The sequence below is a fragment of the Simplicispira sedimenti genome (assembly GCF_022760965.1).
Classification (GTDB): Bacteria; Pseudomonadota; Gammaproteobacteria; order Burkholderiales; family Burkholderiaceae_C; genus Simplicispira; species Simplicispira sedimenti.
Map to the genome: position 1 here is coordinate 56,808 of NZ_JAKVIJ010000008.1, position 57,098 is coordinate 113,905.

The 57,098-nt window shown below is 64.4% G+C and carries 47 protein-coding genes and 4 tRNA genes (2 of these 51 cut by a window edge); 24 read left to right on the forward strand and 27 right to left on the reverse strand.

Features of this window, described 5'->3' with window-relative positions; genetic code table 11:
- The 4 genes from MJ602_RS10285 to MJ602_RS10300 form a co-directional block, all read right to left on the reverse strand.
- On the reverse strand, positions 1-8 hold the start of the coding sequence (locus MJ602_RS10285; RefSeq protein WP_243020755.1) for a SpoVR family protein. 1,606 nt of this gene lie to the left of the window's left edge; only the first 8 of its 1,614 coding nucleotides appear in the window; it begins with the start codon at positions 6-8; the stop codon falls past the left edge of the window.
- A complete protein-coding gene (locus MJ602_RS10290) occupies positions 5-1,270 on the reverse strand; it encodes a YeaH/YhbH family protein (RefSeq protein WP_243020756.1) in 1,266 nt (421 codons plus the stop codon). The genes MJ602_RS10285 and MJ602_RS10290 overlap by 4 nt, the downstream gene beginning before the upstream one ends.
- Positions 1,271-1,460: 190 nt before the next feature.
- Positions 1,461-3,383 (reverse strand): PrkA family serine protein kinase, encoded by a 1,923-nt coding sequence (locus tag MJ602_RS10295; protein WP_243020757.1) that lies wholly within the window; start codon positions 3,381-3,383, stop codon positions 1,461-1,463.
- Between the two features lie 263 nt (positions 3,384-3,646).
- Entirely contained in the window at positions 3,647-6,052 is a 2,406-nt protein-coding gene (locus tag MJ602_RS10300) for a YgiQ family radical SAM protein (protein ID WP_243020758.1), read from the reverse strand.
- A gap of 151 nt (positions 6,053-6,203) precedes the next feature.
- On the opposite strand from MJ602_RS10300, the gene MJ602_RS10305 reads away from it, so the two are divergent.
- Positions 6,204-6,800: a DUF502 domain-containing protein gene (locus tag MJ602_RS10305; RefSeq protein WP_243020759.1), complete on the forward strand. Its 597-nt coding sequence runs from the start codon at positions 6,204-6,206 to the stop codon at positions 6,798-6,800.
- A gap of 40 nt (positions 6,801-6,840) precedes the next feature.
- On the opposite strand, the gene MJ602_RS10310 is transcribed toward MJ602_RS10305, so the two are convergent.
- Positions 6,841-7,875: an AraC family transcriptional regulator gene (locus tag MJ602_RS10310; RefSeq protein ID WP_243020760.1), complete on the reverse strand. Its 1,035-nt coding sequence runs from the start codon at positions 7,873-7,875 to the stop codon at positions 6,841-6,843.
- A 59-nt stretch (positions 7,876-7,934) separates the two neighbouring features.
- Between MJ602_RS10310 and MJ602_RS10315 the strand changes: the two genes are divergently transcribed.
- From MJ602_RS10315 to MJ602_RS10340, 6 genes are all read left to right on the forward strand, one after another.
- Positions 7,935-9,551, forward strand: coding sequence for an FAD-binding oxidoreductase (locus tag MJ602_RS10315; protein ID WP_243020761.1), 1,617 nt, complete (start codon positions 7,935-7,937; stop codon positions 9,549-9,551).
- Positions 9,539-11,161, forward strand: a complete 1,623-nt coding sequence (locus MJ602_RS10320; protein ID WP_243020762.1) for a glycerol-3-phosphate dehydrogenase/oxidase — start codon at positions 9,539-9,541, stop codon at positions 11,159-11,161. Before MJ602_RS10315 ends, MJ602_RS10320 begins: the two co-directional genes overlap by 13 nt.
- Positions 11,162-11,218: 57 nt before the next feature.
- Positions 11,219-12,781, forward strand: a complete 1,563-nt coding sequence (locus MJ602_RS10325) for an FGGY-family carbohydrate kinase (RefSeq protein WP_243020763.1) — start codon at positions 11,219-11,221, stop codon at positions 12,779-12,781.
- Between the two features lie 26 nt (positions 12,782-12,807).
- The gene (locus MJ602_RS10330; protein WP_243020764.1) at positions 12,808-14,160 is read left to right on the forward strand and encodes a phospholipase C/P1 nuclease family protein; all 1,353 of its coding nucleotides are present in this window, start codon (positions 12,808-12,810) and stop codon (positions 14,158-14,160) included.
- 35 nt (positions 14,161-14,195) lie between these two features.
- Positions 14,196-14,798, forward strand: a complete 603-nt coding sequence (locus MJ602_RS10335; RefSeq protein ID WP_162016041.1) for an IMPACT family protein — start codon at positions 14,196-14,198, stop codon at positions 14,796-14,798.
- A 66-nt stretch (positions 14,799-14,864) separates the two neighbouring features.
- A complete protein-coding gene (locus MJ602_RS10340) occupies positions 14,865-15,080 on the forward strand; it encodes a YjfB family protein (RefSeq protein WP_243020765.1) in 216 nt (71 codons plus the stop codon).
- Positions 15,081-15,083: 3 nt separating this feature from the next.
- On the opposite strand, the gene MJ602_RS10345 is transcribed toward MJ602_RS10340, so the two are convergent.
- A complete protein-coding gene (locus MJ602_RS10345; protein ID WP_243020766.1) occupies positions 15,084-15,731 on the reverse strand; it encodes a hypothetical protein in 648 nt (215 codons plus the stop codon).
- A 137-nt stretch (positions 15,732-15,868) separates the two neighbouring features.
- Between MJ602_RS10345 and MJ602_RS10350 the strand changes: the two genes are divergently transcribed.
- From MJ602_RS10350 to MJ602_RS10360, 3 genes are read left to right on the forward strand one after another with little or no spacing between them, the layout of a single operon-like run.
- On the forward strand, positions 15,869-16,093 hold the full coding sequence (locus MJ602_RS10350) for an AbrB/MazE/SpoVT family DNA-binding domain-containing protein (RefSeq protein ID WP_243020767.1): 225 nt from the start codon (positions 15,869-15,871) through the stop codon (positions 16,091-16,093).
- The gene (locus MJ602_RS10355) at positions 16,090-16,479 is read left to right on the forward strand and encodes a type II toxin-antitoxin system death-on-curing family toxin (RefSeq protein WP_341474754.1); all 390 of its coding nucleotides are present in this window, start codon (positions 16,090-16,092) and stop codon (positions 16,477-16,479) included. The genes MJ602_RS10350 and MJ602_RS10355 overlap by 4 nt, the downstream gene beginning before the upstream one ends.
- 39 nt (positions 16,480-16,518) lie before the next feature.
- Complete coding sequence (locus MJ602_RS10360) at positions 16,519-20,067, forward strand: class I SAM-dependent DNA methyltransferase (protein WP_243020768.1); 3,549 nt, start codon at positions 16,519-16,521, stop codon at positions 20,065-20,067.
- Positions 20,068-20,084: 17 nt separating this feature from the next.
- Here MJ602_RS10360 and MJ602_RS10365 read toward each other — a convergent pair whose 3' ends face one another.
- From MJ602_RS10365 to MJ602_RS16745, 3 genes are all read right to left on the reverse strand, one after another.
- Positions 20,085-20,582 carry a PaaI family thioesterase gene (locus tag MJ602_RS10365; RefSeq protein WP_243020769.1) on the reverse strand — a complete coding sequence of 166 codons (498 nt, stop codon included), beginning with the start codon at positions 20,580-20,582 and terminating at the stop codon, positions 20,085-20,087.
- Positions 20,579-21,262, reverse strand: coding sequence for a transglutaminase-like domain-containing protein (locus MJ602_RS10370; RefSeq protein ID WP_162016038.1), 684 nt, complete (start codon positions 21,260-21,262; stop codon positions 20,579-20,581). The genes MJ602_RS10365 and MJ602_RS10370 overlap by 4 nt, the downstream gene beginning before the upstream one ends.
- Positions 21,263-21,339: 77 nt before the next feature.
- Entirely contained in the window at positions 21,340-21,474 is a 135-nt protein-coding gene (locus tag MJ602_RS16745) for a hypothetical protein (RefSeq protein WP_277950293.1), read from the reverse strand.
- Positions 21,475-21,597: 123 nt separating this feature from the next.
- Here MJ602_RS16745 and MJ602_RS10375 point away from each other — a divergent pair, with 123 nt between their 5' ends.
- Positions 21,598-22,662 carry a M14 family zinc carboxypeptidase gene (locus tag MJ602_RS10375; protein WP_243020770.1) on the forward strand — a complete coding sequence of 355 codons (1,065 nt, stop codon included), beginning with the start codon at positions 21,598-21,600 and terminating at the stop codon, positions 22,660-22,662.
- Positions 22,640-23,446 carry an alpha/beta fold hydrolase gene (locus MJ602_RS10380; protein ID WP_243020771.1) on the forward strand — a complete coding sequence of 269 codons (807 nt, stop codon included), beginning with the start codon at positions 22,640-22,642 and terminating at the stop codon, positions 23,444-23,446. The genes MJ602_RS10375 and MJ602_RS10380 overlap by 23 nt, the downstream gene beginning before the upstream one ends.
- 105 nt (positions 23,447-23,551) lie before the next feature.
- Here the strand turns inward: MJ602_RS10380 and pcaF are convergent, their stop codons facing one another.
- The 9 genes from pcaF to dnaE all read right to left on the reverse strand — a co-directional run bounded on the left by pcaF (position 23,552) and on the right by dnaE (position 35,162).
- Positions 23,552-24,754: a 3-oxoadipyl-CoA thiolase gene (pcaF, locus tag MJ602_RS10385; protein ID WP_243020772.1), complete on the reverse strand. Its 1,203-nt coding sequence runs from the start codon at positions 24,752-24,754 to the stop codon at positions 23,552-23,554.
- 201 nt (positions 24,755-24,955) lie between these two features.
- Positions 24,956-25,031: transfer RNA gene (locus MJ602_RS10390), tRNA-Lys, on the reverse strand.
- A 93-nt stretch (positions 25,032-25,124) separates the two neighbouring features.
- Complete coding sequence (locus tag MJ602_RS10395; protein ID WP_243020837.1) at positions 25,125-25,889, reverse strand: tRNA threonylcarbamoyladenosine dehydratase; 765 nt, start codon at positions 25,887-25,889, stop codon at positions 25,125-25,127.
- Between the two features lie 48 nt (positions 25,890-25,937).
- On the reverse strand, positions 25,938-26,699 hold the full coding sequence (gene ybgF, locus MJ602_RS10400; RefSeq protein ID WP_243020773.1) for a tol-pal system protein YbgF: 762 nt from the start codon (positions 26,697-26,699) through the stop codon (positions 25,938-25,940).
- 23 nt (positions 26,700-26,722) lie between these two features.
- The gene (gene pal / locus MJ602_RS10405) at positions 26,723-27,256 is read right to left on the reverse strand and encodes a peptidoglycan-associated lipoprotein Pal (RefSeq protein WP_243020774.1); all 534 of its coding nucleotides are present in this window, start codon (positions 27,254-27,256) and stop codon (positions 26,723-26,725) included.
- Between the two features lie 32 nt (positions 27,257-27,288).
- Entirely contained in the window at positions 27,289-28,611 is a 1,323-nt protein-coding gene (gene tolB, locus MJ602_RS10410; RefSeq protein WP_243020775.1) for a Tol-Pal system beta propeller repeat protein TolB, read from the reverse strand.
- Between the two features lie 149 nt (positions 28,612-28,760).
- Positions 28,761-31,115 (reverse strand): ATP-dependent Clp protease ATP-binding subunit ClpA, encoded by a 2,355-nt coding sequence (clpA, locus tag MJ602_RS10415; RefSeq protein ID WP_243020776.1) that lies wholly within the window; start codon positions 31,113-31,115, stop codon positions 28,761-28,763.
- Between the two features lie 60 nt (positions 31,116-31,175).
- A complete protein-coding gene (gene clpS / locus MJ602_RS10420; protein ID WP_197904989.1) occupies positions 31,176-31,535 on the reverse strand; it encodes an ATP-dependent Clp protease adapter ClpS in 360 nt (119 codons plus the stop codon).
- A 90-nt stretch (positions 31,536-31,625) separates the two neighbouring features.
- The gene (gene dnaE, locus MJ602_RS10425; protein WP_243020777.1) at positions 31,626-35,162 is read right to left on the reverse strand and encodes a DNA polymerase III subunit alpha; all 3,537 of its coding nucleotides are present in this window, start codon (positions 35,160-35,162) and stop codon (positions 31,626-31,628) included.
- A gap of 154 nt (positions 35,163-35,316) precedes the next feature.
- Between dnaE and MJ602_RS10430 the strand changes: the two genes are divergently transcribed.
- The gene (locus MJ602_RS10430) at positions 35,317-36,117 is read left to right on the forward strand and encodes an outer membrane protein assembly factor BamD (RefSeq protein WP_162016009.1); all 801 of its coding nucleotides are present in this window, start codon (positions 35,317-35,319) and stop codon (positions 36,115-36,117) included.
- Here the strand turns inward: MJ602_RS10430 and yoaA are convergent.
- A complete protein-coding gene (yoaA, locus tag MJ602_RS10435; protein ID WP_479725628.1) occupies positions 36,080-38,137 on the reverse strand; it encodes a DNA repair helicase YoaA in 2,058 nt (685 codons plus the stop codon). The genes MJ602_RS10430 and yoaA overlap by 38 nt on opposite strands.
- Before the next feature lie 104 nt (positions 38,138-38,241).
- On the opposite strand from yoaA, the gene MJ602_RS10440 reads away from it, so the two are divergent.
- The gene (locus MJ602_RS10440; protein WP_162016008.1) at positions 38,242-39,054 is read left to right on the forward strand and encodes a PP2C family protein-serine/threonine phosphatase; all 813 of its coding nucleotides are present in this window, start codon (positions 38,242-38,244) and stop codon (positions 39,052-39,054) included.
- A 25-nt stretch (positions 39,055-39,079) separates the two neighbouring features.
- Here the strand turns inward: MJ602_RS10440 and MJ602_RS10445 are convergent, their stop codons facing one another.
- The 5 genes from MJ602_RS10445 to MJ602_RS10465 all read right to left on the reverse strand — a co-directional run bounded on the left by MJ602_RS10445 (position 39,080) and on the right by MJ602_RS10465 (position 46,627).
- A complete protein-coding gene (locus MJ602_RS10445) occupies positions 39,080-39,703 on the reverse strand; it encodes a hypothetical protein (RefSeq protein WP_243020778.1) in 624 nt (207 codons plus the stop codon).
- Entirely contained in the window at positions 39,700-40,809 is a 1,110-nt protein-coding gene (zapE, locus tag MJ602_RS10450) for a cell division protein ZapE (RefSeq protein ID WP_243020779.1), read from the reverse strand. Before zapE ends, MJ602_RS10445 begins: the two co-directional genes overlap by 4 nt.
- 65 nt (positions 40,810-40,874) lie before the next feature.
- Positions 40,875-42,332, reverse strand: coding sequence for a dihydrolipoyl dehydrogenase (gene lpdA, locus MJ602_RS10455; protein ID WP_243020780.1), 1,458 nt, complete (start codon positions 42,330-42,332; stop codon positions 40,875-40,877).
- Between the two features lie 80 nt (positions 42,333-42,412).
- A complete protein-coding gene (gene odhB / locus MJ602_RS10460; protein ID WP_243020781.1) occupies positions 42,413-43,696 on the reverse strand; it encodes a 2-oxoglutarate dehydrogenase complex dihydrolipoyllysine-residue succinyltransferase in 1,284 nt (427 codons plus the stop codon).
- Positions 43,697-43,747: 51 nt separating this feature from the next.
- Entirely contained in the window at positions 43,748-46,627 is a 2,880-nt protein-coding gene (locus tag MJ602_RS10465; RefSeq protein WP_162016003.1) for a 2-oxoglutarate dehydrogenase E1 component, read from the reverse strand.
- Between the two features lie 256 nt (positions 46,628-46,883).
- On the opposite strand from MJ602_RS10465, the gene MJ602_RS10470 reads away from it, so the two are divergent.
- Positions 46,884-47,930 (forward strand): AI-2E family transporter, encoded by a 1,047-nt coding sequence (locus tag MJ602_RS10470; protein ID WP_162016002.1) that lies wholly within the window; start codon positions 46,884-46,886, stop codon positions 47,928-47,930.
- Between the two features lie 30 nt (positions 47,931-47,960).
- On the opposite strand, the gene MJ602_RS10475 is transcribed toward MJ602_RS10470, so the two are convergent.
- Entirely contained in the window at positions 47,961-49,922 is a 1,962-nt protein-coding gene (locus tag MJ602_RS10475; RefSeq protein ID WP_243020782.1) for a sigma-54-dependent Fis family transcriptional regulator, read from the reverse strand.
- 327 nt (positions 49,923-50,249) lie between these two features.
- On the opposite strand from MJ602_RS10475, the gene adh reads away from it, so the two are divergent.
- Together adh and MJ602_RS10485 are read left to right on the forward strand one after the other, a co-directional pair.
- Positions 50,250-51,770 carry an aldehyde dehydrogenase gene (gene adh / locus MJ602_RS10480; protein WP_243020783.1) on the forward strand — a complete coding sequence of 507 codons (1,521 nt, stop codon included), beginning with the start codon at positions 50,250-50,252 and terminating at the stop codon, positions 51,768-51,770.
- A 71-nt stretch (positions 51,771-51,841) separates the two neighbouring features.
- Complete coding sequence (locus tag MJ602_RS10485; protein ID WP_162015999.1) at positions 51,842-52,210, forward strand: DUF779 domain-containing protein; 369 nt, start codon at positions 51,842-51,844, stop codon at positions 52,208-52,210.
- Here MJ602_RS10485 and def read toward each other — a convergent pair.
- Positions 52,198-52,737: a peptide deformylase gene (gene def, locus MJ602_RS10490; protein ID WP_243020784.1), complete on the reverse strand. Its 540-nt coding sequence runs from the start codon at positions 52,735-52,737 to the stop codon at positions 52,198-52,200. The two genes, MJ602_RS10485 and def, sit on opposite strands and share 13 nt — an antisense overlap.
- A 156-nt stretch (positions 52,738-52,893) precedes the next feature.
- Here def and MJ602_RS10495 point away from each other — a divergent pair, with 156 nt between their 5' ends.
- From MJ602_RS10495 to MJ602_RS10525, 7 genes are all read left to right on the forward strand, one after another.
- Positions 52,894-53,325 (forward strand): YbaN family protein, encoded by a 432-nt coding sequence (locus tag MJ602_RS10495; RefSeq protein WP_162015997.1) that lies wholly within the window; start codon positions 52,894-52,896, stop codon positions 53,323-53,325.
- A gap of 64 nt (positions 53,326-53,389) precedes the next feature.
- A tRNA-Asn gene (locus MJ602_RS10500) sits at positions 53,390-53,465 on the forward strand.
- Positions 53,466-53,483: 18 nt separating this feature from the next.
- Positions 53,484-53,559 (forward strand) — tRNA-Asn (locus tag MJ602_RS10505).
- A gap of 18 nt (positions 53,560-53,577) precedes the next feature.
- Positions 53,578-53,653, forward strand: a tRNA-Asn gene (locus MJ602_RS10510).
- An 88-nt stretch (positions 53,654-53,741) separates the two neighbouring features.
- Complete coding sequence (aat, locus tag MJ602_RS10515) at positions 53,742-54,497, forward strand: leucyl/phenylalanyl-tRNA--protein transferase (RefSeq protein ID WP_243020786.1); 756 nt, start codon at positions 53,742-53,744, stop codon at positions 54,495-54,497.
- Positions 54,494-55,234: an arginyltransferase gene (locus MJ602_RS10520; RefSeq protein WP_243020787.1), complete on the forward strand. Its 741-nt coding sequence runs from the start codon at positions 54,494-54,496 to the stop codon at positions 55,232-55,234. The genes aat and MJ602_RS10520 overlap by 4 nt, the downstream gene beginning before the upstream one ends.
- Positions 55,235-55,291: 57 nt before the next feature.
- The gene (locus tag MJ602_RS10525; RefSeq protein WP_162015994.1) at positions 55,292-56,113 is read left to right on the forward strand and encodes an IclR family transcriptional regulator; all 822 of its coding nucleotides are present in this window, start codon (positions 55,292-55,294) and stop codon (positions 56,111-56,113) included.
- 37 nt (positions 56,114-56,150) lie between these two features.
- Here the strand turns inward: MJ602_RS10525 and MJ602_RS10530 are convergent, their stop codons facing one another.
- A protein-coding gene (locus MJ602_RS10530; protein WP_243020788.1) for a serine hydrolase crosses the window boundary here: on the reverse strand, positions 56,151-57,098 show its 3' portion. The gene runs 150 nt beyond the window's last position; the window shows 948 of its 1,098 coding nt (coding positions 151-1,098); the start codon falls outside the window, past its right edge; the stop codon is at positions 56,151-56,153.

Genomic DNA, 57,098 nt, shown 5'->3' on the forward strand with positions numbered 1-57,098 from the left:
ATGTTCATACCTGCACCCCTTCTTTCTTGAAGAGGTCACGGAAGACCGGGTAGATCTCGCTCGGGTCGGACACCTTGCGCATGGCAAAGTGGGCAAACCAGGGGAGCAACTGGCTGTATTCATCCCAGAGGTTCTGCTCTTCCTCGGCCACCTGCACGTAGGCAAAGTAGCGCACCAGCGGCAGGATCTTTTCAGCCAGCAGGTTGCGGCAGTTGCCGCTGTCGTTGCTGAAGTTGTCGCCGTCGCTGGCCTGGGCGACGTAGATGTTCCAGTCCTCTAAGGGATAGCGCGCACGGATGATCTGCTCCAGCAGCACCAGCGCGCTGCTCACCACCGTGCCACCGCTCTCCGTCGAGTGGAAGAACTGATCTTCATTCACCTCGGCAGCCTGGGTGTGGTGGCGAATAAAGACGATGTCGATCTTGTCGTAGTGCCGGGTGAGGAACAGGTACAGCAGGATGAAAAACCGTTTGGCCAGGTCCTTGCGCGCCTGGTCCATGGAGCCGGACACGTCCATCACGCAAAACATCACGGCCTGGCTGTTGGGCACGGGCACCCTGGCGCGTGCCCGAAAGCGCAGGTCGATGGGGTCCAGGTACGGCACCTTGCCGATGCGCTCGCGCAGCTGGAGGATCTTGCATTGCAACTGGGCTACGGCCTCGCTGGTGCCGTCGTCCTGCGCCAGCAGGGCATCAAGCTCGTCCTGCAGCGCCTGCAGTTCGCGCTGCGGTGCGTTGGTCAGCGCAATGCGCCTGCCCAGCGCGCCGCGCATGGTGCGCACCACAGCCAGGTTGTTGGGCGTACCGTCCTGGCTGTAGCCCGCGCGGCGGCTCTTCCACTGCGGGTTGTCGCCAATGTGGGTGCGCAGCAGGTGCGGCAGGGCCAGGTCTTCAAAGAAGAGCTGCATGAACTCTTCCTTGGTCAGCGTGAAGGTGAAGTCGTCCTCTCCCTCGCCGCTGTCGCTGGCCTGCGAGCCGCTGCCCTGTCCGCCCTGCGGGCGCTGGATGCGGTCGCCGCGCACATGGTCGGTGTTGCCAGGGTGCACCGTGTCGCGGATACCGCCCTGGCCATGGTGGAAGACCGGTTCACTGATGTCCTTGCGGGGGATGGTGATGCTCTCCGCACCCTCGATGTTGCGGATGTCGCGCTGCGAGACGGCGCGTCGCACAGCGTCGGCGATCTGCTCCTTGTAGCGACGAACAAAGCGCTCGCGGTTGCCCACCGACTTGTTCTTGCCTGCGAGCCTGCGGTCGATGATTTGGAGTGCCATGCGTCAGCCCCCGAACGAACCAGCCCCCCAGCCACGGCACGGGCGCGACCCCAGCGCGGGCAGCCGCGCAAGGGCCGCCAAGCCGCAGCAAAGGCGGCACTTCGCTGGCGTGCGCTGGCTGCGTCCCCCTTCCCACGCGCAGCGTGAGAGAAATGGGAAGGCGCGAAGCGACTCAGGGGGTTGTTTCATATCAGCTACTTTTGCGCACACGCAGGTACCACTCACACAACAGCCGCACCTGCTTGGGCGTATAGCCCTTGGCCACCATGCGGGTAACGAAGTCCTCGTGCTTCTTGGCCTCCTCGGCACTGGCCTTGGCGTTGAAGCTGATGACCGGGAGCAGTTCCTCGGTGTTGGAGAACATCTTCTTCTCGATCACCAGGCGCAGCTTTTCGTAGCTGGTCCAGCTCGGGTTCTTGCCCTGGTTGTTGGCGCGGGCGCGCAAAACGAAGTTGACGATCTCGTTGCGGAAGTCCTTGGGGTTGGCGATGCCCGCGGGCTTCTCGATCTTCTCCAGCTCCGCGTTGAGCGCGCCCCGGTCGAACACCTCGCCGGTATCGGTGTCGCGGTACTCGTTGTCCTGGATCCAATAGTCCGCGTAGGTCACGTAGCGGTCGAAGATGTTCTGGCCGTACTCGCTGTAGCTCTCCAGGTAGGCGGTCTGGATCTCCTTGCCGATGAACTCGGCGTAGCGTGGCGAGAGGTATTCCTTGATGTAGCCGGTGTACTTGGTCTCCAGCTCGGCCGGGAACTGCTCGCGCTCGATCTGCTGCTCCAGCACATACATCAGGTGCACCGGGTTGGCCGCCACCTCGGCGCTGTCGAAGTTGAACACCTTGGACAGGATCTTGAACGCGAAGCGGGTGGAAATGCCGGTCATGCCCTCGTCCACGCCCGCGTAGTCGCGGTATTCCTGGTAGCTCTTGGCGCGCGGGTCGGTGTCTTTCAGGCTCTCGCCGTCATAGACCTGCATCTTGCTGAAGATGCTGGAGTTCTCGGGCTCCTTCAGCCGCGTGAGGATGGCGAACTGCGCCATCATCTTGAGCGTGCCCGGCGCACACACCGCGTTGCCCAGCGAGGATTCGCGGATCAGCTTTTCGTAGATGCGCGTTTCCTCGCTCACGCGCAGACAGTACGGCACCTTGACGATGTAGATGCGGTCCAGGAATGCCTCGTTGTTCTTGTTGTTGCGGAAGGCCTTCCACTCGCTTTCGTTGCTGTGCGCCAGCACCACGCCGTCGAACGGGATGGCGCCAAAGCCCTCGGTGCCCTTGTAGTTGCCCTCCTGCGTGGCGGTGAGCAGCGGGTGCAGCACCTTGATGGGCGCCTTGAACATCTCCACAAACTCCAGCAGGCCCTGGTTGGCCAGGCACAGGCCGCCGCTGTAGCTGTAGGCGTCGGTGTCGTCCTGTGCAAAGCTCTCGAGCTTGCGGATGTCCACCTTGCCCACCAGGCTGGAGATGTCCTGGTTGTTCTCGTCACCGGGCTCGGTCTTGGCAATGCCCACCTGCTTCAAGATGCTGGGGTAGCGCTTGACCACGCGGAACTGGCGGATGTCGCCGCCATATTCCTCCAGGCGCTTGACCGCCCAGGGCGAGAGCACGCGCTGCAGGTAGCGGCGCGGAATACCGAACTGCTCTTCGAGCACCGGGCCGTCCTCTACCGCATCGAACAGCCCGAGCGGAGATTCGTTCACCGGCGAGCCCTTGAGCGCATAGAACGGCACCTTCTGCATCAGGTACTTGAGCCGCTCGGCAATCGAGCTCTTGCCGCCGCCCACGGGCCCCAGCAGGTAGAGGATCTGCTTGCGCTCCTCCAGCCCCTGCGCAGCATGGCGGAAGAAGCTCACCACCTGCTCGATGGAGTCTTCCATGCCGTAGAACTCGGCAAAGGCCGGGTAGCGCTTGATGACCTTGTTGGCAAAGATGCGCGACAGGCGCGGGTCGTTGCGCGTGTCCACCATCTCGGGCTCGCCAATGGCGGCCAACATGCGCTGGGCGGCCGTGGCGTAGGCCATGGAATCACGCTTGCACTCGGCGAGGTACTCGTCGATCGACATTTCCTCTTCACGCGAACGGGCGTAGCGTGCGGTGAAACTGCTGATGGCATCCATAGTGGCCTCCTGTGACAGCACGCTCTGATGGACTCAGACCACGCCGCAAAGTTGCAAAGCATCGGGCTATCGGCTTGAGGCCGTTGTAGCACCATGCTGTGGCTTTGAACAGGGTAATTGGGGGTGCTGGCAACGCAATTTTTCAGGCCTTCACCCACAGGACCGGAACACGGCATACTGCACGTTTGCCCCCGACAGAGCCGCGCATGCGGCCGCCACGGTCGGGCTCGGTCAGACTGCGGCACGCGTGGTGCCGCAGCCTCTCAGCGCTTGCCGACCGGACGCTTCTTGCCTAGCGGTTTGCCCTGGATGCCTGCACGCGGCGGCAGGCCGGTGTGCTGGGTCAGGATTTGGCCCGGCTCGGGCTGTGCTGGCTGGCGGTTGAGCGGGTCCGGTCGCATGGTCGGAATGACGATGTACTTGGCCTTGTCCTGCTTGCCACCACACTTGCCCACCGCGGGTTGGTAGGTGGGGATCAGGTGGTGCTTGCCGTTGCCGATCAGGTCGGCGCGGCCCATGGCCTTGAGGGCCTCGCGCAACAGCGGCCAATTGGCCGGGTCGTGGTAGCGCAGAAAGGCCTTGTGCAGGCGGCGCCGCTTCTCGCCGCGCACCACGTCCACGCGCTCGGCCCGCTCGTCGCGGTGGATGCCCTTGAGCGTGTTGAGGTTTGTGTGGTACATGGCCGTGGCCGAGGCCATGGGGCTGGGGTAGAAGGTTTGCACCTGGTCGGCGCGAAAGCCGTTCTTCTTGAGCCAGATCGCGAGGTTCATCATGTCCTCGTCGCTGGTGCCGGGGTGGGCCGCGATGAAGTACGGAATGAGGAACTGCTTCTTGCCCGCCTCGGCGGTGAATTTCTCGAACAGCGTCTTGAATCGGTCGTAGTTGCCGATGCCGGGCTTCATCATCTTGGTCAGCGGGCCGGCCTCGGTGTGCTCGGGCGCGATCTTGAGGTAGCCGCCCACATGGTGCTGCACCAGTTCCTTGATGTACTCGGGCGACTCCAGCGCCAGGTCGTAGCGCAGGCCCGAGCCGATGAGGATTTTCTTCACGCCCTTGATGGCGCGGCCGCGCCGGTAGATCTTGATGAGCGGGTCGTGGTTGGTGGTGAGGTTCTGGCAGATGCCGGGATAGACGCAACTGGGCTTGCGGCAGGCGGCCTCGATCTCGGGCGTGCGGCAGCCCAGGCGGTACATGTTGGCCGTGGGGCCGCCCAGGTCGGAGATGGTGCCGGTAAAGCCTTGCACCTTGTCGCGCACGTCCTCGATCTCGCGGATGATGGACTCTTCCGAACGGCTCTGGATGATGCGCCCCTCGTGCTCGGTGATGGAGCAGAAGGTGCAGCCGCCGAAGCAGCCGCGCATGATGTTGATGGAGAAGCGGATCATCTCCCACGCGGGGATCTTGGTCGCGCCGTCGTGGCGGCCGTTCTCGTCGGCGTAGCGCGGGTGCGGGCTGCGCGCGTAGGGCAGGTCGAAGATGAAGTCCATCTCCGGCGTGGTCAGCGGCACGGGCGGCGGGTTGATCCACACATCACGCGCCGTGCTGCCCTCGCCGTGCGCCTGCACCAGTGCACGGGCGTTGCCGGGGTTGGTCTCCAGGTGCAGCACACGGCTGGCATGAGCGTAGAGCACCGCGTCGCTGCGCACCTGCTCGTAGCTGGGAAGGCGAATGACGGTGCGCTCCTGCGGCGGGCGCTTGCGCTTGGCTTCCAGGGCCGGGTTGGGCACAAAAGTCAGCGGCTTGGTGTTGCCTTCCAGTCCTGATTTTTCAGAGCCATTTTGGCCTGCAACGCCCGCTGGTAAAGCGCCATCAGCTATCGAAACAGTAGTACTCTGCGCGCCACAGCTGCCCCCCTGGCTGGCGGCCTGCTCGCTGGTGGTCTGGTAGGGGTTGATGTGGGCCTCCACCGGGCCGGGCTGGTCCACCTCGGTCGAATCCAGCTCGAACCAGCCCTCGGTGCTGGGGTCGCCCGGGCGGCGGATGAAGGCCGTGCCGCGCACGTCGGTGATGCGATCCACCGGCTCGCGGCGCGCCAGGCGGTGGGCAATCTCGATGAGCGCGCGCTCGGCGTTGCCGTACAGCAGCAGGTCGCATTTGGCGTCCACCACCATGGAGCGGCGCACCTTGTCGCTCCAGTAGTCGTAATGCGCGATGCGGCGCAACGACCCCTCCATGCCGCCCAGCACGATAGGCACGTCCTTGAAGGCCTCGCGGCAGCGCTGGCTATAGACAATGGCCGCGCGATCCGGGCGGCGCCCGGCCTCGGCGCCGGGGGTGTAGGCGTCGTCGCTGCGGATCTTGCGGTCGGCCGTGTAGCGGTTGATCATGGAATCCATGTTCCCCGCCGTCACGCCCCAGAACAGGTTGGGCTTGCCCAGCGCCTTGAAGGCCTCGGCGCTCTGCCAGTCCGGCTGCGAAATGATGCCCACCCGAAACCCCTGCGACTCCAGCACGCGCCCAATCACGGCCATGCCGAAGCTGGGATGGTCCACGTAGGCATCGCCCGTCACCAGCACCACGTCGCAGCTGTCCCAGCCCAGTTGCTCCATCTCCGCCCGGCTCATGGGCAAGAACGGCGCCACACCAAAGCGCTTGGCCCAGTAGGGCTTGTAGCTGGTGATCGGCTTGGCCGCGCGCGGGAAGAAAGAGACGTCAACGTAGGCGTTCATGGGGGTGCGGCCATCTGACGGGCCAGTCGGGGGGTGCAAGATTTTACGAGGGCAACCCAATCACCTGTAGATCAAGGGGCTACAGGGCGCCTGCCAGAACCGGCAACCGCACTGCTATGCTGGCGCGGTCCCTGCTGCAACGCCGCTCCCCATGAAACGTCTTTCCCAGTACTTTTTCCGTGGGCTCATCGCCTTTCTGCCGGTGGCGCTGACTGTCTATGTGCTCATCCTCTTTGTTACCTGGGCCGAGCGCTCGGCCATGGCGCTGCTGAGGCCGGTGACGGGGGACTTCTACCTTCCGGGGCTGGGCATCGCCCTGGGCGCCCTGCTGATCCTGGGGCTGGGCGTGCTGATCTCGCTGCCCAGTGCCCCGCGCATGCTTTCATGGGTGGAACTGCCGTTCACCAACCTGCCAGTGGTCAAGAGCATCTATTCGTCGTTGAAGAACTTCGCCGACTACTTCGCGCCGCATGCGCAGGACACCCAGCAGGTGGTGCTGCTCACCATGCCCGGCTCGGAGCTGAGCACCGTCGGCCTGATCACGCGCCAGAGCATGCAAGGCCTGCCCCAAGGCATCAGCGCGCTGGACGACCGCGTCGCGGTGTACCTGCCCATGGGCTACATGATCGGTGGTTACACGGTGTTTGTTCCACGCAGCTGGACGACGCCGCTGGACATGTCCGTGGAAGAAGCCATGCGCATGGCCTTGATCGCGTTCATGGCATCGGGCAAGGGCAAGGTGGAGTGACCAAGGCACACACTGTCGCGTCCATGCCGCCCTGGTAAGGTCAGGAACCGCGTCGCCCCCGGTACTGCCCCGGCCCGACCCCCTGCCACTGCTTGAAGGCATGGTGGAAGGCCGATGGCTCCTGGTAGCCCAGCAGGTAGCCCACCTCGGTGATGGGCATGTCCGAATGGGCCAGGTAGTGGCAGGCCAGTTCGTGGCGTGTGGCGTCCAGCAGGGTCTGGTAGGCCACGCCCGCGTCCATCAGGCGGCGCTGCAGGGTGCGGGTGGACAGGTGCAGGTCATCGGCCACATCAGCCAGTTTGACGGCGCCCTGCCCCAGCCGGGCCGAGATGCGCTGGCGCACCTGGGCCACGATGCCGGTGTCGCGCGGGTGGCGCGCCTGCAGCAGTTCGTCGGCATGGTTTTGCAGCAGCGGCAGCAGGGCCTTGTTGGCCTGGGGAATGGGCAGGTCCAGCAGCACGGCGGGAAAGATGGCGCGGTGCGCCGCACCACCCCAGCGCAACTGCGCGCTGCTGGCCTGGGCAATCGCCTGTGCCGTAGCCTCGTCGCGCGTGTGGGCAAACTCCAGCACAAAGCCGCCGATGGGCTGGCCCACCAGCCATTGCGCGCAGGTCTGGATGCCCGCGAACACCGACTCGGCCAGTGCGGCAGCAGCCGGGTGGTCTGACCAGTGGTTGGCCCAGGCGTACTCCACGGTGTCACCCTGGCGCGCGAAGGACGAGCGCCCCAGGTCGTGCACCAGCGACTCGAAGCGCAGCACCTGCGCCAGCGCCTCGCCCAGCGTTGGGCAGGCCAGCAGCAGGATGCCATTGACGCCGTAGGTGGTGGGCTTGACACTGCTGCCGAGGCGCCAGCCAAAGCCCGGCCCCGCGTGCGCCAGCGCCTGCTGCAGCAGGGCGAGGTAGGTGGCGACGGGCATGTCGTCCTCGCCCGGCGCGTCGTGGCCCAGGGCTTGCGCCAGGGCGGCGGCGGGAACGCCCTCGGCGCGCGCAGCGTCCCACAGCGTGCGCGCATAGGGGGCCACGACCCGGGGCGCGGGCGTGTTTGGCGTGATGGAACAATCGGTTGGCGGCATTGCGAAATGGCAAACGGGCGCCCGATTCCTACAGTAGCGCCGATTGTTGGGAGTATGTCATGCGACGCTGGAACGGCTGGGGCGACGACGCCACCGCGATGAACCTGGGCGAAGGCGCCCGTGCCATGTTGGCCGAACGGCTCGGCCCGGGCCACCCTGGGCAGGACGCGCGGCGCGAAGATCTGCTGGCGCGCATCCCGCCCTCGCGCCTGCCCGAACACCCCTTGATCGACCGCAGCCCCGAGGCGCGCCTCCCCGTGGCCTGGGGCGAGAGCTATGCCGACTGGATCCGCAAGCGCCTGGGCCACCTGCCGCCGGTGCCCGATGGCGTGGCCTTCGTGGAATCAGGCGAACAGGTGCGCACCCTGCTGGACCTGGCGCACGCGCAGCGCTGGGTGGTGATTCCGTTTGCGGGCGGCACCAGCGTGTCGGGCCACCTGGACTGCCCCGCGGGCGAGCGGCCCGTGCTCTCCCTGCACCTGGGGCGCCTGAACCGCCTGCTGCACCTGGACCGAACCAGCCAGCTCGCCACCTTTGGTGCAGGCACACCGGGGCCGCTGGTGGAGTCGCAACTGCGCGCCCAGGGCTACACGCTGGGGCATTTTCCGCAGTCGTTCGAATACTCCACCGTGGGCGGCTGGGTGGTCACGCGCTCCAGCGGCCAGCAGTCCCTGCGCTACGGGCGCATCGAGCAGCTTTTTGCCGGTGGCCGCATGGAGACGCCGGTGGGCACGCTCGCCCTGCCCACCCTGCCCGCCTCCAGCGCCGGGCCGGACCTGCGCGAGATCGTGCTCGGCTCCGAAGGGCGCTTTGGCGTGCTGACCGAGGCCACCGTGCGCGTGTCGCCCCTGCCGGGGCACGAAAGCTTTCACGCCCTCTTCCTGCCCGACTGGGACGCCGCCGAGGCCGCCGTGCGCGCGCTGGTACAAGAGCGCCTGCCGCTGTCCATGCTGCGGCTGTCCAACGGCATCGAAACCGAGACCAACCTGCGCCTGGCAGGCCATGAGCGCCAGATCGCGCTGCTGGAGCGCTACCTGGGCTGGCGCGGCTGCGGCCAGGGCAAATGCCTGCTGACCCTGGGCGTGACCGCCGCCCCCGCCACCGCGCGCCACGCCCTGCGCGCCGCGCGCAAGCTGCTGGCGCGGCATGGCGCGGTGTACATCGGCCCGGCCCTGGGCAGCAAATGGGCGGCCAACCGCTTCAAGGGCCCCTACCTGCGCAACACCCTGTGGGAGCTGGGCTACAGCGTGGACACCATCGAGACCGCCGTGGACTGGCCCCGGGTCAAGCCGCTGATGCTGGCCATGGAACAGGCCGCGCGCGATGCCTTCGCGCCCTTCGGCACGCCCGTGCACGCCTTCACCCACCTCTCGCACCTGTACCCGCAGGGCAGCAGCATCTATGCGCAATACGTCTGGCCCACGGCACCGGGCGGCTTTGCGCCCAACTTTGCGCGCTGGCAGGCGCTCAAAAAAGCCGTGGCCGCACAGATTGCCGCGCACGGTGGCACCGTGAGCCACCAGCACGGCGTGGGGCGCGACCATGCCGCGCACCTGGCACAGGAGAAAGGCCCGCTGGGCATGGCAACGCTGGCCGGGCTGTGCCGCCAGTTCGACCCGCACGGCATCATGAACCCCGGCAAGCTCCTGCAGGATGGCGGGCCATGGAGGGACTGAACGGCGCACTCCCCCCCGGCGCATTCCCGCCGCGCGTCCAGGCACTGGCACGGCTCCCAGCGCAGGAATGGGACCTGGCCGTCATTGGCGGCGGCATCACCGGCGCCGGCGTGGCGCAGCAGGCCGCGGCCCAGGGCTGGCGCGTGCTGCTGGTGGAGCAGCGCGACTTTGCCTGGGGCACGTCGAGCCGCTCATCCAAACTGGTGCACGGCGGGCTGCGCTACCTGAAGGAAGGCGACCTCAAGACCACCCTGCATTCGGTGCGCGAACGCAATCGCCTGCTGCGCGAGGCACCCGGCCTGGTGGAGCCGCAGAGCTTTCTGTTTGCCGACTGCGCGGGCCGCAAACCCAGTCGCTGGCTCATGCAGACCGGCCTGGTGGTGTACGACTGGATGGCCGGAAACCGCCGCTCGCGGGGCGGCCACTTCCACGCCGACCTGGCCGCCACGCAGATGCTTGCGCCCGGCCTGGCACCTCCCGGCCTGCGCGGCGCGCTCGTCTTCCAGGACGCCAAGACCGACGACGCCCGCCTGGTGCTGCGCGTGCTGCAGGAGGCGCGGCGGCAGGGCGCCACCACCCTCAACTACATGGCGGCGAGCGGATTGCGGCTCGAACAAGGTCGCGTGGCGGGCCTGGAGCTGCAGGATGCCCTGGAGGGGCAGCGCTACACCGTGCGCGCGCGCTGCGTGGTCAACGCCACCGGCGCCTGGGCCGACCGGCTGCGCACCGGCACGGGCGCCCGGCCCCTGCTGCGCCCGCTGCGCGGCAGCCACCTGGTCGTGCCCTTCTGGCGCCTGCCAGTGGCGCAGAGCATCAGCTTCATGCACCCGCAGGACGGGCGGCCGGTCTTCCTCTACCCCTGGGAGGGCGCGACGCTCATCGGCACCACCGACCTGGACCACCGCGAGCCGCTCGACGCCGAGGCGAGCATTACCCAGGCCGAAGTGGACTATCTGCTGGACGCCGTGAACGACCAGTTCCCCGCCACGCACCTGCGCCCGGCGGACGTGGTCGCCTGCTACGCGGGCGTGCGCCCGGTGCTCGACGACGGCCAGCAGGATGCCTCCAAGGCCACGCGCGACCATGTGGTGCGCGACGAAGCGGGCCTCATCACGCTGACCGGCGGCAAACTGACCACCTTCCGCCTCATGGCGCAGGACGCGCTGGCCCTGGCCGCGCCGCATGTGGGCCAGCCGTTTGCGCGCAGCGATGCGCCCTTGTTCACCCCCGCCAGCCCGCTGGACCCACGCTGGAGCCCCGCCGTGCGCCAGCGCCTGCAGGCGCGCTACGGAAGCCTGGCCGCCAACCTGTGCGCCAGTGCAAACAGCGACGACCTGGAGTGCATTCCCGGCACGCAGACGCTCTGGATCGAGCTGCCCCTGGCCGCCCGCCACGAGGCCGTGGAGCACCTGGACGACCTGCTGCTGCGCCGCACTCGGCTGGGCATTCTGCTGCCGCAAGGCGCACTGGAACACCTGCCGCGCATCCGCGCGCTGTGCGCACCGCACCTGGGCTGGAGCGATGCGCACTGGGAGGCGGAAATCGCCCGCTACCGCGCACTGGTGCACACCCACTATCAGCCGCCGAATTTAGAAAAAATTGGCCTCTAACGCTTATCCATATTGCGCAAGCAGCTATCAAAACAATAGCACATTCCAGGAGACGCCATGACCCAGCCCTATCTGCTGGCCATAGACAACGGCACCCAGAGCGTGCGCGCCCTGCTGTTCGATCTGCACGGCAACCTGGTGGACAAGGCACAGGTGCCCATCACCACCTACCAGTCGCCCCAGCCCGGCTGGATGGAGAACGACCCCGAGGCCTTCTGGCAAACGCTGTGCCAGGCCTGTCAGCGCCTGTGGGCCAGCACGGCGGTGCCCAAGGAGGCGATTGCCGGCGTGGTCGTCACCACGCAGCGCGGCACTACGGTGTCGCTGGGGGCCGACGGGCAGCCGCTGCGCCCCTCCATGATCTGGCTGGACCAGCGCCGCGCCGAGCTGGCCCCGCGCCTGCCCTGGTGGTGGGAGGCGGCCTTTGCCACCATCGGCATGCGCGACACGGTGCGCCACTTCCAGCGCGAGGCCGAGGCCAACTGGATTGCCCAGCACCAACCCGACCTCTGGGCGCGCACCGACAAGTTTTTGCTGCTCTCGGGCTACCTGCACTGGCGCCTGGCGGGGCGCATGGTCGATTCGGTGGCCTCGCAGGTCGGCTACGTGCCCTTTGATTACAAAAAAGGCCGCTGGGCGCCGCCGCACGACTGGAAGTGGCACGCCCTGCCCGTGCGCCCGTCCATGCTGCCCGAGCTGGTGCAACCGGGCACGGTGATCGGCACCATCACGCCCCAGGCTGCGCAGGACACCGGCATCCCCGCCGGCCTGCCCATCGTGGCGGGCGCGGCCGACAAAGCCTGCGAGGTCATCGGCGCGGGCTGCCTCACGCCCGAGATCGCCTGCCTGTCCTACGGCACGGCCGCAACCATCAACACCACCACGCCGCGCTACCTGGAGGCCACGCCCTTCATCCCGCCCTACCAGGCGGCGGTGCCGGGGCACTACAACACCGAGGTACAGATCACGCGCGGCTTCTGGATGGTGAGCTGGTTCAAGGAGCAGTTTGGCCAGCACGAGGAGCGGCTGGCGCGAGAGCGCGGCGTGCCGCCCGAGAGCCTGTTCGACGAGTTGGTGAACGCCGTGCCGCCGGGCGCGCAGGGCCTGATGCTGCAGCCCTTCTGGAACCCCGGCATCAAGGTGCCCGGCCCCGAGGCCAAGGGCGCCGTCATCGGCTTTGGCGACGTGCACACGCGCGCCCACCTGTACCGCGCCATCCTCGAAGGCCTGGCCTACGCACTGCGCGAGGCCAAGGAGCGCATCGAAAAGCGCGGCGGCGCGGCCATCGAGCGCGTGCGCGTCTCGGGCGGCGGCTCGCAGAGCGACGCAGCCATGCAGATCACCGCCAACATCTTCAACCTGCCCTGCGAGCGCCCGCACCTGTACGAGACCAGCGGCCTGGGCGCGGCCATCATCGCCAGCGTGGGCCTGGGGCTGCATGCCGACTTTGCCACCGCCGTGCGCGCGATGACGCGCATCGGCCAGGTCTTTTTGCCCGAGCCCGAGCATGCCCGCACCTACGAGCAGCTCTACCGCCGCGTCTATTGCCGCATGTATGAAAGGTTACAGCCCCTGTACCGGGACATCCGCGCCATCACCGGCTACCCTTCACACGATTGACCTTTGCCCCAAAACACCCTGTTGCCATGAAACGCCTGCTTGTCACCGCCCTGCTCACCCTCAGTGCCACCAGCCCCGCCTGGGCCTGGAGCAACCACGCCCTGGCCAGCTACCGCGCGTTTGAAGGCATGCCCCAGGTTGAGCAGGCCACACCCGTGGCGGCCGAGCCGCTCGAAGCGTTCCTGGCGGCACAGGCCCAGCCCATCGCACAGCTATTGACCGAACAGGACACCTGGGCCCAGCAACACATCGCCACCTACCCGCCGTTGCCCGCGGCGCTGCGTTTCGACCCCGCCGTGGCCGCCCAGGGGCCGCAGGCCCTGCGCAAAGCCTTTCTGACGGCGCTGCGCATCTCGCCCCAAAGCCGGTTTGCGCTCTACGTGCAGCCCGACCCCTGGGCCGCGCCGCCGCAGGCCGAACGCATGGCGCACGACCTCGTCAGCGCCCTGCCCGCGCGCGACAAGGACGGCGGCGGCCACCACTTCGTGGCGCTGCGCGCAGGCGAGATGGTGGCGCCCCTGGCCGTGCTGGCATCGGCCAGCGACGAGCCCGATTACGGCATGGACCTGAACCTGTGGGAAGACAGCCCCTCCGACTGGGGCCCAGGCTACGGCTTCGGCAAGATTCCCTTCGGCAACCCCAACCTGGACTTCTCCACCCAGGCGCCCTTTCACATGGGCTACTACCACGAGGCTCCGGTCATCTACATGGCGGCGGGCTTTCTCAAGCGCACCTACCCGATGCTGCGCATCCACCAGTACGCAGGGCTGTCGGAACTGGCCTTTCGCACCGGGCACCCCTATTGGGGCTGGCGCTTTGCCGGGCTGGCGCTGCACTACCTGCAGGACCTGACCCAGCCCTACCATGCCAGCCTGGCGCCGGGATTCTCGTCCGCGCGGCTCATCGGCATCAACCTGCTGGCCATGCTGGGCATGCCCGGCGCCAAGAACGACATGGTCATCCTGCTGTCCAACCGCCACTTCGTGCTGGAACGCTATGAGAGCCAGATGATCCAGGCCAGCGCCCAGGCCCGCCAGAGCGGCAGCGTGGACCAAGCGCTGCGCGACACCAGCACCGACGCGAGCCATCCCGCCTGGAGCGAAACCTACGCCCGCGACACCGTCTCCCAGCAGGCCCACGCCCTGGGCCCCACCGTGACCGAGCAAATGCTGGCCAGCGTGCAGCCCGGCTACGTCAACGACCCCAGCTTCGACTTTGGCGTACACGCCAAGGCTATCGACCTGGTGGCCGAAGTCGCCAGCCAGGGCGAAGCGCAGCGCCAGGTGCTGGAGTCCACCATCGCCACGCTGATGCGAAACTTTGGCGCGCACAGCCGCAACATGGTGCGCGGCATCCTGGCCAGCACTGACACACGCTGATCGCCATGCCGTAGTGGGGGTAAGCTACTGCCCCCATGCCCCACACCCTGGCCGCCCCCGCGCACAGCGAACTCATCATCAAGAAAAGCCGCTTCATCGGCTGCGTGCAACCCATGCCCGACCGCGCCAGCGCCCAGGCGCATGTCGATGCGCTGTGGAAAGAACACCCCGGCGCCGCCCACATCTGCTGGGCGCTGCTCGCGGGCGGTCAGTCTGCCGCCGTGGACGACGGCGAACCCGGCGGCACCGCCGGCCGCCCCATGCTCGACGTGCTGCGCCACCAGGACCTCGAAGGCGTGCTGGCCACCGTGGTGCGGTACTTTGGCGGCGTCAAACTCGGCGCGGGCGGCCTGGTGCGCGCCTACACCGACACCGTGGCCCAGGCCCTGCTCACCGCCACCAAGGTGCCGCTGCAACGCATGACCCACCTGCAATGCCTCGTGCCCTACGCCCTGGAAGGCCTGCTGCGCCGCGAGATCGACGCCGCCCATGCCGAGCTGCTGGAGGTGCAACACGGCCAGCTCGTCACCCTTCACCTGCGCCTGCCCGCAGCCCAGGCCGCTGCCTTTGTGCAGCGCATCAACGACCAGGGCCAGGGCCGCGTGGGCTGGCAAGACGCCCCCGGCATTGCCGCCTGAGCGATTTCACTTCAGAAAAGCGGGCCGTCTGCCGATACCCAGGTGTTGCACCCCTGGAGCCCTGCCATGGACGTCGCCCTCTCCAACACCATCATCCAAACCGCCACCCACCTGGCCAGCGCCAAGCAGTCGGACGCCGTCAACATCGCCATGCTGAAAAAAGCGCTGGACATGCAGGAAACCGCCGCCGCCACCATGCTCGACACCATGGTGCAGTCCATGCCCCAGCCCCAGCTTGCCACCTCGGGCACGCTGGGCACGCAGGTCAATACCTTTGCCTGAGGTTCATCGCTGCCCATTCCACTCTTGGTTGGGCACGGCGTCGCCATAGCTCCACACACCGGCAAAGCCGGAAAAATCAGGATTGAAGCGGAACACCATGCGACCCTCGCCATTGGTCTGGGTCCAGCGCCCCGTCAGCGTATTGCCGCTCAGCGTGCCCTCTACGCGCCCACCCTTGTGGGTATAGGTGCCGGTCACGCGGTTGCCGTTGCGCTGCATGGTCAGCGTGCCAAACGTTGACTGGTAGGGGCCGAATGTGTCGGGCACACCGCCTGGTGCAGGATCTGGGCGGGGCGCGGGCGGTGGAGCCGGACGCGAAACCGGCGGAGGTGACGGTGGCGCCACCACCGAATCGCCCCCCCCATCCGAACCCTCCAGATCCATGCACACGGCGCCACAGGCCTGTGTTTCGCCACCATCAGGGTCTTTGGCCAGCAGCCACCACGACGATTTTGGATTCCCGCCCACAGCGCAGTAGCTGTTGAAGCCCCCGCTGTGCACATACGACAGTGCGCAGAAGCTGTGGCGGCCCATATCCACCCGCTTCTCACCGCAGGCATGGCACTCTGCGTTGTACGAGGTCACACGCGGTGCGGCGGACACGCCTCCCGCCCACAGAGCCAAAGCCATCAAAGACATAGATCGCAGCATGAAAAGCCCTTCCTGAAACAAGCCGCAATCCAGTCTATCAACGGGCTGCCGGCTCAGAAAGCAAAAGGTACAAGTGTCTTGATCAAAAGCAGCAGAGTGTTAGTATTACGAACGTAATAACATTCTGAAGCGTTGCCATGCACACCCTCAAACTTACACAGATCGGTAATTCTGTGGGCGCAGTGTTTCCGCGCGAACTGCTCAACCAGTTGCAACTGGACAAGGGCGACCTGCTCTACGTGACCAACTCCCCCGACGGCCTGCGAATGACCAAGCACAACCCCGAGTTCGCGCAGCAAATGGAGGCCGCACGCCAGATCATGAAAAACCGCCGTGCCGTGCTGCACGAGCTGGCCAAGTGAGCGCCTGGGTCTGGATCCAGCGCGAAGTCATCGTTGCGATCCATGAAATGCAACTGGCCGAACACGGCGGCCTGGAGGGCGTGCGCGATGCCGGCCTGCTCGACTCCGCCATGGGCCGCCCTCAAAACCTTGCCGCGTATGAAGCCCCCGACGCTGCCGCACTGGCCGCCGCCTACGGCTGGGGTATCTCGCGCAACCATCCATTCATCGACGGCAACAAACGCACCGGCTTCGTGGCCACCGAGCTATTTTTGAGCCTGAACGGCTTTGAACTCACCGCCACCGATGCCGACTGCGTGATCACCATGCTCAACGTCGCCGCAGGCGAGCTTTCCGAAGAAGCCTTTGCCGCCTGGCTGCGCCAGCACTGCGCAGCGCGCGGCTGACGGCACAGCGGCCTGTGGTGCCCCGCTATCATCCAGCGCATGGGAGAGAGCACCACCAACACCGACGCTGCCACCACCGCAGCGCATGCCTTCATCGCCCGCTGGAGCGGCAGCACCGCCAGTGAACTGGCCAGCGCGCAGAGCTTTGTGATCGACCTGTGCGAGCTGCTGGGTGTGGACAAGCCCCACCCCACGCCAGAGCAAAGCTACATGTTCGAGCGGCCCATCACCTTTGCGCATGGCGACGGCAGCACCAGCCCTGGGCGCATTGACTGCTACCGGCGCGGCCACTTTGTGCTGGAGGCCAAAAAGTTCAAGGCCCCCACCCACACCAAAGGCTTTGACGACGGCCTGCTGCGCGCCCGCAGCCAGGCCGAGGGCTACGCCCGCGCCCTGCCCGCCACCGAAGGCCGACCGCCCTTTGTGCTGGTGGTGGACGTGGGCAACGTCATCGAGGTCTATGCCGAATTCAGCCAGAGCGGCGCCACCTACACCCCCTACCCCGACCCGCGCAGCCACCGCCTGCTGCTGGCCGACCTGGCCCGGCCCGAAGTGCGCGAGCGCCTGCGCCGCATCTGGTGCGACCCCGACAGCCTGAACCCCGCACGCATCAGCGCCCAGGTCACGCGCGACGTGGCCGCGCTGCTGGCCCGCCTGTCGCAATCGCTCGAAGCCAGCCTGGGTTTGATGCCAAATATGGCTCCAGCGCCCGGTACACAAGCGCAAGCAGCTCCTGAAATCGTAGCAGCCTACCTCACCCGCTGCCTGTTCTCCATGTTTGCCGAAGACGTGGAACTGCTGCCCAAAGGCGCCTTCCAGGGCCTGCTGCAAACCCACCGGGGCGACCCCGTGGCACTGCAACACATGCTGCGCATTTTGTGGGCCGACATGGACCGGGGCGGCTTTTGCGCCGCGCTGGCCAAGAACGTGCTGCACTTCAACGGCAAACTCTTCAAGGGCGCAGAGCACGCGCACTACAGCCTGCTGCTCAGCGCAGAGCAAATCGACCTTCTCATCCAAGCCGCCCGCGCCAACTGGCGCGAAGTGGAACCCGCCATCTTCGGCACCCTGCTCGAACGCGCCCTGGACCCCACCGAACGCCACGCCCTGGGCGCGCACTACACGCCCCGCGCCTACGTGGAGCGCCTGGTGCAACCCACCGTGATCGCCCCACTGCGCCAGGAATGGGAATACGCCCGCGCCGCCGCCCTGGTGCTGGCCCGCGAAGCCGCCGAGCTGGAAGGCAAGGCCCAGCAAGCCAAGCTCGAAGCCGCCCGCGCCGAAGTGCTGCGCTTTCACCACCGCCTGTGCACCGTGCGCGTGCTGGACCCCGCCTGCGGCAGCGCCAACTTCCTGTACGTCACGCTGGAACACCTCAAGCGCCTGGAGGGCGAAGTCATCAACCAACTGCAGGAGCTGGGCACCACCCACGAACACCTGCAGGGCCGCCTGGGCTTTGAAGGCGAAACCGTGACGCTGCAGCAACTGCGCGGCATCGAACTGAACGAACGCGCCGCCGCCCTGGCCGAGCTGGTGCTCTGGATTGGCTACCTGCAATGGCACATCCGCACCCGCGGCCATGCCAGCGTGGCCACGCCCGTGGTGCACAACTACGGCAACATCGAATGCCGCGACGCCTTGCTCGCCTGGGACGCGCAGGAACTGGCGTATGACGACGCGGGCCGCCTGCTCAGCCGCTGGGACGGCCGCACCTTCAAAACCCACCCCGTGACGGGCGAACAGGTGCCCGACGAAGCCGCCCAGGTGCCGCAGTGGCGCTACGTGGGCGCCCGGCAGGCGCAGTGGCCGCAGGCGGATTTCATTGTGGGGAACCCGCCTTATTTGGGCGCTCGAACAATTCGACAGTCGCTTGGTGCTGGGTACTTGGACGCTCTGCGCAAAGCGCACTCAGACGTGCCCGAAAACGCTGATTTCGTAATGTATTGGTGGAACAAGGCAGCCGCCTTGGTCGCATCACAGCAGTGTCGGCAGTTTGGACTGATCACCACAAACAGTCTTCGCCAATCGTTTAACCGTGTGGTTCTTGAGAAATTCCTCGACAAAGGACTGAGCCTTACCTTTGCCATCCCCGACCACCCGTGGGTGGATAGCTCCAACGGCGCAGCTGTCAGGGTTGCACTCAGTGTTGGACGATCAGGTAAGCATGATGGAACGCTAGGTTTGGTCACTGCTGAGGAAGCACTTGCTGAAGGTGAATTTGCTATTGAAGTCCAGGAGTCACTCGGACACATAACGCCAGGGTTGACGATTGGTATAGATGTAGCTGCGGCCCCGCCATTGGTAGCAAATAGGGGCATGAGTTGTGTCGGATATCAACTCACAGGAAAAGGGTTTGTTGTTGATGCTGGGCAGGCTCACGCGCTGGATCCGCAATTTGGAAATGCAAATGCTCGAATCACCCCCCTGCTAACTGGGCGAGACATCACTCAGGAGAATCGTGGCCTCTTCGCAATCGACAGTTTCGGGCTCAGTTCGGATGATCTGCGTACGCGCTACCCTGCGATCTACCAATGGCTATTTGATCGGGTGAAACCTGAGCGCGATACCAATAGCGACAGGCTGATAAAAGCCAACTGGTGGCTGTATGCGCGAACACGAGATGAATTTCGACTGGCCTTGAATGGGTGCAACAAAGCCATCGCGACATCACTCACCGCAAAACATCGGACTTTTGTTTTTGTCCCCGCCAATGCCGTCTGCGATAGCACTACGGTCATGTTTGCTTTGCCAAGCGCCTTCCATCTTGGAATTCTCAGCAGCAAAGTTCACGTGGAATGGTCATTGGCATCCAATAATCGCCTCGGCGTTGGTAATGATCCTCGCTACATCAAAACCGTTTGCTTTGAGAACTTCCCCTTCCCCGACGAAGACACCGGCCTGACCCCGCAGCTCCGCGAGCGCATCGCCCAGCTGGCCGAGCAGATCGACGCCCACCGCAAGCGCGTGCTCGCCCCCGAATCCGGCAACACCGGCCTCACCCTCACCGGCCTCTACAACGTGCTGACCGCCCTGCGCGAAGGCCGGGCGCTCACGACCAAAGAGAAAACCCAGCACGCCCAGGGCCTGGTGGGCGTACTGCGCGAACTGCACGACGAGTTGGACGCCGCCGTTCTGCAAGCCTACGGCCTGGGCGCCCAGGCCAGCACCGACGACATCCTGGCCCACCTGGTGCAACTCAACACCCAGCGTGCCCAGGAGGAAGCCCAGGGCCGCGTGCGCTGGCTGCGGCCCGACTTTCAAAATCCGCAAAATTCGGTGCAAAAACAGGAGCTGCTACCGCAGGAGGATCAAGCGCTGGATGCCGATTTGGATGGTGAAAAACCACTATCAAAACCAGAGCAAACCAAACCCCAGCAACTCCCCTGGCCCGCCACCTTGCCCGAACAGGTGCGCGCCGTGGCCGCTGTGCTGGCCGCCAGCGCCGCGCCGCTGACCCTGCCCGCCATCGAGGCGCGCTTCAAGGGCCGGGGCCCCTGGAAGAAAGGCCTGCCCACGCTGCTGCAAACCCTGGAAGCCCTGGGCCGCGCGCAGCACGTACTTACGCCCCAGGGTACGGCCTGGCGCTGAGCGCAGCCAGCACCGCTTCAGGGCCCGGTACTTTCCTGCGGGCGCTGCGGCCCCAGCTTGAACACGCCGCTGGCGCGGGCGCAGGGCACGCCGTCGGCGGTGACCAGGCCTTGCGCAAAGACCATGGAGCGTGTGGCGCGCAGGAGCTGGGCCGTGCCCTCCAGCCAGCAGCCCAGGGGGGACGGGGCGAGGTAGTCGATCTGCAGGCTGATGGTGGGCAGAAAGCGGTCGGCCAGGGCGGCGTCCTGGTAGTGCACGGACAAAGGTAAAAGCATGTCGCAAAAGCTGGCCATCATGCCGCCGTGCAGGTTGCCCATGGGGTTGATGTGGCGCTCCTGCACGCGCATGCCGAATTTGACCACCTCCCCCTGGTGCAGCAGGTACAGCGGGCCGTTGATGTGCATGAAGTTGCCGCCCGCGGGAAAGGGCACAAAGCCGGGCGGAACGTCTGCCGCAGGGTGCGCGAGAGACTGGGCCATGGAATGCGCGGCGGTGAGCGTGGTGGGGGCGGTCATGCGCCGGTCTCCTGTTGTACGTCGTCTTGAAAACTGGCGCCCTGCAGCGCGGCGCTGTCGCTCAGGCCGGGGCCATAGACGCGGGCAAAGTCCTGCACCATGGCGTCCAGCGGCAGGTCGTCGAAGGTGCCGCGCTGGTGCACGTATTCCATGTGGCGCTGACCCGCGCGGTCGTAGGGGTGGTAGAGGGAGTCGGTGCGGCCATCAAACTCCAGCGGCAGCAGGCCAAAGCGCTCGCACAGCTCGATGTTGAAGGCCGGTGTGGCCTTGACCCAGCGCCCGCCCAGCCACAGGTCGGTGTAGCCGTGCCAGATGAACAGGTCGGTCTGCATGGTCTGGCGCATGCGCTCGGTGCTCAGGTGGTTGCGCACGTCGGCAAAGCCCAGCCGTGCCGGTATGCCCGCCGCGCGGCAGGCGGCGGTGAGCAGCACGGCCTTGGGCACGCACCAGCCGTGGCCCTGCGCGAGCACGGTGCTGGCGCGCATGCCGCTGGGCGAGAGGTCGATGCGGTAGGGGTCGTACCGAAAGCCGTCGCGCACTGCCAGGTACAGGGCCACGGCGCGTTCGCGCTCGTCCTGCCCCTGGGCGTGCTGCCAGGCAAAGGCCTGCACGGCGGGGTGGTCGCTGTCGATGCTGGGGGTGGGCTGCAGGTGCTGGGGGCGTGCGGGGCGGTGGGGCATGCCCGCACCTTAGCAAACCGCAGGCAACGGTGTTACATGCAGTTGCGCAAGGAATGTCGCATGGGTGACTGTGCGAATCACCGCAACCGGCCATGCAACAGGCGCGAGCGCTGCAGCGCCAGCAACTCCATCAAACCGCCTGCCAGCGCGGCGGCCAGAAGCAACAGGGGCCAAAGGCCACGCGAACGGGTGCGGCGGTGGTGGGCTTGCATGGTGCTCTCCAATCAGGGCGATGGGAACCGCCACCGTAGCGTGCCTGTATGACAGCAGCGCGACATACCCCCAGCCCTGCGCACGCCCACAACACAGGCCTTGTCGGCGCAGGCTGCGGCGCTATGCTGGACCGTTGCACCGCCACCCGTCTGACCACCCGCCCCACTGCCACCGTGCTGCCCCGCGCCCTGCCGGAACTCGACGCCCTGGAACGCCTGCTGGCCCAGCACGCGCAGCACCTGCATGTGCAGCAGGTCTGCCACGTGGCACTGCCGCAGGCGCCCGCGTTTCCGGTGTACGCCATCGGCATGGGCAGCACCGACCCCAGCGCCCCGGCGGCAGGCTTTTTTGGTGGCGTGCACGGGCTGGAGCGCATTGGTGCGCAGGTGGTGATTGCCTTCCTGCAAAGCGTGCTGCACCGCCTGCCGTGGGACAGCACCTTGCAGCACCTGCTGGAACGGGTACGCCTGGTGTTCATGCCCATCGTCAACCCCGGCGGCATGTGGGCCGCCACGCGGGCCAACCCGCGCGGCATCGACCTGATGCGCAATGCCCCGGTGGACGCCAGGGACCGGGTGCCTTTTTTGGTGGGCGGCCAGCGCCTGAGCAGCGGCCTGCCCTGGTACCGGGGCCGCCTGGGCGACCCCATGGAGGCCGAGAGCCAGGCACTGTGCAGCGTGGTGCAGACCGAGTTGCTGGGGCGCCCCTTCAGCCTGGCGCTGGACTGCCATTCGGGCTTTGGCGTGACGGACCGGCTGTGGTTTCCCTACGCCCACACGCGCGAACCCATGGCGCACCTGGCCGAAGTGCACGCGCTGCAGCACATTTTTCTGCAGGCACACAGCCAGCACCCCTACGTGATCGAGCCGCAAAGCGCCCAGTACCTGGCGCATGGCGATCTGTGGGACCACCTGTACCTGCAGGCCTGCCAGCAAAGCGGCACGGTGTTTCTGCCGCTGACGCTGGAGATGGGATCGTGGCTGTGGATCAAGAAGAACCCGCAGCAACTGTTCTCGCGCAACGGCATCTTCAACCCGCTCATCACCCACCGCCACCAGCGTGTGCTGCGCCGCCACCTGGGCCTGCTGGACTTTCTGACCCGCGCCGCCGCCAGCCACAGCCAGTGGCTGCCCCTGGGCGAGGCGCGCCAACACCACCACCGCCATGCCCTGGACGCCTGGTACTGAAGCCCCCCCGACGGAAGCTGCGGCCACCCGCCCCCCCCGCAACTGGGTGCTGCTGCGCGGCCTGACGCGCGAGGCCACGCACTGGGGCCGCTTTGTGCCGCTGCTGGCACAGGCCCTGCCGCACGACCGCATCTTGACACTGGACCTGCCCGGCAACGGCCACCTGCACGCGCAGGCATCGCCCTGGTCGGTGCCCGCCATGGCGCAGGCCTGCCGCCAGGCGCTGGCCGCGCAGGGTGTGCGCGGGCCGGTGCATCTGCTGGCCATGTCGCTGGGCGCCATGGTGGCCACGGCATGGGCCCACAGCGCACCCGAAGAGGTGGCGGGCTGCGTGCTCATCAACACCAGCATGCGCCCGTTCAGCCCGGTGCACCACCGCATGCAGCCGCAGCACTGGCCCACGCTGGCCCGCCTGCTGCTGTGGCCGCACACGCCGCTGCAGATCGAAACCACCGTGCTGCGCATGACCAGCAACCACCCCGCCGCCCATGCCGAGGTGCTGCCCCAGTGGGTGCTGGCGCGCCAACAGCGCCCGGTGCGCGCCGCCAATGTGCTGCGCCAACTGGCCGCCGCAGCCCGCTACCGCGCCCCGCCTACGCCGCCGCCCGTGCCCACGCTGCTGCTGGCCAGCACGCACGACCGGCTGGTGCGCTGCGCATGCTCGCGCGCCCTGGCGCGCGCCTGGCGCTGCGCGCTGGTGGAACACCCCCACGCAGGCCACGACCTGCCGCTGGACGATCCGCAATGGGTGGTGCAACAGGTGCTGGAAGCAACGGGCGGGTGATGTTGACTTCAGTGCTGGAACTGTGCGTCCAGACGGGGCGAAGGTACATGAGCAAGGCCACAGCGTCTGCTCATCGCCTTGTGTACATGCTCTTGTGGGCCTGGTTCAGACCCGCTCCAAGATGACAGCAATGCCCTGCCCCACGCCAATGCACATGGTGCACAGCGCGTAGCGCCCGCCCGTGGCGTGCAGGCGGTTCACCGCCGTGGTCGCCAGGCGCGCGCCCGAAGCCCCCAGCGGGTGGCCCAGCGCAATCGCGCCGCCCCAGGCGTTGACGCGCGCGTCGTCGTCCTGCAGGCCCAGCAGGCGCAGCACCGCCAGGCCTTGCGCGGCGAAGGCTTCGTTGAGTTCGATGACGTCGATCTGCTCCAGGCTCAGGCCGGTCTGCGCCAGCACTTTCTGCGTGGCCGGTGCCGGGCCGATGCCCATGATGCGCGGGGCCACGCCGGCCGTGGCCATGCCGACGATGCGGGCCTTCGGGGTGAGACCGTTCTTGGCGGCGCTGGCCTCATTGGCCAGCAGCAGAGCGCAGGCGCCGTCGTTCACGCCCGAGGCGTTGCCGGCGGTGACGCTGCCGTCCGGGCGCACGACGCCCTTGAGCTTGGCCAGCGCTTCGAGGCTGGTCTCGCGCGGGTGTTCGTCCTGGCTCACGACGATGGCGTCCCCTTTCTTCTGGGGGATGGTGACGGGGGTGATTTCACGGGCCAGGTGGCCGGCCTTCTGGGCGGCGACGGCCTTGAGCTGGCTGGCCAGGGCCATGCGGTCCTGGGCTTCGCGTTCGATCTCGAACTCCTGGGAGACGTTCTCGGCGGTCTCGGGCATGGAGTCCACGCCGTATTTTTCCTTCATCAGCTTGTTGATGAAGCGCCAGCCTATGGTTGTGTCATAGACGGCGTTGCTGCGCGAGAAGGCGCTTTCCGCCTTTGGCATGACGAAGGGGGCGCGGCTCATGCTCTCCACGCCACCGGCGATCATCAACCCGGCCTCGCCGGCCTTGATGGCGCGCGCGGCCGTGCCCACGGCGTCCAGGCCGGAGCCGCACAGGCGGTTGATGGTGGCGCCGGGCACTTCCAGGGGCAGGCCCGCGAGCAGGCTGGCCATGTGGGCGACGTTGCGGTTGTCTTCGCCGGCCTGGTTGGCGCAGCCGTAGAGCACGTCGGTGATGCCCTCCCAATCCACATGGGGGTTGCGCGCCATGAGGGCGCGCAGGGGGATGGCGGCCAGGTCGTCGGTGCGCACGCTGCTGAGCGCGCCGCCGTAACGGCCGATGGGGGTGCGGATGGCGTCGCAGATGAAGGCGTGGGTCATGGCAGCTTCTGTTTGGATGGTGTTGGGCGGTTTGCCTTGGTGGAGCAAGACAGTGACATCCATTAGCCCAACAGCCCCCCGCCTTGACGGATTTTCTCCTGCTGGCGCTGTATTTGGGCACAGTGCCTGCAGCTTGCATACAAGCAACAAAAAATAAAAAACCCCGCTACCGATTTGATAGCGGGGTTTCTTTATGCCGTTTGGTGGGTCGTGCGTGACTCGAACACGCGACCAACGGATTAAAAGTCCGCTGCTCTACCGACTGAGCTAACGACCCACTACAGCCCAAACTCGCGCTGAAGCCAAGCTGTAAAGCCTTGCATTATAGTATGAAAATTGCTGCTTGCGCCGAAACCTGGTGGTTCAAAAGCTACTTGTCAGCCCGTGACGCCAGGGCGTCCAGCACCCACCCTGCGGCACATTGGCCGAAGGTGGCGGTAACGGCCACCACGGAGCCGTACCCATGGCAATTGAGGCTACCGTCACCCTGTACAGCACAAGATGCATCGGGCGGCGCCACTGCCTCGCGGCTGAAGACGCAGGGCACGCGCATCTTCTTTCCGTCCCGCGGCGCGCCATGGTGCTTGCGCAAGCGGTAGCGCAACTGGGCCAGAAGGGGATCGTGGGTGACCAGCGACAGGTCGTCCACATCCACCTTGTGCGCCAAGCGCTTGCCACCCGCCGCACCCACGGTGATGAACATGGCCTGACTGGCACGTGCCCAGACGGCCATGGCCGTCTTTGCGGGCACTTGGTCGCAGGCATCGATCACCGCGTTCACGCCTTGCGGCAATATTCCTGGCCAGTTGCCGGGCTCGACAAATTCTTCAATGCAATGCACCTGGCAACCGGGGTGAATGCGTTCGATGCGATCGCGCATCGCCTGCACCTTGGCTTGCCCCACCGTATCGTCCAGCGCATGGATCTGGCGGTTGATATTGGATTCGGCCACATGGTCCAGATCGATAAGAGTGAGCTTCCCCACGCCACTGCGCGCGAGTGCCTCCGCCGCCCATGAGCCCACACCACCCACCCCGACGACTGCCACATGCGCTGCACGGATGCGGGCCGCACCAGGTTTGCCATACAGCCGATCAAGCCCGCCAAAACGCCGTTCCAGCGCCATGTCGGGCATTGCGTCGTGCAAAGGCGATGCCTCTGTGGAGTCCAAGGAGCGATGCCCTTATTTGAGACGGGAGAGGCGCTCCTTGGCCGCCACAGCGGCTTCGGACTGCGGATACGTGCGTACAAGGTCTTCCAACGTCTTGCGGGCGCCGCGCGTTTCCTTGAGCTCGATCTGGCAATTGGCGATGGACAGGGCCGCCTCGGGCGCGCGGGCATGCTGGGGCGCAGCAGCCAACAGGGCGCGGAAGTTCTGGATGGCTTCCTTGTAGTCGCGCGTAGCGTACTGGGCGTTGCCCAGCCAGAAGCGCACCGAGTGCTGGTAGCCGCTGCCCGCGTACTGCTTGAGGAAGCTGGCGAACAGCGTCTGCGCCTCGGCAAACTTGCCTTCACGGAAACGTGCCAGGGCTGCCTCGAAATCACGCTTTTCTGCAGGGTCGGCCTGGAACTCCTGTCCATCGACTGCGACCTTGACAGGCTCGAACTGGCGCAGGCGCTCGTCCACACCTTGCGCCATGTCCTTGTGACGGCGCTGCAGTTCGGCTGCCTCGCGCACCAGCTGCTCGTTCTGCCCACGCAACGTGGCCACCTCGGCGCGCAGGCCTTCGATTTGCGATTGCAGGTCGATCAGGGCACGGCGCAGTTGTGCGCTGTCTTCGGCAGAGCGCTGGCTGGATTGGTTCAGCACATCGACGCGCTGGCGCAGTTCCAGGATGGCGCGGCGCGCTTCGTCATCTTCAAACAGGGCCGCATGGCCCTGGGGCAGATAGGCACAGGCCAACAGCGCTGCCAGCAGCGAAGGGGCCAGGCGCAGGGATGTCATGGCAGCACGCATGGGCCAGTGAATCAACGGTAAGAGATTTCAGCGCGGCGGTTCTTGGAATAGGCGTCTTCGCCATAGCCTTGCACGGCAGGCTTCTCTTCACCAAAGCTCACTGCTTCGATCTGGTTGTCGGACACGCCCAGCAGGCCCAGGGCGCGGCGCACGGCTTCTGCGCGGCGCTGCCCCAGTGCAAGGTTGTACTCGCGGCCACCGCGCTCGTCAGTGTGGCCTTCAATCACGGCCTTGCGTGCAGCCCCTGCCTTGATGAAGCGCGCATGGGCTTCGATCAGCGATTGTGCTTCGGGCTTGATCACATAGCTGTCGTAGTCGAAATACACCACGCGGCCCACGCCTTGGGGGCCAGCCTTGTCGATGGCCGACTGGGACAGGTCCACGCCCTGCACACCACTCTGGCCGGCATTGCCCGCATTGGCACCACCCGTGGACAGCGGGGCACCGTTCTTGTCTTCGACGGGGACCTTGTCGAGATCGACACCGGAACTGCAACCGGCAACAAGAGCGAGGACAGCCAGGGCAAAGGGAATACGCTTGAACATGAAAAACTCCTGAAAGCAAAAAAGAAAAGGATTCACTGGAACTGGTAGGGACCCCAGTCCGGCTCGCGAATGTCGCCACCCTGCCCCGCCAAACGGGCCTTGATTTTTCCATCCAGGGTGGTGGTCATCAGCGCTTCACGGCCCTGCTGCTGGGTCGCATAGACAATGAGTCGGCTGTTGGGTGCAAAACTGGGGCGCTCGTCCGCTGAGGAGTCGGTGATGGCGGTGACATTGCCAGTGGCCAACTCCATCACTTGCAGCTTGAAGGCACCACCGGCACGCGAGATATAGGCCAGCCAACGGCCATCGGGGCTGATGGCGGGCGAGATGTTGTAGCTGCCATTGAAGGTCACGCGTTCAGCACTGCCCCCGCTACTGGACACCTTGTAGATCTGGGGCGCTCCACCACGGTCGCTGACGAAGTACACATGTTTGCCATCGGGCGAGAAGGCAGGCTCGGTGTCGATGCCACTGCTTTGCGTCAGACGACGCGGTTCACCGCCGTTGGCGTCCATGGTGTAGAGCTGCGAGTTGCCATCGCGACTCAGTGTGATGGCCAGCGTGCGGCCATCGGGCGACCAGGCAGGCGCACTGTTGGAACCCTTGAAATTGGCCACGAGGCGGCGGCGCCCGGTGGCCACGTCGTGCACATACACCACGGGCTTGCGCGACTCAAAGGACACATAGGCCAGTTGGCCACCCGAAGGCGACCAGGCAGGCGAGATGATGGACTCGGGGCTGGAGAGAGCTGCCTGGGCATTCTCACCATCGGAATCGGCGACCCACAGGCTGAAGCGGTTGCCAGCCTTGGTGACATAGGCAATGCGGGTGGAAAACACACCACGCTCGCCTGTGAGCTTTTCATACACATAGTCCGCGATGCGGTGTGCCACCAACCGCAGATCGGCCTGCACCACGACATAGCTCTGTCCGCCCAGGTCCTGGCCACGCACTACGTCCCACAGCCGGAAACGCACGTCGTAGCGGCCATCGGCCAGGCGCACCACACTGCCAGACACCAGCGAGTCCGCACCCTTCTGGCGCCACAGAGCCACGTCGGGGCGTGCGGCTTCATCCAGGCGAACACCGCCAGTGTCGATGCCACGAAACTGGCCACTGCGCTCCAGATCCGCCTGCACGATGGCAGAGATTTTTTGGGGAGACTGGGTTTCGTCCCGGAAGGCGGCAATCGCAATGGGCAACTGCGTCATTCCTACACCCGTGACTTCCACACGGAACTGCGCCCACGCTGGCACCGTAGCCAGAGCGCTCAAGCCCGCCACAAGGTGGCGACGTGTGGGAAGAAAGGTGGGAGCGGAACCAGAACGATCAGGGGAGCGATGGTGTAGGGTCATTCTCAGTACTTGGCAATCGTGCAAACGCCACAAATCAGGCGGAATGGTACACACCCCGGACATACCCCCATGTCACAAACTGTTGATGGGGCCAAGGACAGAGGGAAATCTCCCTTGCCCTGGGCCCCATCACGCGGTGCGTGAATGCCTCAGTCGGCCGTGGCTTCCTCCGGCTCCGCTGGTTCCGACTTGGTGGCGCCGCGCTCTTTCTTGGGCAGGGGCTGGATGTCCAGGAGCACCTCGGAGGTTTCGGCTCCCTTGTCGTCTGTTTGGTGGGTGATGTCCACCGTCAGGCGTCCACCGTCCTGCAGACGACCGAACAGCAGTTCGTCGGCCAGCGCCCGGCGGATGGTGTCCTGAATCAGGCGCTGCATCGGACGTGCGCCCATCAGGGGGTCGAAGCCCTTCTTGGCAAGGTGCTTGCGCAGCGCGTCGGTGAAGGTGACTTCCACCTTCTTTTCGGCGAGCTGCGTTTCGAGTTGCAGCAGGAACTTGTCCACCACGCGCAGGATGATCTGTTCGTCCAGCGGCTTGAAGCTCACGATGGCATCCAGCCGGTTGCGGAATTCGGGCGTGAACAGGCGCTTGATGTCGCCCATTTCGTCGCCTGCCTGGCGCGGGTTGGTAAAGCCAATGGTGGCCTTGTTCATGGTCTCGGCGCCCGCGTTCGTCGTCATGATGATGATGACGTTGCGGAAATCGGCCTTGCGTCCGTTGTTGTCGGTCAGGGTGCCGTGGTCCATCACCTGCAACAGCACGTTGAAGATGTCCGGGTGCGCCTTCTCGATTTCGTCGAGCAGCAGCACGGCGTGCGGCTTCTTGGTGATGGCCTCGGTCAGCAGGCCGCCCTGGTCGAAGCCCACATAGCCGGGCGGAGCGCCAATCAGGCGGCTCACGGCATGGCGCTCCATGTACTCCGACATGTCGAAGCGGATCAGCTCGATGCCCAGGATGTAGGCCAACTGCTTGGCGGCCTCGGTCTTGCCCACGCCCGTGGGGCCGCTGAACAGGAAGGAGCCGATGGGCTTGTCGCCCTTGCCCAGGCCCGAGCGCGCCATCTTGACGCTGGACGCCAGCACCTCCAGCGCCTTGTCCTGGCCGAACACCACGCTCTTGAGGTCACGCTCCAGCGTCTGCAGCTTGCCGCGGTCGTCGTTACTGACATTTGCGGGCGGGATGCGGGCAATCTTGGCAACGATTTCCTCGATCTCGGCCTTGCCGATGGTCTTCTTGCGCTTGCTCGCCACCAGGATGCGCTGCGCGGCGCCGGCCTCGTCGATCACGTCGATGGCCTTGTCGGGAAGGTGCCGGTCGTTGATGTACTTGGCGCTGAGTTCCGCCGCAGCCTGCAGGGCGGCAGCGGCGTACTTCACGCTGTGGTGCTCCTCGAAGCGGCTCTTGAGGCCCTTGAGGATGTCCACCGTTTCCGCCACGGTAGGCTCGACCACGTCCACCTTCTGGAAGCGCCGCGACAGGGCCGCATCCTTCTCGAAGATGCCACGGTACTCGGTGAACGTGGTGGCGCCGATGCACTTGAGCGCGCCCGAGCTGAGCGCGGGCTTGAGCAGGTTGGAGGCGTCCAGCGTGCCACCCGAGGCCGCACCCGCGCCGATGAGCGTGTGGATCTCGTCGATGAACAGGATGGCGTGCGGCTTGTCCTTCAGGCTTTTGAGCACGCCCTTGAGGCGCTGCTCGAAATCGCCCCGGTACTTGGTGCCCGCCAACAGCGCGCCCATGTCGAGCGAGTACACGGTGGCCTCGGCCAGGATCTCGGGCACGTCGCCCTGGGTGATGCGCCAGGCCAGGCCCTCGGCGATGGCCGTCTTGCCCACGCCGGCCTCGCCCACGAGCAACGGGTTGTTCTTGCGACGGCGGCAGAGGATCTGGATCGTACGCTCCACCTCATAGTGGCGGCCGATCAGCGGATCAATTTTTCCATCCTTGGCCAGCTGGTTGAGGTTCTGCGTGAACTGCTCCAGGGGCGAGGCTTTCTCGCTGCGCTCGCCACCGCCAGACTCCTCGCTTTCAGCCGGGCCTTCTGCGCCCTTGGCGGGCTCGGGCGGCTCGCCCTTCTTGATGCCATGGGCGATGAAGTTGACCACGTCCAGCCGCGTCACGCCCTGCTGGTGCAGGTAGTACACGGCATGGGAGTCCTTTTCACCAAAGATGGCCACCAACACGTTGGCGCCGGTAACTTCCTTCTTGCCATTGCCCGTGGACTGCACGTGCATGATGGCGCGCTGGATCACGCGCTGGAAACCCAGCGTGGGCTGCGTATCCACCTCATCGGTACCAGACACCTGGGGGGTGTTGTCCTTGATGAAGTTGGACAGCGAGGTGCGCAAATCCTCAATGTTGGCCGCGCAGGCGCGAAGCACCTCGGCAGCGCTGGGGTTATCGAGCAGTGCAAGCAACAGATGCTCCACGGTGATGAACTCGTGGCGCTGCTGGCGGGCCTCGACGAAGGCCATGTGCAAGCTGACTTCCAGTTCCTGGGCAATCATGTGAACTCCTTTGTGCTTGCAGGTCAGGGATAGGGGGGGTAGTTCGGGGCGGGGAGGCCTTTATTCAACCGGCTCGCACACGCATTGCAGGGGGTGGCCCGCCTGGTGGGCGGCATCCAGCACCAGATGCACCTTGGTCAGCGCAATGTCGTGCGGGTACACCCCGCAGACACCCCGGCCGTCCAGGTGGATCTTGAGCATGATCTGCGTGGCGGTTTCGCGGTCTTTGTGGAAAAACTCCTGCAGTACCACCACGACAAACTCCATGGGGGTGTAGTCGTCGTTGAGCATCAGCACCTGGTACATCTGCGGGGGTTTGACCTTTTGCGGCACCCGTTCGAGCACCACCGAACCGCCGTCGTCCGGCACGGGCGGCTTGACGACCGGCCCGGGAGGGGGAGATGGTGGTTTGGTAGCCATGGATTTCATTCTAGCGAGCAGAAAATACAGTTGCAGGGTCAAGAAATTTGACCATTCAGGTCTATTTCAAGGTCTCGGGTCACCGTTCGGTCATTCATAGACCACGGTGACGTCACCACCACACGCCTGGGCGCGCCAGGAAGCCAATGCAGCGTCGGTGGGGTAGGTGCGGAAGGCCTCGCCCAATTGCAGCTCGGCGCAGGCGCTGTCGCCGTCCTGCGTGCACCGCACGCCCAGGCGCACACGCAGCCCATGCTGCAGCTCGCCGTGCTCGGTGGATTCCTTGCGCGGCGGATGTTCGCGCAGCAACCGCGCCACGTCAGGCGGCGGATGCCCCACAGCCACGCGCAGGTATTTGCCAAAGCGGCAGCGCCCCCCGGCCAGGTCGTGCACCTGCTGGACGATGAAACGGGCCTCAAAGCCATTGCGTCCCGGCTGCAAGCGCCCGGTCACGATGACCAGCTCATCGTCCTTGAGCAGGTCGCGGTGCGCCTGCACGACAGCATCGCTGGCTGAAGCCTCGACGCGCGAGGCACCGTCCTCCAGCACAAATATGCCCTGGCGCCCCCGCTGGCCATTGACCACGCGAAAGTCGCTCACAATGCCCGCCACGGTTTGCGGTTCACGGGTGTCCACCAGGTCCGCAATCCGCATGCGCACAAAGCTGGCCAACTCCCGCGCCGCTTCATCGAACAGATGGCCCGACAGGTAAAAGCCCAGCGCGGTTTTTTCCTGCATGAGCTGCTCGCGCACACCCCAGGGCGGCACTTCGGCAAGCTCTGGTTCCTGCGTGCTGGAGCCCTGGGCATCATCGCCCATCATGTCGAACAGCCCGCCCTGGTTGGCGTTGGAATGCTGGGCTGCTGCGTAGTCAAATGCGCGGTCGATGGACGCGGATAGCGCTGCGCGGTTGCGGTGCAAGCCGTCAAACGCACCCGCCTTGATCAACGCATCGACCGTGCGCTTGTTGATGCGGCCCCGGTCCACGCGCACGCAGAAATCGAACAGGCTGGTGAAGGGGCCACGGACACTGCCCCTGGGACCCTCGCCCTGCCCTTCGCGTGCAGCGACGATCGCCTCGATGGCCTGCTGCCCCGTGCCCTTGACGGCGCCCAGACCATAGCGAATCACCGTGTCGCTCACCGGCTCAAAGCGATAGTTGCCCCGGTTGATGTCCGGTGGCTCGAACTGCATGCCGAAATGCTTGGTGGCATCTTCGTACAACACCTTGAGCTTGTCGGTGTCGTCCATTTCCACGGTCATGTTGGCGCAGAAGAACTCGGCCGTGTAGTGCACCTTGAGCCAGCCGGTGTGGTAGGCCAGCAGCGAGTACGCGGCGGCGTGCGACTTGTTGAAGCCGTAGCCCGCGAACTTCTCCATCAGGTCGAACACCTCGTCGGCCTTCTCCTGGCTGATGCCTTTTTCTGCGGCACCCTTGCGGAAGATGGCCCGGTGCTCGGCCATCTCCTCGGCCTTTTTCTTGCCCATGGCACGGCGCAGCATGTCGGCGCCGCCCAGGCTGTAACCGCCCAGCACCTGGGCGGTCTGCATCACCTGCTCCTGATAGACCATGATGCCGTAGGTCTCGGCCAGCACGGGTTCCACCAGCGGGTGGGGGTACTCCACCACTTCCTTGCCATGCTTGCGCGCCACAAAGCTGGGAATCAGGTCCATGGGACCGGGGCGGTACAGGGCGTTCAGCGCAATCAGGTCTTCCAGCCGACTGGGGCGCGCTTCCTTGAGCATGCCCTGCATGCCCCGGCTTTCAAACTGGAACACGGCTTCGGTCTTGCCCTCGGAGAAAAGCCTGTAGGTTGGGCCGTCGTCCAGTGGAATGTTCTCGAAGGCAAAGTGCTCCTGGCCCTTGTGCCGGCGCACGATGAATTCCTTGGCGATCTCCAGGATGGTGAGCGTGGCCAGGCCCAGAAAGTCGAACTTGACCAGGCCGATCGCCTCCACGTCATCCTTGTCGTACTGGCTGACGGCCGACTCGCTGCCCGGCTGCTGGTACAGCGGGCAAAAGTCGGTCAGCTTGCCCGGCGCAATCAGCACGCCGCCCGCGTGCATGCCGATGTTGCGCGTCATGCCTTCGAGCTTTTGCGCCATCTCGATGACGGTGCGCACGTCCTCTTCCTTGCGCACGCGCTCGTACAACAGGGGCTCCAGTTCCAGCGCGTAGTTGTTCTTGTCACCTTCCTTCTTGGTCTCGGGCGGATAGGCCAGGGTGTAGGTCTGACCGGGTTTTGCGGGCACCAGCTTGGAGATGCCATCACAAAACGTGTAGCTCAGGTCCATCACCCGGCCCACGTCGCGGATGGCGGCCTTGGCTGCCATGGTGCCGAAGGTGGCGATCTGGCTCACGGCATCCTTGCCGTATTTTTCCTTCACGTAATCGATCACCCGGTCGCGGTTGGCCTGGCAAAAGTCGATGTCGAAGTCGGGCATGGAAACCCGCTCGGGATTCAGAAAGCGCTCGAACAGCAGGTTGTACTGCAAGGGATCGAGGTCGGTGATCTTGAGCGCATACGCCACCAGCGAGCCCGCTCCCGAACCCCGCCCCGGCCCCACGGGGCAGCCGTTGTTCTTGGCCCACTGGATGAAGTCACCCACGATGAGGAAGTAGCCGGGGAAGCCCATCTTGAGGATGGTGCCCAGCTCAAACTCCAGCCGCTCCACATAGCGCGGGCGTTGGCGGTCGCGCTCGGCGACATCGGGATACAGGTGCTGCAGTCGTTCTTCCAGTCCGTCGTGCGAGACCTTTCGGAAGAATTCCTCGATCGTCATGCCCCCCGGAATGGGAAAATTGGGCAACTGCGGCTTGCCCAGCACCAGCGTGAGATTGCAGCGCTTGGCAATTTCCACCGTGTTGGCGAGTGCCGAGGGAATATCGGCAAACAAGGCCTGCATTTGCGCACTGCTCTTGAAATACTGCTCACGCGTAAAACGCCGCACCCGGCGCGGGTTCGCCAGGATTTCGCCCTCGGCGATGCAGACACGCGCCTCATGCGCCTCAAAATCCTCCTCGGTCGCAAACTGCACCGGGTGGGTGGCGACCACCGGCAGGTTCAAGCGTGCCGCCAGGGGCACGGCTGCCGCCACATGGGTTTCGTCCTCGGGTCTGCCAGCGCGCTGAATCTCCAGGTAAAAGCGGTGCGGAAACACGCCCGCCAGCCGCAGCGCCAGATCGGCAGCTCCCGCCTCGTCACCCCGCATCAGTGCCTGCCCCACCGGCCCGGCCTGGGCGCCCGAAAGGGCAATCAGGCCGGGCGAGAGTTCCTCCAACCAGGCCCAGGTGCACAGGGCCTGGCCCTTGGCGGCATTGCGCGTCCAGGCGCGGGCCAGCAATTCGGAAAGATTGAGGTAGCCCTGGCTCCCCTGCACCAGCAACACCAAGCGCGCAGGCGGGTGACTGCCCTCGCCTTCCAGCACGATTTCGGCCCCCAGAATGGGCTTGACGCCCTTGCCGCGCGCGGCCTTGTAGAACTTGACGGCGCCAAAAAGGTTGTTGAGGTCGGAAATGGCCAGCGCGGGCTGGCCATCGGCCGCGGCACTGGCCACCGCTTCATCGATCCGGTTGGTTCCGTCCACGACGGAGAATTCGGTGTGCAGGCGCAAATGGACAAACATGGCTGCATTGTAGAAAGCCCTCGCCCGCCCCTCGGTCGGCACCACCACGCGGGGTGCTGGCCGTCGCTACAATCCTTTGGCTGCGAACCAGCCATGCTGCGGTGCCCTGGGCGCCGCCAAATCCGTGCATCTTCCCGTCAGAAAGCCGCCTGCCATGTTGCGAGCCCCTTTTTCCATCGTTACGGCCCTGTTGGCCGCCAGTCTGCTGGCGACCGGGTGCTCCAGCACCCCGGAAGACAAAACCGCAGGGTGGACGACCGACCGCATCTACGCCGAGGCACGCGACGAGCTCAACAGCGGCGGGTACGACGCTGCGGTACCCCTTTTTGAAAAGCTCGAAGGTCGCGCTGCGGGCACGCCCCTGGCGCAACAAGCACAGCTCGACAAGGCCTACGCGCAGTACAAGGCGAACGAAAAGCCCCAGGCCATTGCCACGCTGGACCGCTTCATGAAGCTGCACCCGGTCAGCCCAGCCATTGATTACGCGCTGTACCTCAAGGGCCTGGTCAACTTCAATGACAACCTGGGCATGTTTTCCTGGGTGTCGCGCCAGGATCTGTCGGAGCGCGACCAAAAAGCCGCCAAAGACTCCTACGAATCCTTCCGCGAGCTGGTGGCACGCTTCCCCGATTCGCGTTATGCGCAGGACGCCCGCCAGCGCATGACCTACATCATCAATTCGCTGGCGCAGTACGAGGTGCATGTGGCACGCTACTACTTCCAGCGGGGCGCCTATGTGGCGGCAATTGGTCGTGCGCAGTCTGCCTTGAGCGACTACGAGGCCGTGCCCGCCCATGAAGAAGCGCTGTATATCCTGGTGCAGTCCTACGACGCTCTGGGCTTGACCCAGTTGCGCGACGACACGCGCCGCGTGCTGGACAAGAACTACCCCAACAGCAGCTTTATCGCCAACGGATTCAGGGGCAAGAGCGATCCATGGTGGAAGTTCTGGTGATCAGCGCCTGCAGCGCGTCGTCAAATTCCTCTGCTGACCCCAGCCTGCGCATAGTCGGCAGGGCCGCCATCAGGCGTTTGCCGTAGCCACGGTCCAGCAGGCGGGTATCGGCCACCACCAGAAGTCCCTCATCGGTTTCGTGCCGGATCAGCCGTCCCGCACCCTGCTTGAGCGCCACAGCGGCTTCGGGCAGGGCGTGGTCACGGAACGGGCTACGGCCCGCCCGCTGCAAACGCTGCGCGTGCGCCTGCACCAAGGGGTCGGACGGCACCGGGAACGGCAGTTTGTCGATGACCACCAGCTGCAACGCATCGCCGGGCACATCCACCCCCTCCCAAAACGACACCGAAGCCACGAGCACACAGCCCGGCGCCCCCTGGGCACTGCCTTGGCGAAAGCGCTCCATCAGGCTGTGCCGTGTGCCCTCGCCCTGCACCAACACCTGCAGCCCAGGCAAGCGGGCACGCAGCGCCTCACCCAGCACACGCAGCGCCCGCAGACTGGTGGTGAGTACCAGCGTTCGGCCTTGCAGGCGTGAGGCCGCCTCAGCCACCCACTCGCCCAAGGCAGCGCTGTGGGCAGCGTCCGTGGGCGGAGGCAAATCCCGTGGAATGTAGAGCGCCGCCTGGCGCTCCAGGTCAAAAGGACTGGGCACGCGCAAGGTACGCGCCTGGTCCAGCCCCAGGGGCTCGGTGAACCAGCTCAGGGCCTCGTCCGTCCCCAACGTGGCGGAGGTGAAGACCCATGCCCTGGTCGGGGCGGCCTGTGTGGCACCCGGATGGGTCTGTGCGGCATCCGGCAGCTGCAACCACCCCTGCACCACCGGGGCCAGGTCCAGCGGCGCCTCGACCAGGCGAACCTGCAGGCCCACTTCCACCCAGCGCACCCCCTCGATCTGGGAGGGCGTGGCAAAGCGCTGCACCTGCGCGCACAGGGCCAGGGTTCGCTCGTGCAGCCGGACAAAGTCGGGCGCCATGTCCAGCACGGCAACCAACGATTCGCAGGCCTGGGCGCATACCTGGTTCAGGCCATCAAGCACCTCGATCCAGTCAGAAGACGTGACGCCTTGCGGGACAGCTTCCGTCCAATTCAATCGCGTGCCCGTGGGATACGCGCCGCACGCCAGGCGCAAGCGGCGCGCAAGCTGCTCCAGGTCGTGGTGCAGACCCTGCCAATCTGCCATGCCGCGCGCACGCTGCATACCTGCGCTGCGCAGGTCACGCGCCAGATCCAGCATCTGGGCGCTGCCCAGCGATTGACCAAGAAACTGCACCCCGGTCTCCTGGATCTGGTGCGCCTCATCGAACACCACCACGCGCACATCGGGCAGCAGCTCGGCCATGCCGGTTTCACGCAGCGCCCAGTCGGCAAAAAACAAATGGTGGTTGACCACCACCACTTCGGCCGCCAAGGCCTCACGCCGTGCCTGGAATACATGGCAGCGCCGGAACTGCGGGCAGTGGCTGCCCAAGCAGTTGTCACGCGTGGAGGTCACCCAAGGAAGAATGGCCGACCGTTCGTCCAGACCCGGCAGTTCTGCCAGGTCGCCACTGCGGGTGGTCTGGGCCCAGGTTTCCACCCGCGCCAGTGCATGGGTCAGGCTCGCATCGCAGGCAGAGGCATCCTGCCGGCTTTGCTCCAGGCGGTGCAGACACAGGTAGCTGGCGCGGCCCTTGAGCAAAGCAGCGCGCACCGGCAAACCCAGCGCCTGGGCCAAGCGGGGCAGGTCACGGCTGAAAAGCTGGTCCTGCAAAGCCTTGGTGGCGGTGGAGATCAGCACCCGCTCGCCACTGAGCAGCGCTGGGACCAAATAGGCATAGGTCTTACCGACGCCCGTACCCGCCTCGACCACCAATGCCCCACCATGGGCCACCGTGTCGGCCACAGCCAGTGCCATGGCGGTCTGGCCTGGGCGCTGGCGAAAACCCGGCAAGGCTTGCGCCAAAGGGCCGCCATCGGCAAAGCACTGCTGCACTGCGTCTGGCAGCGCACCAAGAGGGCTGGGGTGATGTGTGGACACAGAATCGCAGTACGATGGCGAAAAAGCCACAGCGCGTTCGATAATAAGCGAGCTTGTGCCCTATTCTGGGGCTTGGCAGGCCGCCACACACCACAATCCACGCCATGTCCAGACCGATTCGCCTCAGTGCCTCCACCGGCATCCACAAGGGTGACCGCGAATACCAGCAAGACCAGGTGGCTTTGCTCTCGCACCCGCGCTACAACGGCTGCGTGCTGGCCGTGCTGGCCGACGGCATGGGCGGGCGCAGCGGCGGGCGCAAGGCGTCCGACCAGGTCATGCTGACCGCACGCCAGTTGTTCGACCGCTATTCGCCCGAAACCGATGATCCTGTGGCCATGCTCAAGAACCTGGTGCAGGAATCGCACATCGTCATCCGGCTCACGGCCATCACGTCTGAACAGGAGCCGCACAGCACCATTGCGGCCTTCCTGATCAACCCACGCGGCGACTGCCACTGGATCCACGCGGGCGACTCGCGCATCTACCACTTTCAGAATGGCCGCATGATGCACCGCACCAGCGACCACTCCTACGTGCAGGCCTTGGTGGACCGCGGCGAAATCACCGAGGCGGAGGCCAATACCCACCCGCACTCGAACATTCTGGTGGGCTGCCTGGGCACCGAGAGCGATCCGCCCATGACCACGCACATGATCCACCAGCTGATGCCGGGGGATGTGCTGCTGACCTGCAGCGACGGGGTCTGGCACTACTTCTCGCCCACGGAACTGGCTTCCGTGGTGGAATCGCTGACACCACGCGAAGCGACCGAATTCCTGATCGAGAAAGCGCGTATCCGCGCACGCGGCACGGGGGACAATCTCTCGCTGGCCATCGTCAAGATCGAAGCACTGGTAGAAGAGAAAAAGCCCCTCGCGCCGGCCCCATTCTTCAAGCCACCTGCAGCCGTTTGACCCTGCGCCCCCGCAAGGACAAGGTTTACTGAGCCGCTGATGCCGCAGGCAGCGCTGCGGCGCGGGATCGACCTCGGTTCGCCTCCTCGGCCCGGCGAGCGTCGCGCTGGGCCTTGCGCTGACGGGCCACTTCTTCCTTTTCCAGGCGTGCACGGCGGCGTTCTGCCGCCTGCTCCTGCAGGGCAGTGCGACGCTGCGCCTTCTCTGCCTGCGCCCGCTGTTGTTGTTGCGCATGGGCGCGTGGATCGCCGGAAGGTGCGGGCGCTGATTTGGGCTGCCTGGGGGTCGCTTGGCGGGTGGGTACCGGCGGTTGGGTGGCAGCATGCTCCTGTTGGCGCAGTTCGATGGCTCGCAATCGGCGCTGCGCACGTTCCTGCCGCTGGGCTTCATCCAGGCGCTCTTCCTGCTGGCGCAAGCTGTGGAGGCGTTCGCGCGCCTGCCTGCGCACTGAACGCAGGCAGTCATCCACCGCAAAGCGCTGCTGACACTGGCCTTCGTCCTGCGCCTGCTGCTGCGTGATGGCGTTGCGCTCGCGGGCAATGCGCTCGCGTTCTGCCTGAGCCGCGTCAGCAGCCAGGTCCTGCGCATTCACCCCACCCCATGGCGCAAGCACGGCCAGGCAGCAGACGAGCCAACCCCATTTGCTCATGTCAGCCCTGTGTCCACCACCCGGCGCTCCAACGCCAGGAATTCCTTGGACTGCATCTCGTTGAGCCGCGAGACCGTGCGCGGAAACTCGTGGGCCAGCGGGCCATCGGTGTAGAGCTGCTCGGGCGGCACGGCGGCCGACAGGATGAGCTTGACGCGCCGGTCGTACAGCACATCCACCAGCCAGGTAAAGCGCCGCGCGGGCGAAGCCATGCTCACGGGCATGTAAGGCACGTCGGAGAGCAGCACCGTGTGGAACTGCGTGGCGATCTCCAGGTAGTCGTTCTGCGAGCGCGGGCCGCCGCACAGCGTCTTGAAATCAAACCAGACCACGCCGCCAGCCTTGCGCCGCGCCTGGATCTCGCGTGCCTCGATGTGCAGTACCGGGTCTTCGTCATGCACCTCGGCCAGTTGGTCGAACGCTTCATTCATCGCGGCGTCGGCCTCGGGGCCCAGGGGCGTGTGGTAGAGCTTGACCTGCTCCAGCGTGCGGCGCCGGTAGTCGGTGCCGTTGTCGACATTGATGACTTCAAGCTTCTGCTTGAGCAGCGCGATGGCGGGCAGGATGCGGTCGCGGTGCAGGCCGTTGGGGTACAGGCCGTCGGGCTCGAAATTGGACGTGGTGACGAAGCCCACGCCGTTGTCGAACAGCGCCGCCAGCAGGCGGTGCAGGATCATGGCGTCGGTGATGTCCGCCACATGGAATTCATCGAAGCAGATGAGCTTGTAGCGCTTGGCGATGCGCTGGCCCAGCACATCCAGCGGGTTCTGCGTGCCCTGCAGCGCCGCCAGCTCGCGGTGCACTTCGCGCATGAATTCGTGGAAATGCAGGCGCACCTTGCGCTTGAGCGGTACGGCGTTGAAGAAGCAGTCCATCAGGAAGCTCTTGCCGCGCCCCACCCCGCCGTACATGTACACGCCGCGCGGAATGTCAGGCCGGTTGATGAGCTTCTTGAGCGCGTTCGAGCGCTGTGTCTTGTAGGCGGCCCATTCATGCGCGCAGCGGTCCAGCGCCTCCACGGCACGCAGTTGCGCCGGGTCGCTTTTGAAACCCTTGGCCTCCAATTCGGCCTGGTAGGCGGCCTTGACGCTGGAAAACTGGCTCATATGCTATAAAAACAATAGCTGCTAACGCCCTATTTACGGACGCTAGCAGCCATTTTTTCCTCAAATCAGAAATTGAGGGTGCGTTTGTCCACCGCCAGCGCGGCTTCCTTGGTCGCCTCGCTCAGGGACGGGTGGGCGTGGCAGATGCGCGCGATGTCTTCGGCGCTGGCCTTGAACTCCATGGCCACCACGGCCTCGGCGATCAGCTCGCTGGCCATGGGGCCCACGATGTGCACGCCCAGGATCTCGTCCGTGGCGGCATCGGCCAGGAACTTGACCATGCCGGTCGTGTCGCCCAGCGCACGCGCGCGGCCGTTGGCCAGGAAGGGGAAGGTGCCGGCCTTGTACTTCACGCCGTCCTGCTTGAGCTGCTGCTCGGTGCGGCCCACCCAGGCGATCTCGGGGCTGGTGTAGATGACCCAGGGGATGGTGTTGAAGTTGACATGCCCGTGCTGGCCGGCAATGCGCTCGGCCACGGCCACGCCCTCTTCCTCGGCCTTGTGCGCAAGCATGGGACCGCGCACCACGTCGCCCACGGCCCAGACGCCGGGCAGGTTGGTCTTGCACTCGCCATCGACCACGATGGCGCCGCGCTCGTCGAGCTGCAGGCCCACTCCTTCAGCGTTCAGGCCGATGGTGTTGGGCACGCGGCCGATGGAGACGATGAGCTTGTCCACCTCCAGCGCCTGGGCCTCGCCCTTGGCGTTGGTGTAGGCCACGTTCACGCCCTTCTTGCCGGTCTTGATGTCGCCGATCTTCACGCCCAGCTCGATCTTCAGGCCCTGCTTGTCGAAAGCCTTCTTGGCTTCCTTGGCGATCTGCTCATCGACCGCGCCCAGGAACGTGGGCAGGCCTTCGAGCACGGTCACCTCGGCACCCAGGCGGCGCCAGACCGAGCCCATCTCCAGGCCGATCACGCCCGAGCCGATCACGCCAAGCTTCTTGGGCACGGCACCGATGCGCAGCGCGCCGTCGTTCGACAGGATGTTCTCCTCGTCGAACGCCACGCCGGGCAGCGCGCGGGCGTTGGAGCCCGTGGCGACGATGACATGCTTGCCCACCAGGGTCTCTTCGGTGGCGCCCGTGACCTTGATCTCGTAGCCGCCCGTGGAACCGGAGGTTCCACCCTCACCGGGTGGAACGGCCTTCACGAACGAACCACGGCCATGGAAGAAGCTGACCTTGTTCTTCTTGAACAGGTACAGGATGCCGTCGTTGTTCTGCTTCACCACGGCGTCCTTGCGGCCCACCATCTTGGCCACGTCCATCGTCACCTTGCCGGTGCTGATGCCGTGCTCGGCGAAGTGCTTGTTGGCGTGCTCGAAATGCTCGGACGACTGCAGCAGCGCCTTGGAGGGGATGCAGCCCACGTTGGTGCAGGTGCCGCCGGGAGCGGGGCCGCCCGCAGCGTTCTTCCACTCGTCGATGCAGGCCACGTTGAAGCCCAGTTGCGCGGCACGGATCGCGCCGATATAGCCGCCGGGGCCGCCGCCGATGACGATGACGTCGAATTGTTTGCTCATGATGCGAATACTTGAAATGAGGTTGAAAAAACCCACCACTGGGCGTTGCCGAGGGTGGGTTTGTTGCGCCTGGCTGCGAATTACAGATCGAACAGCAGGCGGGACGGGTCTTCCAGCGCGTCCTTCATGGCCACGAGGCCCAGCACGGCTTCGCGGCCGTCGATGATGCGGTGGTCGTACGACATGGCCAGGTAGTTCATCGGGCGCACCACGACCTGGCCGTTCTCGACCACGGCGCGGTCCTTGGTGGCGTGCACGCCCAGGATGGCCGACTGCGGCGGGTTGATGATGGGGGTGGACATCATCGAGCCGAAGGTGCCGCCGTTGGAGATGGAGAAGGTGCCGCCGGTCATCTCTTCGATGCCCAGCTTGCCTTCAGCCGCCTTCTTGCCGAATTCGGCAATCTTCTTCTCGATGTCGGCAAAGCTCATCTGGTCGGCGTTGCGCAGGATGGGCACCACCAGGCCACGGGGCGAACCCACGGCGATACCGATGTCGAAGTAGCCGTGGTACACGATGTCGTTGCCATCGACCGAGGCGTTGAGCACCGGGAACTTCTTCAGCGCGTGCACGGCAGCCTTGACGAAGAAGCTCATGAAGCCGATCTTCACGCCGTGTTCCTTGGTGAACGCGTCCTGGAACTTCTTGCGCATCTCCATCACCGGGGCCATGTTCACTTCGTTGAACGTGGTCAGGATGGCATTGGTGGACTGCGACTGCAACAGGCGCTCGGCCACGCGGGCACGCAGGCGGCTCATGGGCACACGCTGTTCGGGGCGGTCGCCCAGGTTGGGGGCGGCAGGTGCGGCCACCTGGGGCAGTGCCTTGGTGGGCAAGCCGGTGGGAATCACGCTGGCGGCAACCGGTGCGGCCGGCTTGGCACCGCCCGCCACAGCGGCCAGCACATCACCCTTGGTCACGCGGCCATCCTTGCCCGTGCCGGCCACGGCCGAGACGGACAGGTTGTTATCGGCCAGCAGCTTGGCGGCAGCCGGCATGGCCACATCGCCCTTGGCGCCGCCCGCTGCCGCCGCAGCAGCAGCGGGTGCAGGCGCAGCAGCCGCTGCCACTACGGGAGCAGCGGCGGCAGCGGCAGGCGCAGGCGCAGGCGCACCGGCCTTGCCCTCGGTGTCGATCTTGGCGATGAGCTGCTCGGCCACCACGGTGCCACCATCGCCGACCACGATCTCGGCCAGCACGCCAGCTGCGGGTGCAGGCACTTCGAGCACGACCTTGTCGGTTTCAATCTCGATCAGGATTTCGTCGGCGCTGACGGCCTCACCGGCCTTCTTCTTCCAGGTGAGCATGGTGGCTTCGGCCACAGACTCGGACAACTGGGGGACTTTGACTTCTACGATAGCCATTTTGAATTCTTTCCAGAAAGGTGTTTTGTACTGAGTGAGGGGTTTCCGGCCTTACTTGGTCAGGACAAAACCCTTGAGCTTGGCAAAGGCACCGTCAACCAGCGCCTTTTGCTGTTCCTGGTGCAGGTGCGAGTAGCCCACGGCGGGCGACGCGGAGGCCGCGCGGCCCGAGTAACCCAGCTTCTGCCCATCGAGCATGTTCTCGTGGATGTTGTGCTGGATGAAGAACCAGGCGCCCTGGTTCTGCGGTTCGTCCTGGCACCACACGATGTCCGTGGCGTTGGGGTACTTCTTCAGCTCGGCGGCAAAGGCCTTGTGCGGGAAGGGGTAGAGCTGCTCGATGCGGACAATGGCCACATCGGAGGCTTCCTTCTCGGCGCGCTTCTTCACCAGGTCGTAGTACACCTTGCCCGAACAGGCGATCACGCGCTTGACCTTGTCGGCCTTCTTGGTCACGTCTTCGTTGGTCTCGGGAATGACGGTCTGGAAAGCACCCTTGGTGAATTCGGACAGCGGAGAAGTAGCGTCCTTGTTGCGCAGCAGGCTCTTGGGCGTGAAGATGACCAGGGGCTTGCGCAGGTTGCGCACCATCTGGCGACGCAGCACATGGAAGATCTGGCTGGCGGTGGTGGGCTGCACGATCTGCATGTTGGTGTCTGCAGCCAGCTGCATGAAGCGCTCCACACGCGCCGAGCTGTGCTCGGGGCCCTGGCCTTCATATCCGTGCGGCAGCATCAGCGTGATGCCGTTGACACGGCCCCACTTGACCTCGCCCGAGGCAATGAACTGGTCGATCACCACCTGCGCACCGTTGGCGAAGTCGCCAAACTGGGCTTCCCAGATCACCAGCGTGTTGGGGTCGTTGGAGGCGTAGCCATATTCAAAACCCAGCACCGCCTCTTCGGACAGGATGGAGTCGATCACGACGAACGGAGCCTGATTGTCGGCCACGTTCTGCAGGGGCACGTAGGTGCCGGTGTCCCACTTTTCGCGCTTCTGATCGTGGATCACTGCATGGCGGTGCGTGAAGGTGCCACGGCCGCAGTCCTCGCCCGACAGGCGCACGGGGTAGCCACTGGCCACCAGGGAGGCAAAGGCCATGTGCTCACCCATGCCCCAGTCCACGGGGATCTCTCCCCGGCCCATCGCGGCGCGGTCGTCATAGACCTTTTTCACCAATTGGTGCGGGGTCACGGTGTCGGGCAGCGTGGTGAGCTTTTCCGCCAGGCGCTTCCATTCGGTCAGGGGAATTGCGGTATCGCCAGCGTCGGTCCACTTCTTGCCCAGGAACGGACTCCAGTCCACGGCGTACTTGCTCTTGAAGTTGGTCAGCACCGGATCGACCGTGTGCTTGCCCGCGTCCATGGCAGCGCGGTAGGCCTTGACCATTTCGTCAGGACCTTCGGCGGACAGCACGCCCTGCGTAATCAGCTTGTCGCCATAGAGCTTGCGCGTTCCGGGGTGGGCCGCAATCTTCTTGTACATCAGGGGCTGGGTCAGCGCAGGCGTATCCTGTTCGTTATGGCCCAACTTGCGGAAGCAGGTGATGTCCACCACCACATCCTGGCGGAACTCCATGCGGTATTCCAGGGCCAGCTGGGCAGCCAGCACCACGGCTTCGGGATCATCGCCATTGACATGCAGCACCGGGGACTCGACCATCTTGACGATGTCGGTACAGAAGGTGCTGGAGCGCATGTCGCGCGGGTCGGAGGTGGTGAAACCGATCTGGTTGTTGATGATCAGATGCACCGTACCGCCAGTGGTGTAGCCACGGGTCTGCGCCAGGCAGAGGGTTTCCTGGTTGACACCCTGGCCGCCAAAGGCGGCGTCGCCGTGCACCAGCACAGGCAGCACCTGGCCACCCAGGGTGTCGCCACGGCGGTCCATGCGGGCGCGAGCGGATCCTTCGACCACGGGGTTGACGATTTCCAGATGGGAGGGGTTGAACGCCAGACTCAGGTGCACCGGGCCGCCAGGGGTGGAAACGTCGGAGCTGAAGCCCTGGTGGTATTTCACGTCACCTGCGGGCAGGTCTTCAGGGGCTGTGTGGTCGAACTCGGCAAACAGGTCCGCAGGCATCTTGCCCAGGGTGTTGACCAGCACGTTCAGGCGGCCACGGTGGGCCATGCCGATCACGATTTCCTGCACGCCCTTGGCGCCAGCCTGCCGGATCAGCTCGTCCATGGCGGCGATGAAGCTCTCGCCACCTTCGAGCGAAAAGCGCTTCTGACCCACATACTTGGTGTGCAGGAAGCGTTCCAGGCCTTCTGCGGCGGTCAGGCGATCGAGGATCTGCTTTTTCTTCTCGGCGCTGAATTGGGGCTTGCTGCGGATGGACTCCAGTTTTTGCTGCCACCAGCGCTTTTCCGCCTGGTCGGAGGTGTACATGAACTCGGCACCCAGGGTGCCGCAGTAGGTTTCGTGCAGCGCGTTGATGAGTTCGCGCAGCGGCATCTTGTCCTTGCCAAAAAAGGTGTTGCTCGTGTCGAACACCGTTTCCTGGTCGGCATCGCTGAAGCCGTAGAACGAAGGCTCCAATTCAGGAATCGCGGGGCGCTCGGTGCGCTTGAGGGGGTCCAGATCGGCCCAGCGCTGGCCTACGTTGCGGTAAGCGGCAATCAGCTGCTGAACGGCTGTGCGCTTGCGGCCCATCTCAGCGTCTTCGCTGGCCACCACCACCTTGGTTCCACCGGCCTTGGCACGCTCGGCAAAGGCATTGATGACGGGCATGTGGGGCACGTCACGGGCATTGGTGCCATCGACGGCAGGCACATGCTGCAGCGCATCGAAGTACTCGCGCCAAGTGTCAGGCACGCTGCCTGGATTGGCCAGATAGTTTTCGTACATCTCTTCGACATAGGGCGCGTTGCCGCCGAAGAGGTAGGTGTTGCCTTGGTAGGCTTGATAGACGGATGTCGTATCGCTCATGTTCCGCTGACCTCCGTCTCCCTTGGGGAGACATTAGCTGGTTGAAAAAACCTTCCGCGACACGGCTGAACCGGTTGGCGGATGCGACTGTGGCTGGGGAAGGGCCGAGTACGGACGCGATTGTGCCACTGTTCGCCCCAGGACGCTTGTGGTTTTTTCCTATCGCGACATGCGAAACAGCACACGCGCGCCGAGCCGGATCACAGACATCGGGGTAACGTACATTCGCGTATTGTTTCAACAGACTGCGCTGTCCATGAACACTCCCACACTGCAGAACAAGACTTTTGTGTTTCTGCTGATCGCCGTGTCGCTGGCGTTCGGTGCCATTCTTTGGCCTTACTACGAAGCGGTTTTCTGGGGGGTGGCCTTGGCCATCCTGTTCATGCCCTTGCATCGGCGCATGTTGCTGCGCATGCCTGGCAAGCCAAACCGGGCGGCGCTGGCCACGCTGCTGCTGTGCCTGGTGGTCGTGATTCTTCCACTGACCCTGATCGGAATTTCGCTGATCCAGGAAGCCACACACATCTATGAGCGCCTACGTTCAGGCCAATTGAACTTTGGCGCCTACTTGGAACAGGTCATTGCGGCGCTGCCCAGTTGGCTGGTGAGCATGCTCGACCGGTTGGAACTGACCAGTGTGGCTGCGGTACAGCATAAGCTGTCGGCATTCTCGGTGCAGGCAGGCCAAGTGATTGCCACCCAGGCCCTGAACATCGGACAGAACACCCTGCAATTCGCCGTGGGTTTTGGCGTCATGATGTATCTGTTGTTCTTCCTGCTGCGCGATGGCCCTGCGCTGGGAAGACGCATCCACCGCGCCATACCGCTGGAGGAGCAGCACAAACGCGACCTCAGCGCCAAGTTCATCACGGTGATCCGGGCCACACTCAAGGGCAACCTGATGGTGGCGGCAGCGCAGGGCATGCTGGGCGGATTCATCTTCTGGGTGCTGGGCATCCAGGCACCAGTATTGTGGGGTGTGCTGATGGCCTTCCTCTCTCTCTTGCCTGCCGTGGGAGCAGGCCTGATCTGGGGGCCAGTAGCCATCTATTTTTTGGCCACGGGAGCGTTGTGGCAGGCGGGCGTGCTGACCGCTTTTGGCGTGGGGGTGATCGGCCTGGTGGACAACCTGCTGCGCCCCTTGCTCGTGGGCAAGGACACCAAGATGCCCGACTACGTGGTTCTGATTTCCACGCTGGGGGGCATGACGCTGTTCGGCATCAATGGTTTTGTCATTGGGCCGGTGATTGCAGCACTGTTCATGGCCTGCTGGGACCTGGCCACGCCGAAGAACCCATAAGGCCAAGCCGAGCAGCTTCCATACCGGTTTTCAGTGGGCCATGCCCATCTCGCGTAGTTTTCGATACAGAGTGCTACGGCCAATGCCCAGTATGCGAGCAGCTTCCGAATGGTTACCGGCGCACGACTGCAGCGCCCGCGCAATGCTTTGGTGTGAGAGCGTGCGCAGGTCGCTGGGCAATTCGACCTGAGATGCCGACGGCCCCGCCGTGGACTGGGAGCGCAGGTCCAGTGCCAGGTCGTCGGGCAGGTGGTGCCAGTCGATCACGCTCTCCTGTGCGTCCAACAATGCACACGCGGTACGCAAGGCGCTGGCCAACTGGCGCACGTTGCCGGGCCAGGGGTACGAGCGCAACCGCTGGCGCAACTCCGTGGCGACGGTCAAAGGCCTGTGCGGCATGAGATTCTGCAAGTGGCTGTCGAGAAGGTGATCGAAGTCAGTTCTCTCGCGCAGTGCGGGCAGACACAGTGTCAGGCCGTTGAGGCGGTAGTACAGGTCCTCGCGAAAACGCCCCTCCTGGATCTCACGCGGAAGGTGACGGTGGGTTGCACAGACCAGCGCAAAATCGACGGCTATGGGCTTGCCCCCCCCCAAGGGCGTCACCTCGCGGTCTTGCAGTACACGCAACAAGCGCGCCTGCAGAGACAGCGGCATGTCACCGATTTCATCCAAGAACAAGGTTCCGCCATCGGCCTCACGGACGCGCCCTGGCGCCCCCTCTCGCCGAGCGCCAGTGAAAGCGCCGGACTGGTAGCCAAACAGCTCCGCTTCTATCAGCGATTCCGGCAAAGCCGCGCAGTTGACGGCAACAAAGGGCTTGTGCTGGCGCGGCCCGCTCTGGTGCAGCGCTCGCGCAAAGACTTCTTTGCCCACGCCCGACTCACCCTGCAACAACAAGGGGATGGGCTTGTCTACCACCTTGCGGGCACGGGCGATCGCAGAGCGCAGCGTGGCGTCACCCGTATCAATGCGTGCCAACGCATCCTCTGGCACAGCCGCAGTGTCCTTGTGCACCTGCGAGTTGCTGAATGATCCCTGGAGGACCCGGCCGGCTTCTGTCTTGACCCACAAGGTGTGACCCGCCACGGTATGCACCACCCGCGCCACTGCCGGTGACCGCTGACACCACTCCAGCAACTGGTGCATGGATTCCACCAGCACCTGCTCAATCCGCACAGCACCCAGGTCGCTCCATTGCAAACCCAGCAGTTGAAGCGCCGTGACACTGGCGCCCACCAGCAGCTCATCTTCACGCACGGCCAACAAACCTTCAGTGACCGTACCCAGCCCCTCTGGCTGCGCATGCAGGCGCAGGCGCAGCCCGCTCCAGTGGCGCGGGTCGTGCCTTGTGTCGAACAAACGGTGCTCAATCATCCGCACCGCCGAACGCACCAGAGCCAAGGTGTGCCGGTGGTAGCCCCGATGGTCACCAGAGACATCAAGCACCCCCAGCAACCGTCCATCGGCCGCATGGATCGGAGCCGCTGCACAGGTCAAAAACCCATTGCGCTCCAGAAAATGCTCCTGCGCGTGCACCACAAGGGCACGGTCATCGGTCAGTGCCGTGCCGATCGCATTGGTGCCGCGATACTGCTCGCTCCAGGTGGCGCCGGGGCGCAACGCCACCCGCTCGGCACGGCCCATGAACTGGGGATCGCCTGAGGCATGCAGGAGCATTCCATCGGTGCCGGCCAGTACCACCATGCTGTCGGTTTCACGGGTTTGCTCCAGCAGAAACTCCATCACGGGCCGGGCGTAGGCAACCAGTTCGCGCTGCTGCTCCAGGGCCCTGGCCAGTTGCGCTCCAGAGGCATGCGGTGCGCCTGGTGTGCGACCGCAAGGCTGCAGCCCTGCATCCCAACTGCGCAGCCAAGAGCGCTGCAGCTCTGCAGGTATCAGATCCGGTGGCAAGGCACCAGCACTCATCAAATGCCAGCGGGCACGGCGCAACGCGGCTGGAACCGTACGTTCCGAGTAGACAGAGGAAGGCATGGCCATTTGTCTCCTGTGTTCAGTGCTCGGGGCGGGTGCGCCGCCTCCGGCATCGCCCCATGGCAAGGAGGCGATGTGTCCATTGTGCGCCAGTCGGCAGGTGTACTTCAGCGCAAAAACCCGTTGCACTGTGCCGTTTTGGCACAGTGTGCGCAACAGGCCGACACAGTGGCACAGCCCGGTGAAACACCTTGGCATGCCCGCGACGCCGATTCGGGTGCAAGAAACGGCAACACGGGGTGGCACGCATCCTGCAATGGAAGACCGACACGCCGTGCAAACAATGCGGCGGGTTGATTTTTCATTCAATCCACAAGGAGACTTCCGATGCTGTACGCCCCCCCCGGTTCCCCCGATGCCAAGGTCCAATACAAGGCCCGCTACGACAATTTCATCGGTGGCAAGTTCGTCCCACCGGTCAAGGGAACGTATTTCGATGTGCTCACCCCCATCACCGGCAAGGCATACACCCAGGCTGCACGCTCCACGGCCGAGGATATTGAGCTGGCCCTGGACGCCGCCCACGCAGCCGCGCCGCAATGGGGGCGCACTCCGGCAGCCGACCGCGCCAACCTACTGCTCAAGATTGCCGATCGCATCGAGCAAAACCTGGAAAAACTGGCCTATGCAGAAACCGTGGACAACGGCAAGGCCATCCGCGAGACGCTGAACGCCGACATCCCACTCACCGTGGACCACTTCCGTTACTTCGCAGGTTGCCTGCGCTCACAGGAAGGCAGCCTGAGCGAGATCGATGCCGACACGGTGGCTTACCACTTCCACGAGCCTCTGGGTGTGGTCGGGCAGATCATTCCATGGAACTTTCCCATCCTGATGGCAGCCTGGAAGCTTGCGCCTGCGCTGGCTGCAGGCAACTGCGTGATCCTCAAGCCGGCCGAGTCCACGCCCATCTCGATCCTGGTGCTCATCGAATTGATCGCCGACCTGCTGCCTGCCGGTGTTGTCAACATCGTCAACGGCTATGGCCGTGAGGCAGGCATGCCGCTGGCTTCGAGCCGCCGTATCGCCAAGATCGCCTTCACCGGCTCCACCGCCACCGGCAAGGTGATTGCCCAGGCTGCCGCCAACAACCTGATTCCGGCCACGCTGGAACTGGGTGGCAAGTCGCCCAACATCTTCTTTGCCGATGTGGCCGATGCCGATGACGAATTCTTCGACAAAGCCATCGAAGGCTTGGTGTTGTTCGCCTTCAACCAGGGCGAGGTCTGCACCTGCCCCTCGCGCGCGCTCATCCAAGAGTCGATTTACGACAAGTTCATGGATCGCGCACTGGCGCGCGTACGCGCCATCAAGCAAGGCAGCCCACTGGACACCGACAGCATGATGGGCGCACAAGCCTCGGTCGAGCAAATGAAGAAGATCGAAAGCTACCTGAGCCTGGGCAAGGAAGAAGGCGCACAGGTGCTCACGGGCGGCAAGCGTGCTCAACTGCCAGGCGACCTGGCGGGCGGCTATTACATCGAGCCGACCCTGTTCAAGGGCCACAACAAGATGCGCATCTTCCAGGAAGAGATCTTCGGCCCCGTGCTGGCTGTGACCACCTTCAAGGACGAAGCCGAAGCCCTGGCCATTGCCAACGACACCTTGTACGGTCTGGGCGCAGGTGTCTGGTCGCGTGACGGCAGCCGCGCCTATCGTATGGGCCGTGGCATCCAGGCGGGCCGTGTTTGGACCAACTGCTACCACGCCTACCCGGCGCACGCTGCCTTCGGGGGATACAAAGAGTCGGGCATCGGTCGCGAAACGCACAAGGTCATGCTGAACCACTACCAGCAGACCAAGAACCTGCTGGTGAGCTACAGCCCCAAGGCTCTGGGCTTCTTCTGAGGACTATCGATTAGCCACGTTCTCATGGGGCGGTCTGCGGATCGCCCCATTTTTTTCAAAGGAGCACCAGGATGGTCGAACGCGTTGTTGCTACCCCGCAAGCCCTGGCCTTGATTGAAAAGCTCAGAGATCAGCACGGAGCGCCGCTGATGTTTTACCAATCGCACGGTTGCTGCGATGGCAGCAGCCCCATGTGCTACCTGGAAGGCGAGCTCTCGCCCGGCCGCTATGACTTGCTCATCGGAACGATTGGCGGCTGTCCTTTTTACGTGAGCGAAAGCCAGTGGGAGCATCTGAAGCAGCGCCAACTGGTCATAGACGTCACCCAGGGCAGCGGCGCAAGCTTCTCACTCGAAGGCCCGGAAGGGGTCAGCTTTGTCACCGGCTCCCGCGCCTACAGTGCGCAGGAGTGGCAAGAACTGCAAGATCAGTCGTCCTGAACGGACGCCATTTCCGGGAACAGCACCTCAGTGAACCCAAACTGCGTGAAGTCTTGCATGCGCATCGGATAGAGAATGCCGAACAGGTGGTCGCATTCATGCTGCACGACCCTGGCATGAAAGCCTTCGGCCTCACGCGCAATGGGGTGGCCCTGCAAATCGAAGCCTGAGTACTGGATGCGCTTCCACCGCGGCACCTTCCCCCGCAAGCCGGGCAGCGAAAGGCAACCCTCCCAGTCCATTTCAGTGTCACTCCCCATGGGCACTACCACAGGGTTGATCAAAACAGTCGGCGGAACCATGGGCCGCTGGGGATACCTGGGATTGGGCTTGTCCGAACCAAAAACAACGACCTGCAAGTCAACCCCTATCTGTGGGGCAGACAAGCCTGCACCACTGGCGTGGTGCATGGTGTCGTACATGTCCTGCACCAACTGGCGCAACTCGGGTGTATCGAAGACCTGTACCGGGCGTGCCACACGCAGCAATCTCGCATCGCCCATCTTGAGAATGGAATGAATGGTCATTGGCTCGTTTTCGTTTCGGCGGACTGTACCTTTATTTCGTCAGTATCGGCTTCAGTAGGACATTGTGCAAAACCGCTTTGCCCGAAGGTCAATGCAAGTACAAGCGTCGTGCACACAGGCACAATGGGCGCCTGAGCGAATGCCCTCCCCTCCCTGATGGATTCCACCCCTGGCCAGCCCAGCCCACCCAAGGTGATGCCGCCTCCCGAGCATCCACCGCTTCCCAAACCCATGCGATGGGCTTTGCTGGCGTTCGCCATACTTTGCCTGGGTTTGGGTGTGGTGGGCGTGTTTTTGCCGGGCCTGCCGACCACCGTGTTCATCCTGATGGCGGCATGGGCCGCCGCACGCAGTTCGCCCAAACTGCATGAATGGCTGTGGTATCACCCACTGTTTGGCATCATGCTGCGCGACTGGGCCAATGGTGGCCGTGTGGGGCGCCGGTCCAAGTGGAACGCCACCATTCTGATGACTGTCTGTGCAGTCATCCTGTTCTGGACAAGCAGCAAGCTCTGGGTTGCCATCATGGCTACCAGCTTCATGGCCTGCGTGCTCATTTGGCTCTGGCTGCGCCCAGAGCCAGGCTGATGCTCCATAGGAAACCGTTCCATCGGTTTTTTGGTGATTTTTGTGTATATAATGTGAGGCTTGTTCCTCGATAGCTCAGTCGGTAGAGCGCCGGACTGTTAATCCGTAGGTCCCTGGTTCGAGCCCAGGTCGAGGAGCCAAAAAATTCATGCCGATATTCCCCGATAGCTCAGTCGGTAGAGCGCCGGACTGTTAATCCGTAGGTCCCTGGTTCGAGCCCAGGTCGAGGAGCCAAAAAATTCATGCCGATATTCCCCGATAGCTCAGTCGGTAGAGCGCCGGACTGTTAATCCGTAGGTCCCTGGTTCGAGCCCAGGTCGGGGAGCCAAACAAACCACCCAGAGTTGCAAGACCTGGGTGGTTTTTTCGTTGGGCACCGATGGCGTAGTATCCCCAACATTGCTTCGCCATCGCCCATGAATCTGCCTTTACCTTGGCTCGACACTTCCGATGCACTGCCCAACGTCGACAGCGCTTGGGCGGACGACTCACCTGCCCCTGGCCTGCTGGCAGCAGGCGCCGATCTGTCGGTGACCCGACTGCTGGAAGCCTACTCCCATGGCATTTTTCCCTGGTTCAGCCAGGGTCAGCCCGTGTTGTGGTGGGCGCCCAATCCCCGCATGGTGTTGGATATCCATCGGTTTCGGCTCCACCGATCCTTGCGAAAAACGCTGCAACGCTTTCGGGCAGATCCACGGTGCGAAATCCGCGTCAACCATGGGTTTCAACGCGTGATCACCGCATGCGCCACAACCTCCCGCGAAGGCCAAAATGGCACCTGGATCGTCCCCTCCATGGTCGATGCCTACACAGCACTGCATGGCGCGGGACATGCCCACTGCATCGAAACCTGGATGGATGGCGAACTTGCCGGCGGGCTGTACTGCGTTTCCATAGGCAAGGCAGTGTTTGGCGAATCCATGTTCGCACGCCGCACTGACGCATCCAAGATTGCCTTGGCAGCACTTGTGGCGTTGTGTGGAGCACAAGGCGCTGGCTGGATAGACTGCCAACAAAACACGGCACATCTGGCCTCACTGGGAGCACAGGAAATAGATCGGACCACCTTTGTGGGCAAGGTGGCACTGGCCCGCAACCAAGCACCCCTGCATTGGCACTTCGAGCCCCTATACTGGGACTGGCTTCTCTCCCGCCCTCCCCAGTCGGCATGACACAGCTCAACGAGTATCCGTTCCAGACACTGCAGTTTTACGCCACAGCGCCCTACGCATGCAGTTACCTTCCTGGGCAAATGGCGAGATCGCAGGTCGCCACCCCCAGCCACTTGGTTGGCAACGAAACCTACTCCCGCCTGGTCAAGCAAGGCTTTCGTCGCAGTGGCATGTTCACTTACCGCCCCTATTGCGATGGCTGCCAGGCCTGCATTGCACTGCGCGTCATCACGCAGAGCTTTCAACCCAACCGCAGCCAGCGCCGAGCATTCAAGCAACATGCAAGGCTTCAGGCACGGATTGTTGCGCCAGGATTTGACCCGGAACACTACGAACTGTATCTGCGATACCAAAATGGCCGCCACCCAGGCGGCGGCATGGACCACGACAGCGTGGACCAGTACGCCCAATTTCTGCTCCAGAGCCGGGTGCGCTCCAGGCTGGTGGAATTCCGAGACCCCAGGCCCGATGGCTCACCTGGCGCCCTGCGCATGGTGTCCATTCTTGATGTGCTTGATGATGGCCTGTCCGCGGTCTATACCTTCTACGAGCCAGACCCCGAAGCCTGCTACGGCACCTACAACATCCTGTGGCAGATTGAGCAGGCGAAGAGTTTAGGGTTGCCTTATGTGTATCTGGGGTACTGGATCAGGAACAGCCCCAAGATGGACTACAAGGCACGCTTCCATCCGCACGAGATCCTTGTCGATGGCCAATGGCAAAACCCATCGGTATGACACCACGCCATCTCATTTCACAAGATAAAATCAAGCGTTGCCACACCGCGTTCAGACATGAAACGAATCGATCCAGACCTACCGTCCAAACCCAGTGTGCAGGTGCTGGAACGCATGTTCACCCTCATTGACGTTTTGGCCTCACGTGAAGAAGCCATATCGCTCAAGGAAATCAGCGAAAGAACGGGGCTGCACCCATCCACAGCACACCGCATCCTGAACGATCTGACGATAGGTCGATTTGTGGACCGGCCTGAATCCGGAACCTATCGACTGGGCATGCGACTACTGGAATTGGGCAATCTGGTGAAGGCGCGGCTCAGCATTCGCGACGCCGCCCTGGCTCCCATGCGTGAGTTGCACCGTCAGATACAGCAACCCGTCAATCTGAGCATGCGCCAAGGCGACGAAATCATCTATGTGGAACGCGCCTACAGCGAACGATCCGGAATGCAGGTGGTACGCGCCATCGGTGGCCGCGCACCGCTGCACCTGACCTCTACCGGCAAGCTGTTTCTGGCCGCCGACGACCCCCAGCGGGTACGGGCCTACGCACTGCGTACCGGGTTGCCTGGACAGACGCGCAACAGCATCACCCAGCTGGCCACGCTGGAGCGAGAGTTGGCAAAATCTCGCCAATCGGGCATTGCACGCGACAACGAAGAACTGGAACTTGGTGTGCGCTGCATCGCCGCTGGCGTGTACGACGACCAGGGCAGACTGGTGGCAGGTTTGTCGATTTCAGCACCAGCTGACCGTATCGATGAAAGCTGGACCGCAAAACTCCAAGCTACGGCACTGGACATCTCCACGGCGCTGGGCTTCAGTGGTTTTTCTCACAGCGCACCACACGGCACTTTCTCGCTGCCGGTTCGTTGAACCAAGCTTCCGGGCGTGCGCCCGGCGGCACCGCTACTCAGCTGTTGCTTCCACCCGGTGCTGGCGAGCTCCCCGAAACCGAGGAGCGAAACGAGGCATTGGTCTCAAGCCACTGGCGAACACGCTGGGCATCTCCGATACGGCTGAGCTTGCCCGCAGAATCCAGAAACACCATGATGAGCTTGCGCCCCGCAATCTGGGTTTGCATCACCAAGCAACGCCCCGCCTCGGCGATATAGCCGGTTTTTTGCAGCCCAATATCCCACGAGGGGTTCTTCACCAGCAGATTTGTGTTGTTGTATTGCAGGGTCTTGCGGCCCAAATCCACCTCGTAGCCTGGTGAGGTGGAGTAGTCACGCAACAACGGATCCATGTACGCCACATTCACCAGCACGGCAAGATCACGCGCACTGGACTGGTTCTTGCTCGACAGCCCCGTAGGCTCCACATACCGTGTGTCAGTCATCCCCAGCAGCTTGGCTTTCACATTCATCTGCTCGACAAACACCTTCAACCCGCCGGGATAGGTTCGGCCCAAGGCATGGGCTGCACGGTTTTCACTCGACATCAAGGCCAAGTGCAGCATCTCTCCTCGGGTCAGGGTTGTCCCCACGGCGAGGCGCGAACGGCTGCCCTTCTCGGTGTCAATGTCCTCTTCGGTGATGGTGATGGGGTCGTTCAAATCCAACTGTGCCTGACTGACCACCAGACCCGTCATCAGCTTGGTGAGTGATGCAATCGGAAGCACTGCGAGGTCATTTTTGCTAAGCAGCACCTCATGGGTGTCCTGATCCACCACCAAGGCCACGCTGGACTTCAGCTCCAACGGGTCACTGTGATTGCGCAGCCCCGCCAACTCACCATGCGAAGGCCGATGAGCAACGGCACGCACGGGTTCGCGCGAGGAAACGGCTGCCGACCGCACTGCTTTGGATGGCTTTGCGACTTTCCGTGGCGCTTGCGCCGACGCCTTGGCATTGGCGCG

Excerpts from the sequence above, each read along its gene's own strand:
- MJ602_RS10290 (WP_243020756.1), bottom strand. The coding sequence starts at position 1,270 with ATGGCACTCCAAATCATCGACCGCAGGCTCGCAGGCAAGAACAAGTCG.
- MJ602_RS10295 (WP_243020757.1), bottom strand. The coding sequence starts at position 3,383 with ATGGATGCCATCAGCAGTTTCACCGCACGCTACGCCCGTTCGCGTGAA.
- MJ602_RS10300 (WP_243020758.1), bottom strand. The coding sequence starts at position 6,052 with ATGAACGCCTACGTTGACGTCTCTTTCTTCCCGCGCGCGGCCAAGCCG.
- MJ602_RS10305 (WP_243020759.1), top strand. The coding sequence starts at position 6,204 with ATGAAACGTCTTTCCCAGTACTTTTTCCGTGGGCTCATCGCCTTTCTG.
- MJ602_RS10310 (WP_243020760.1), bottom strand. The coding sequence starts at position 7,875 with ATGCCGCCAACCGATTGTTCCATCACGCCAAACACGCCCGCGCCCCGG.
- MJ602_RS10315 (WP_243020761.1), top strand. The coding sequence starts at position 7,935 with ATGCGACGCTGGAACGGCTGGGGCGACGACGCCACCGCGATGAACCTG.
- MJ602_RS10320 (WP_243020762.1), top strand. The coding sequence starts at position 9,539 with ATGGAGGGACTGAACGGCGCACTCCCCCCCGGCGCATTCCCGCCGCGC.
- MJ602_RS10325 (WP_243020763.1), top strand. The coding sequence starts at position 11,219 with ATGACCCAGCCCTATCTGCTGGCCATAGACAACGGCACCCAGAGCGTG.
- MJ602_RS10330 (WP_243020764.1), top strand. The coding sequence starts at position 12,808 with ATGAAACGCCTGCTTGTCACCGCCCTGCTCACCCTCAGTGCCACCAGC.
- MJ602_RS10335 (WP_162016041.1), top strand. The coding sequence starts at position 14,196 with ATGCCCCACACCCTGGCCGCCCCCGCGCACAGCGAACTCATCATCAAG.
- MJ602_RS10340 (WP_243020765.1), top strand. The coding sequence starts at position 14,865 with ATGGACGTCGCCCTCTCCAACACCATCATCCAAACCGCCACCCACCTG.
- MJ602_RS10345 (WP_243020766.1), bottom strand. The coding sequence starts at position 15,731 with ATGCTGCGATCTATGTCTTTGATGGCTTTGGCTCTGTGGGCGGGAGGC.
- MJ602_RS10350 (WP_243020767.1), top strand. The coding sequence starts at position 15,869 with ATGCACACCCTCAAACTTACACAGATCGGTAATTCTGTGGGCGCAGTG.
- MJ602_RS10360 (WP_243020768.1), top strand. The coding sequence starts at position 16,519 with ATGGGAGAGAGCACCACCAACACCGACGCTGCCACCACCGCAGCGCAT.
- MJ602_RS10365 (WP_243020769.1), bottom strand. The coding sequence starts at position 20,582 with ATGACCGCCCCCACCACGCTCACCGCCGCGCATTCCATGGCCCAGTCT.
- MJ602_RS10370 (WP_162016038.1), bottom strand. The coding sequence starts at position 21,262 with ATGCCCCACCGCCCCGCACGCCCCCAGCACCTGCAGCCCACCCCCAGC.
- MJ602_RS16745 (WP_277950293.1), bottom strand. The coding sequence starts at position 21,474 with ATGCAAGCCCACCACCGCCGCACCCGTTCGCGTGGCCTTTGGCCCCTG.
- MJ602_RS10375 (WP_243020770.1), top strand. The coding sequence starts at position 21,598 with ATGCTGGACCGTTGCACCGCCACCCGTCTGACCACCCGCCCCACTGCC.
- MJ602_RS10380 (WP_243020771.1), top strand. The coding sequence starts at position 22,640 with ATGCCCTGGACGCCTGGTACTGAAGCCCCCCCGACGGAAGCTGCGGCC.
- pcaF (WP_243020772.1), bottom strand. The coding sequence starts at position 24,754 with ATGACCCACGCCTTCATCTGCGACGCCATCCGCACCCCCATCGGCCGT.
- MJ602_RS10395 (WP_243020837.1), bottom strand. The coding sequence starts at position 25,889 with ATGCCCGACATGGCGCTGGAACGGCGTTTTGGCGGGCTTGATCGGCTG.
- ybgF (WP_243020773.1), bottom strand. The coding sequence starts at position 26,699 with ATGACATCCCTGCGCCTGGCCCCTTCGCTGCTGGCAGCGCTGTTGGCC.
- pal (WP_243020774.1), bottom strand. The coding sequence starts at position 27,256 with ATGTTCAAGCGTATTCCCTTTGCCCTGGCTGTCCTCGCTCTTGTTGCC.
- tolB (WP_243020775.1), bottom strand. The coding sequence starts at position 28,611 with ATGACCCTACACCATCGCTCCCCTGATCGTTCTGGTTCCGCTCCCACC.
- clpA (WP_243020776.1), bottom strand. The coding sequence starts at position 31,115 with ATGATTGCCCAGGAACTGGAAGTCAGCTTGCACATGGCCTTCGTCGAG.
- clpS (WP_197904989.1), bottom strand. The coding sequence starts at position 31,535 with ATGGCTACCAAACCACCATCTCCCCCTCCCGGGCCGGTCGTCAAGCCG.
- dnaE (WP_243020777.1), bottom strand. The coding sequence starts at position 35,162 with ATGTTTGTCCATTTGCGCCTGCACACCGAATTCTCCGTCGTGGACGGA.
- MJ602_RS10430 (WP_162016009.1), top strand. The coding sequence starts at position 35,317 with ATGTTGCGAGCCCCTTTTTCCATCGTTACGGCCCTGTTGGCCGCCAGT.
- MJ602_RS10440 (WP_162016008.1), top strand. The coding sequence starts at position 38,242 with ATGTCCAGACCGATTCGCCTCAGTGCCTCCACCGGCATCCACAAGGGT.
- MJ602_RS10445 (WP_243020778.1), bottom strand. The coding sequence starts at position 39,703 with ATGAGCAAATGGGGTTGGCTCGTCTGCTGCCTGGCCGTGCTTGCGCCA.
- zapE (WP_243020779.1), bottom strand. The coding sequence starts at position 40,809 with ATGAGCCAGTTTTCCAGCGTCAAGGCCGCCTACCAGGCCGAATTGGAG.
- lpdA (WP_243020780.1), bottom strand. The coding sequence starts at position 42,332 with ATGAGCAAACAATTCGACGTCATCGTCATCGGCGGCGGCCCCGGCGGC.
- odhB (WP_243020781.1), bottom strand. The coding sequence starts at position 43,696 with ATGGCTATCGTAGAAGTCAAAGTCCCCCAGTTGTCCGAGTCTGTGGCC.
- MJ602_RS10465 (WP_162016003.1), bottom strand. The coding sequence starts at position 46,627 with ATGAGCGATACGACATCCGTCTATCAAGCCTACCAAGGCAACACCTAC.
- MJ602_RS10470 (WP_162016002.1), top strand. The coding sequence starts at position 46,884 with ATGAACACTCCCACACTGCAGAACAAGACTTTTGTGTTTCTGCTGATC.
- MJ602_RS10475 (WP_243020782.1), bottom strand. The coding sequence starts at position 49,922 with ATGCCTTCCTCTGTCTACTCGGAACGTACGGTTCCAGCCGCGTTGCGC.
- adh (WP_243020783.1), top strand. The coding sequence starts at position 50,250 with ATGCTGTACGCCCCCCCCGGTTCCCCCGATGCCAAGGTCCAATACAAG.
- MJ602_RS10485 (WP_162015999.1), top strand. The coding sequence starts at position 51,842 with ATGGTCGAACGCGTTGTTGCTACCCCGCAAGCCCTGGCCTTGATTGAA.
- def (WP_243020784.1), bottom strand. The coding sequence starts at position 52,737 with ATGACCATTCATTCCATTCTCAAGATGGGCGATGCGAGATTGCTGCGT.
- MJ602_RS10495 (WP_162015997.1), top strand. The coding sequence starts at position 52,894 with ATGGATTCCACCCCTGGCCAGCCCAGCCCACCCAAGGTGATGCCGCCT.
- aat (WP_243020786.1), top strand. The coding sequence starts at position 53,742 with ATGAATCTGCCTTTACCTTGGCTCGACACTTCCGATGCACTGCCCAAC.
- MJ602_RS10520 (WP_243020787.1), top strand. The coding sequence starts at position 54,494 with ATGACACAGCTCAACGAGTATCCGTTCCAGACACTGCAGTTTTACGCC.
- MJ602_RS10525 (WP_162015994.1), top strand. The coding sequence starts at position 55,292 with ATGAAACGAATCGATCCAGACCTACCGTCCAAACCCAGTGTGCAGGTG.